Consider the following 57,671-nt stretch of genomic DNA (forward strand, 5'->3'; position numbering starts at 1 on the left):
AAATATTATGGGGAGATCCTTCTCATCAGCAAAGATATCAGTCAGGGCGGTTTGGCAGAAGTTCACTGCCATTTCGATAAATACGATCACAGTCTCGTTCCGGGAATGTATATGAACGCCGAAATTGAAACCAGCACCTCTTTTTCCAATGCGGTTCCGGAAGAAAGCATCGTGAATTTTGAAGGCAAAGACTTTGTGTTTGTTGAGGTTAAAAAGCAGACGTACCGATTGACTCCGGTGACTTTAGGCGAAACGGAAAACAGTTTTATCCAGATTCTTAATTCTGATGATTTTAAGAATAAAAAGATCGTGACCAAAAATGCCTATACGCTTTTGATGAAGCTTAAAAATACGGAGGAAGAAGAGTAAAATATTAAGTTTAAAGTAATTTGATATTATTATTCGTCAGTTAAATATACAAAGAATGTTTAAATTTTTTATTTAACCGCGAAAGAAAAAAAGATGGAGTAAACTTTTGAAGCAGCTTAGAGTAAAATAACTTTGCTCCTTTAGGAGCAGAATCTGTGTAGAAATAAGAACAAATGTATCAATCAATCCGTAGAATTAATATCTGTAATACGATAAATGTTTTAAAGATAGCGTTCCTACGGAACGCCGAACGTACTCCTAGTATGATTTCTACACAGATAAAGCTCCATAGAGTTTTCTAACATTTTGCTTTAAACAACTTTAATTTAAGAGCTTATTTAATATTGCAAAATAAAAGTTTTATAGCTTTTCTTAATTTTCTAAATTAAATAAACTTGTTTATTCTTAAATTTAATATTAAGAATTTCAGTTAGTTAAGTTGATTGTAATGAATTAATCAATAAATTGATTTTTATTAAGTTTTTTAAGCTTAAAAGTCTTAATTCTCTTAATAGTAAAAATAAAATCTAAGCAGCCTCTAGACAAATTTATAATTTAAACAATAAACTAAAGCTGAACAATTTATTGAACATTTTAGCGTTATAATCCGGATTAATTTAAAATCATTCTTAACAGAAGATTTTATACCTTTGATTAGGTGAAAAAGTTGGTTTCCATATTGTTACTATCCTTATTCTTGGTTTCTACAACCGAGCTGTATCAATTTTTGAAGATTCCTACTCTGGTGGAACATTATTGGGAACACAAACAGCTTAATCCGGAAATACCGCTGATTGCATTTTTCAGAGCACATTACGATCATCCTGCAAAAGACGGAGATTACGGCAAAGACAGAAAACTGCCGTTTGTAATTCATTCTGCACCGCTGAATTTGGTTTTCACCATCAATCCGGGTTTTTATTTTGAAACAAAAACGGAAAATTTCAGATCACTGAAATCGCATAAAATTCCTTCAAAAGACGAAGATTTCTGCTACAAAGGATTCGCGGGATCTGTCTGGGAACCACCAAAACCGATTGCTTAATTCATTTACCTTTTTTTGATTTTATTCAATCAAAATCCATCGTTTATTATCAAAATCATTATAAAATTTAAAATAATGAAAACAATAGTATCAGCCATACTTATGGTTGTATTTTCCTTTGGTTTCCACGCACAAAACAGACTGGAAAACGCAAAAAAAACGGCTGCAGAAAACAAAGAACTCATTCTGCTTAACTTTTCCGGCTCAGACTGGTGTATTCCCTGCATTAAACTTCATAAAAACATCATTGAAACAGAAGATTTCAAAAAACTGGAATCTGATAAAGTGATTGTGTACATCAACGCAGATTTTCCGCGAAATAAGAAAAATCAGCTTTCTGCGGATATGAAAAAAGAAAACGCTTCTCTTGCCGATGCATATAATAAAAAAGGCTTGTTTCCGTATACCCTTTTATTAAATTCAGAAGGGAAAATTCTGAAAAGCTGGGAAGGACTGCCTTCAGAAAATGCACTGGCTTTCAGTAAAGAGATCAGGGAAATCAGAGAAAAACAAAAATAACAGAAAAAGAGATGCTTAGAGAATTCAAAAGACCTCAGAAACTGATGGGGAACGCTTTTGAAATTACCGTTGTAAGTAGTGATGAAAAATCCGCTTACGATCATATTGACGCCGCCATTGATGAAATCCGGAGAATCGAAAAACTGCTGACAACCTTCAGCGATGACAGTCAGACTAATCTCATTAATCAAAATGCGGGAATAAAGCCTGTAAAAGTAGACCGCGAGATTTTTGATCTCATTGAAAGGAGTTTGAGAATCAGCAGAATTACAGACGGTTACTTCGATATTTCTTATGGCGGAATCGATAAGAGTTTCTGGAATTTCGACCGTGAAATGAAAGAGCTTCCTAATCCTGAAAAAATAAAGGATCATCTGAAACTCGTTAATTATCAGAATATTATTCTCGATGGCGACAATCAGACGGTTTTTCTCAGAGAAAAAGGAATGCGTATCGGCTTTGGAGGAATCGGGAAAGGATATGCCGCAGAAATGGCAAAAAGAATTCTCATGGAAAGAGGCGTAAAATCCGGAATTGTAAATGCTTCAGGCGATTTAACGACTTGGGGAAATCAGGCGGACGGAAAACCCTGGACTGTAGGAATCGCCGATCCTGACAATGCAAAACAGCCTTTTTCTTATATGAATATTACGGATATGGCGGTTGCAACTTCAGGAAATTACGAGAAATTCGTAGTCATCAACGGTAAAAAATATTCTCATACCATCAATCCGAAAACAGGAATGCCGGTTTCGGGCGTAAAAAGTGTTACCGTATTTTGTCCCAACGCAGAAATTGCCGACGCAATGGCAACTCCCGTCAGTATTATGGGAATCGATGCCGCGCTCGGTATGATCAACCGGATCAATCATCTGGAGTGTATCATCATCGACGATGAGGACAGAATTTATTCATCTCAAAACATTAACTTAAAATGAAAAATATAATTAAAAATACCAGAAATGTTGTTCAAAATTTATTTGGGCAGCTTTTACCGTCTTCCACTCTCGCTTTTTTGCTCGTTCCTCACAAAAAGAGCTCCGTTCAAGCCGGGCTGCGAAGATTCAACGCTTTAAATTACAAAACCATTGCAGTTCTTTCGATAGTAACAATTCCTTTGCTGAATTCCTGTACCACCGTAAAAGAATACGAAAAAAATAAACTCAACGATGCCGAAATGGTGCTCGGAAACCGAACAATCGAAAAGACCGAACTGAGCTTTCAGTCTTACAGAGAAGGTTCTTCAGGAGCCAATGCCGGAAAAGTGGGCGGTGGCTGCGGATGCAATTAAGAAAAGAGAATGGTAAAAATTTAATGTGATCTACAATGAAAAAAATAATCATAAGTGTTGTTGCTCTTTTCGGAATTTTTAATGCAAAAGCACAGGAAAACACAAATAACGAACAGCCCAAAAAGCTGACTTTTGATGAAGCTAATTTAGTTTCAAGTTACTACAAACAGGACGGAAACAATTCTGCCGTTACAGGAGGAATCGGCTCAGAAAAACTGACCGATGTTTCCAACACGATCGATGTAACGATGGTAAAATACGATAAAAAAGACCGTAAAAATAAATTCAATGTAAGTGTCGGAATCGATCATTATACTTCCGCATCTTCGGATATGATTGATCTGAAAGCCAATTCCTCGGCTTCGCACGCAGACAACAGAATTTATCCTGCATTAAGCTGGAGCCGTGAAAATACCGAAAAAGGAACGACTTTAATGGCGGGTGTTTCTACCTCTTTCGAATTCGATTATACCTCTTACGGGGCAAACATCGGGTTTTCACAAAAAACGAAAAACAGAATGGGAGAGTTTACGGCTAAATTTCAGGCCTATCTCGATCAGGTAAAACTCATTGCTCCTATTGAATTGAGAACCAACGGAAGCACAGGCGGCGAACACGAAAACTACGGAACCAGCGGAAGAAATACCTTTGCTTTATCTTTGGCGTACTCACAGATCATCAATCAGAATTTTCAGGTTGAATTTCTGGCGGACGGAGTTCAGCAGACCGGATATTTAAGCCTGCCGTTCCACAGGGTTTACTTTAATGATAAATCGGTTCATCAGGAAGCGTTGCCGGATAAAAGATTTAAAATTCCTTTGGGAGTAAGAGCCAATTATTTCTTGGGAGACAAGGTGATTTTGAGAGCGTACTACCGTTATTATACCGACGATTGGGGCTTGAAATCCAATACTTTCAGTCTGGAAACGCCTGTAAAGATTTCTCCGTTTGTTTCGGTAAGTCCTTTCTATCGTTACTATTCGCAGACTGCGGCTAAATATTTTGCGCCTTATCAGCAGCATACCGCCTTTGATGATTTCTACACCAGCAATTATGATCTGTCCAAATTCGACAGTCATTTTTACGGGGCAGGAATCAGAATCAGTCCGAAGAACGGTTTATTCGGCGTAGAACGACTGAATATGCTGGAAATACGGTACGGACATTATACAAAATCGATCGGAATGAAATCTGATATTATTTCGTTAAATTTAAGGTTTAAATAAAAAATCAGTTTAATTTTGACTTGTTAACATAATTAGCAAGTCATTTTTTTAACTTAAAAACTAAAGTGTATGCATCATCAGTTGGAAAAACATTATGTGAACAGGGTAGGCTGGCTTCGTGCAGCAGTTTTGGGAGCGAATGACGGATTATTATCAACCACAAGTATCGTTATTGGTGTTGCAGCAGCCACACCCGAAAGAAATACCATCATTCTTGCCGCACTCGCCGGAATGATTGCCGGAGCGATGTCTATGGCTGCAGGAGAATATGTATCGGTAAGTTCGCAGGAAGATACCGAAAAAGCAGATCTCCTTCGCGAAAAGCGGGAACTTGAAGAAATGCCGGAAGTTGAACTTCTGGAACTGGCTAAAATTTATGAAAAAAGAGGCGTAAGCAAAGAAACAGCTTTGAAAGTAGCTACAGAACTTACGGAACACGATGCTTTGGCAGCTCACGCTCATGACGAGCTTGGAATTAACGAAATTACTCAGGCTAAACCGTTACAGGCTGCTTTGGCGTCATTCGGTTCTTTTGCTTTGGGAGCGTTACTGCCATTTATCGTTTCACTGGTGGCTCCCTTAAAGGAAATGGTGTATTTTCAATATGGCTTTTCTATTATATTTCTGATGATTCTGGGCGCTATTTCAGCAAGAACAGGAGGCTCAAAAATAGGAATTGCCGTGCTCAGAATTTGTTTCTGGGGAACGGTTGCCATGGGAATTACGGCTTTAATCGGGCATCTTTTCGGGGTTACAGTAGCTTAATCTTAAAATATTTTCTATAAATTGAAATCGCGGAGAATGCATTTTCCGCGATTTTATTTTTAAAGGAATTATGGCTTCCTTCCATACATTAAAATTCTTTTGAAAGAATAAACTGCCGGAAGCTTAGGGAAATTTTTCTGAATCCTTCGTTTAAATTCTGTCTTAAAAGTTTCCTGCTCATCCTCCGAAAGTCTTTCCAGATAAGGAATTAATGCAGATCCCGAAATGAAATTAAATAGCGTTTCATGATCTTCCGCGATAATAGGATACACCTTCTGAAATATATTTAAATTTTCAAGTTCGTTTTCAAATATAATCTGTACGTATTCGTCAATCGTTAAAACAGAAGAAGGACGGTTCCATCCGTTTAATTGTGTTTTGAAAGGTTCCTCACCCGACATTTCAGACAAAATCTGATTGAGAATATTTCCCGGCTGATAAGGCATTTGGATTGCAAGTTGTCCGTTACAGTTTAGTTTTGAAATCAATTCTGGGAATAATTTATGATGATTATCAGACCACTGCAGAGCCGCATTACTGAATATCAAATCCCAGTTTTCTTCACTTTCCAAAATTTCTTCTGTTGTCGCCTGTCTGAAATGAAGACGTTCATTTTCAAGACTTTTTGATTGCTCAAGCATTTCGGCAGAAGAATCTATTCCGATAAATACAGCTTCGGGAAATTTTTCAGCTAATATGGCAGTCTGTTCACCCGTTCCGCATCCCAGATCGATAGCCTTCATTGGTTTTTCATCTTTAATCAAATCTGAAAGATCAAAGAAAGGCTGATACCGTATATTTTTAAACTGATTGTAAATTTCAGGATTCCAAGGCATGATTTTGTTGATTTAATGTGACTAAATTTACGAAATTATACATTGACAGCACATAAAATAGCCTCTTAGTTTGTATTCAGATGAAGGAAGGATCTAAAAGTAGCGAGAAAAAAATCGAAAGATTCGTGCTTAGATCCTTACAGGATGACAAATACTAAGCAAAATAATCATGGCAAAATTACTCAATTGCTGAGTGAAACGCCCTTGCGAACGAAAAATATTCACAACAATTTTAAAAATATCTTTGTGGTCTTTACGTTAAAAAAAATTACCAGAAAAAATGACTACAAAATCTGGGAACTTTCCTTAATACTGTTCATCACAAAAATACTTTTCGTCTGTCCGATTCCTTCAATTTCAGAAAGCTTGTTCACGAAAAATTCATGAAATTCATCCATATTCGGAGCGAGAATTTTCAGCATAAAATCGAAATCACCACTGATGTTGTAAAACTCAACGACTTCTTTCAGTTTTCCGACTTCTTCAATAAATTTTCCTGCGGTTTTTTTGTTGTGGACATTCAGCGCGATCATACAGATCACCATCATGCCTTTATTCACTTTTTTACGGTCAACAACGGTGGTGTATTCTTTTATGATTCCCAGTTTTTCCATCCGTTTAATTCTTTCGTGAGTAGGAGTGGGACTCAGATTAATTCTTGCCGCAATATCGCGGACGCTTAATTTCGCATCTTTCTGTAAAATTCTGAGAATGGAAAGGTCTTTTTCGTCGGGTGTATAATTTTCTGTTGCCATCTGTTCTGTTTTTGAAGAATTAATTTCAAATATAAGACTATTTGTTCTTTTTTAAATTGAATTAAATTAAATATGTTCTTAATTTTAGTTTGAATTTTTATATACGTTCTATTAATTTTAATTTTGCAGCATAATTGAACTATATGGAGAGAAAGAATTTGATATTGATTTTAGCATCGGTAGGAACATTTGTAGAGGCTTTGGATATTGCCATTATCAATCTCACAATTCCTTCTATTCAACAGCAATTCGGTATTGGTGCAGAAACCGTACAATGGCTTCAGACTTTATATGTATTGTTTTTTGGCGGTTTTCTGATTATCGGGGGAAAACTTTCTGATCAGCTCGGAAGAAAGAAAATTTTTCTTTTGGGATTATTCCTTTTTATGCTGACTTCTCTGGGAGCGGGTTTGTCTGAAAGTTTCGGAACTTTAGCTATTTTCAGAGCTTTGCAGGGATTGGGAGCGGCTTTTATTATGCCTTCGGCAATGTCTATTGTAACGAATACTTTTAAAGAAGATCAGGAGAGAAACCGTGCGATCGGGATTTTCAGTTCTTTTGCTGCGATTGGTTCCGGAAGCGGACTTTCTTTGGGGGGAATCATCAGTACGTATCTGAGCTGGCATTGGGTTTTCTTAATCAATGTTCCGATTCTTTTCATCACGTTGATTTTCGCGTATCAGTATCTTCCGAAAGATGAGAAAGGTTTATCCCAAAAAACAGATCTTCTGTCGGGAATTCTACTGGTTTTAGGTTTATTGAGCTTAACATACGGAACGCATGAACTGGTTCACATCAAAGAACAGACTTTATTGGTTGCAGGTTCGTTAATTTTGGCGGTCATTTTATTAACTTCTGTCGTTTTTCGTTTAAAATCTGTTGCTCAGCCTTTGATTGATTTAAAATTGTTGAAACATTCTTCTCTGGTAGTTTCCAATCTGGCTTTTGTGGCTTTAGGCGCGTTTTTTATCGGATTTTTATTCTTAATATCATTGATGTTGCAGAAAGATATGAATCACAGTGCGGCTTCGGCGGGATTGATGTTGGTTCCTTTCAGTATTATGTCGGCTTTGGTGGCAAAATTTATTCTTCCTCATGTTGCCAAAAAATTAAATTCTTCGCAGATGGGAATTTTGGGCTGGATCTTTATGTTGAGCGGCACTTTGGCATTATTGGGTTCCATTTATTTCGGGCATCCTTTGTCATTGGTTTTGTTCGGTGCAGCATGCATTTCGGGAATAGGGATGACGTTTTGTTTTACCGGTTTGTCTGTCTTGGGAATTCAGGACGTAAATCCTTCCTCTTACGGAGTGGCTTCGAGTCTGAGTTCTACGAGCTATTTTTTAGGAGCAGGAATCGGGTTGTCTTTTATGACGTTGATGAGCCAGATTTTTCCTTCAGAACTTGCGGTTGGAAATTTGAGCCTGATTATTCTGATCGGCTATGCCGTTTTTGCACTGACAATGCTATGCTACTTTATCTTTAAAAATATAAAAATCGCGGAATCTGAAATCGCTGTTTCGTAAACTGACCTACTTTAAACTAAATTATATAAAGGAATGTTTACACTTTTTGATTAACCGAAAAATCAGTTTAGACATTCTTATTGAGAGAACCGCAAGAAATTGTCGGTTCTTTTTTTATTTTAGCACCATGAAAATACAAATCATCAGCGATCTGCATCAGGAATTCGGAATGTCGGAACTATCTTTTGATCATGCCGATGTCGTTGTTTTGGCGGGAGATGTTAATTTGGGAACAAAAGGAATTGAATGGATCAAAACAAAAATTCCTGATAAACCCGTGATTTATGTGTTGGGAAATCATGAATATTACAGAGGTTCTTATCCTAAAACGTTAAATAAAATAAAAGCTGCCGCAGAAAATTCCAATGTTTTTGTGCTGGAAGATTCTTTTACAGACATCGACGGGATTCGTTTTCATGGCGCAACGTTGTGGACGGATTTTTCTATTTTCGGAGATCCGAGATACTACGGATTCGTCTGTCAGCAAGGAATGAACGATTATAAGCAAATTAAAAGAGATCCTTCTTATTCCAAGATGAGGTCGATTGATATTTATAAAATTCATCAGTTTTCGAGATTGTGGCTAAAAGAAAGTCTTGAAAGTTCAAAGGGCATGAAGAATATTGTGGTTACTCATCATGCCCCAAGTTTACAGTCGAGTCCGGAACATTTCAAAAATGATCCGCTGACTTCCGCATACGTTTCCAATCTGGAGGATTTTATTCTGGAATATCAACCGCTGTATTGGATTCACGGGCATATTCACACGCCGAAAAGATACAAAATAGGGGAGACGGAGATTATCTGCAATCCGCACGGTTATATTTCGGAAAAGTATAATGGATTTGAGAGGGAGCTGATTGTGGAGGTTTAAGTTATTTAATTTCTTTCATGAATTTTTTTAACGCTTCAAAAGAGTCTGTTTCTTTAGAAAAAGCAGGATAAATTTCAACATGTGATGCTCCGGAATCTTTCAGCCATTTTGTCCAGATGATTTTCATGATTTCAAAATCTGTTGGCTGAATGGTTGTTGAACCATTTTTATCAAGCGATCTGTCTACCATTTCTAAAATTAAAATATTTATATCGTGAAGGTTATTAGACGTTTTTTTTATTAAATATTCAGGTTTTGAACTGATAAATTTTTCGAGGTCAGTGGATTTACTATTCAAAAACTCGGTTCTTATTTTTTTGATTAATTGCTGGTTTAATGTATATCCCAAATTGTTATTAGCGCTTTCTATGTAGCCGTCTGTAAAAAGGACAGCAATATTCTTTGTATTTTTAATTGTTTGTGCTGTGCTATCAATTTTATCGGGATTATTTATAATGGAGCTTTTGATTGTCTCATTGAAGTAATTCCAGACATCGGAACCGGAAGAATTTTGTAAAGAATAATTGTAAATCTTTGAAACCCCGGATTTAAATTTAAACACATCAGATTTCAAACCTTTTCTTTTGTATTCAGACGATGCTGATAAGTTATTCTCAAATTTTTTGAAATTAATTTCCAGATCTTTTGGATCCACTACATTCTTGTTCAAAATTCCCCGGTTGATAAAATCCAGTTTATAGACATCAAGCTGATTCATTTGTCTGTTATTTGTCTGTAATAAAGGCTCAATGTTGCCTATTATATTATTGATTAACAGCGTATCGTTTACAGGTTTAGGATGGATTTCTTTGTTGATTCTGTTAGATAGATCAGGGACAATTAATACGTTATAATCATGGATTTTTGTAAAAGACTTTATATCAACTTTAGGTTTTTTACCGCAATTAAATAAAAGAAATGTGAGTGCTAAAATGCTTAAGGTAAATTTTGTTTTCATAAAATATTTAAGTTTAATTTTGGGCGAAATCGGTAGCAAAACTTTCATTAAAAGCAATCATATTCAGCCATTTTTCGCATTCTCTAATGGCTTCAGTTGTTTTTGCTTCAGCTTTCGTAACTGCATAAATTTCAAATAAATATTTGCTCCAGCCTTCCATAAAGATGTTCACTCGGTTTTTCATTTCTGGTTTGGAGATCGGAAGTCTGTCGTTATCTACCTGACTTTGATAAATATGAGCAAGATTTTCCACTTTTTCTTTAAAGGTCAGTAACATTTGTTTCAGATTATTGATCTTGGTATTCGTCTGCATTGGTAAATCCTGAAGCTGCTTTGAAAAGTTTATTTTATTTCTTTCCGATGCGGAAATTTCACTGCGTAATCTGTTGTTTTCCTCTTTCAGGCTATTAATTTCCAGTCGGTACTCCTGCATTTCTTCTTCCAGTTTTTTAACAACGAATTCAGTTTTTTCCTGATGATGCGTTTTAGTTCTTTTATGATAAGACTGATAGAATTTTTCTGTAACAATTCCAAATAAATATACTCCTAAAGTCCCAAGAATAAAGACCAGCCAAAAATTTTCCGTCTGTAAAATATCTTTAAATTCTAACTGCTTATCGGTACGGTTGGTTAAATATTCTATAAAGTTGATATTTTTTGCCACCCGATAAGCGATAAAGCAATCAACCAGAAAAATTAAAGATATGCCTCCGTAATTGTTAAACAGTCTCTTCAATGTATTACTTATGCTGCTTTCTTTATCAGATGGTTCTTCTTTATTGGGCATGATGAGTTTCATCATTCCTAGTCCTAAAGGAATACTGACGAAAAGGAACAAGAATAATATTCCGCCGGCTCCTTTGTTCCAAATTTGTGTGATGGCATCAGAATTAAAAACTTCCGGTGTTTCCGGAACTATACCTCTGTTTAAAGCGGATAGTGTTTCATTTTTCGAAAAAATAAATATATAGGCAACAGAAGAATAAAATACGAATATATACGATAAAAGCATGATACCTATAAATCCTAAAGTAACCGTTAAAGGCCAGTTAACAGGAGGTTTTACAAAATCAACTTTCAATTCGTTTATTTTTTTCATCAGAACATCAATTTTATCCTGAATGAAAGGGATTTTGATGGAATTATTGGATTCTATAAGCTGTTTTTTATCCTCAATATTTCTCTCGGTTTCCCGAATGTTATTTTCTGTGTTTTGTATTTCAGCATCCAGATTATAATTTAGTGTGTCAATCTCATTCTGAGTTTTCATTTCTACGTTACTGATGCTGACTTTCAATTGCTCTTCAATTCTGTTTTTAAGTCTGGTTTTCTTCTCTGCAATCACTTCTATTTCGTTAATGAAATTCGAGTAAAGACTATCCATCGCTTGTGGAAGAACCTGATGATCGCCCTGATTTTCAAAAGCTCTTTGATAAGCGTTTTCTTTCAGAAGATTTTTATCAAATGAGCCGACTTCTGTCGCTATAATGCTATCCAGAACATCTTTAAAATCTTTCAGAGATTGCTCCTGAAAATTCAATGGTTTATTTGGGCTTTCAGATTTTAAAGGATTCATTACCGGAAGAAATGATGCGTTTTCTTCTCTTTCAATTTCTTCAAGACTTAGTCCGTTGTTGAGTTTTTCCACTCGGTCTTTGATCTTGAAAAAACTTTCTGTAAGTTCATTTACTGTTTTAGGGAAATTGGTTACCAAAACCTGTTCATGATTATTTTTGGCATTATTTGACCAATTATAGGAACCTGAAATGGCGATAGTACGGTCTATCACACAAAATTTCAGATTCATCATTCCGTAACCAATATTCCTGATTTTCGTAAAATGTAAGCCCTGACTTACCAAAATATCAAAATCGAGTTTTTCATTATCGGGCTGATCAGAAAGAACCAGTAAAACTTTTACGTTTTGCAGAAGTTTTTCTTTAATAATTTCATACAAATCCTGATTGGTGAACCAAGCCATAGCAATCAGAATTTCGGATTTTGCGTTTCTTAGTTCAGATTTTATTCTTAGTAAAATATCATCTGTATTAGAAATTGAATCTTGAATCATTGTATTCATAATTATGGTTATAGAGTTTTAAATGGAGAAAAAATTAAACTATGATTTCTGTTTTAATGAATCAGTTTTATGATACAAATGTAAATACATGAAAAATAAATTTTTTACGGTTTTCCGTAATCGAAAATTTTTTATACGAAAAATGCCCGGAGAAAATCCGGGCATTTCGTTTTAGAAATATATAAGTAAGATTACTTTAACGTAAACTTCACCTTCGTTTTTATGGCATCGGAAGAATTACCGATCTGTGCTTCAAAATCTCCCGGTTCTGCAACCCAATCATGTTTTTGGGGATCGAAGAAACTTAAAGCAGATTGATCAATGGTAAATGTTACTTCTTTTTCTTCTCCCGGATTCAGATACACTTTTTCAAAACCTTTTAATTCTTTAGCCGGTCTTTCAACAGACGATTTAAGGTCGGAAATATACAGTTGGGCAACTTCCGCTCCGGCTCTTTTCCCTGTATTTTTCACAGAAACCGTAAACGTGATTTTATCATCCTGAGACATCGTTGTTTTATCGACTTTGGCTTTTCCAAATTCGAAAGTGGTGTAGCTTAAACCATGTCCGAAACTGAATAAAGGTTTTATTTTTTTCGTATCATGCCATCGGTATCCCACAAAAATTCCTTCATTGTATGCGATGTTGATCGGATTTTTCTGATCTTTGCCTTTATCCGCTGCCAATTCCGCTTTATTTCCGGGATATTCTCCCAACTGATGCGCAGAATTGTCTTCCAGTTTCACAGGGAAAGTGAAAGGCAGTTTTCCTGATGGGTTTGCATCACCTGCTAAAACCGAAGCAATAGAATTTCCTGCCTCAGAACCCAAATACCAAGCCTGAACAACAGTCGGAACTTCTTTAATCCACGGCATTGCCACCGCATTTCCGGAAACCAGAACAACCGCAAGATTTTTATTCGCCTTTGCCAATGCAGCAATTACATTATCCTGATTGTAAGGCAATCCGTAACTTTTTCTGTCGTTCCCTTCACTGTCCTGAAAATCTGCTTTGTTTAATCCTCCAACGAAAATAACATAATCAGATTTTTTTGCCAGTTCTACGGCTTCGTTTAATAATTCAGCTTCAGAACGGTTATCTTTTAAATCCTGTCCGGATTTTACCCCATTGTATTCTCCGCCGATGTCTCCCACATAACCTCTTGCGTATTGTACATCCGACTGTTTCCCGAATCTCGCCTTAATTCCGTCTAAAGGAAGCGTTTCGTATTTTACTTTTAATGAAGAAGAACCTCCGCCAACGGTCATGATTTTAATAGCATTTTCACCAATGACCGCTATTTTTTTAGCTTTATTCAGATCAATCGGAAGAATATTTCCCTGATTTTTCAACAATACAATTCCTTCTTCCCCGATTTCTTTTGCAATAGCTTTATGCTCTTCTGAAGCGATATTTCCGAAAGGTTTGTTTCGGTTCATTGTTGTTTTATACGCAAGATTTAAAAGCCTTGAAACCTTATCGTCCAACTCTTTCGTTCCTACTTTTCCGGATTTAATTAAATCTAAATAAGGCTTTGCCAGATAATAATTGTCGTAAGCATTTTTTGTACCTGCTGAAAGTCCGTTTGTCCAGCTTCCGAATTCCAAATCCAGTCCGTTATGGATAGCCTGTTCGGTATTGTTAACAGCACCCCAGTCGGAAACCACGACCCCTTTATATTTCCATTCTCCTTTTAAAATATCGTTCAGAAGATATTGGTTCTGGCTAGAATACTGACCTTTATACATATCATAAGCTCCCATGATCGTCCAAGAATCACCTTCTGTTACAGCCGCTTTGAAAGCCGGAAGATAAATTTCGTACAACGTTCTGTCGTCCACTTTTACATTGCTGGTATGGCGGAACATTTCCTGATTGTTCAGGGCGAAATGCTTTACAGAAGTTGCCACACCGTTGGATTGTACTCCTTTGATGTAAGGAACTACCATTTTTGAAGTCAGATAAGGATCTTCACCCATGTATTCGAAATTTCTTCCGTTGAGTGGAGTTCTGTAAATATTAACTCCTGGTCCCAGAAGAATATCTTTTTTTCGGTAACGGGCTTCTTCACCCAATGCTTTACCGTAATTCCAGGACATTTTTTTATTCCATGTCGCGGAAAGTGCCGTTAAAGCAGGATAGGCGATAATGGAGTCGTTCGTCCAGCCTGCCTGATTCCATTCGTCCCACATCACTTCCGGGCGAACTCCGTGAGGACCGTCCGTTGTCCAGAATTCAGGAATTCCCAATCTCGGAACTCCCGGCGAACTGAATTTTGACTGGGCATGAAGCATCGCCACTTTTTCTTCCAGAGTCATTCTGGAAAGGGCATCTTTTACCCGTAATTCCACAGGTTTGGATTCGTCTAAATAAACAGGAAGCGGTGTATTTTGAGCCATATAAGAAGCAGAAATAAATGTGAATAAACTTACAATGGCGGTTTTCTTAAACATAAAAAGCCTTTTTTGATTGGAAACAAAAATAGCAAAAAATTTTATTATCTCAAATTGAGAAAATATATTTTTAAATAAATAATTTTTAATAACCCGTGATTTGAAAATAAAAAAGACATCATTTCAAAAAACTGAAACAATGTCTGAATATATAATAATAGACTTTTTTAAAATGTCAATGGTGAATTGTCAATGGTGGATTGTTAGTGATGAATTTTAAAGCATAACGGAAAAATTCACTATTCACCATTCACAATTCCCTCAAATCAGTTCCAGCCTTTTACAGCACCGCCTTTGAAAATTTCTTCCGCCTTTTTTACCACTTCATCAGATTCATAGGCTTTTACGAAATTTTTTACCTTTTCGGAGGTTTTGTTATCTTCTCTTGAAACAATTACATTTACATAAGGAGAATCTTTATCTTCTTTGAAAATTCCCTGTTTATCGGCATCCAATCCCGCCTGAGCCGCAAAATTATTGTTGATAATGGCAATCACCACTTCTTTATCATCCAACACTCTCGGCAGTTGCGGCGCTTCAATTTCAAGGATTTTTAACTGTTTAGGATTGGCAACAATATCCGTTACTTTCGGTAAAAGTCCGATACCGTCTTTCAGTTTCAGCAAACCGTTTTTCTGTAAAAGAAGTAAGGAACGTCCGCCATTGGTAGGATCATTCGGAATTACAACTGTGCTTCCGTTCTGAAGTTCATCTATGCTTTTAATTTTCTTTGAATACGCGACGATAGGGTAGACAAAAGTATTTCCTACAACCGCTAATTTATATCCTCTCTGTTTGGACTGTTCGGTTAAATAGGGAACGTGCTGAAAAGCGTTGGCATCAATATCGCCGTTATTTAGAGCTTCATTAGGAACCACATAATCGTTAAAGGAAACCAGTTCTACTTCAAGATTGTATTTTTCCTTCGCTACTTTTTTCGCCACTTCGGCAATTTCCTGTTCCGGTCCGGAAGTTATTCCTACTTTTATAAAGTTCGGATCCTCTTTTTTTGATGAATTACAGCCGGTAAATGCTAACAAACCCGCTGCTAAAAAACTTAAAATCTTTATTTTTTTCATTGTAAATTATTTTCTTTTAAAAAAGGGCGAAAAGCAAAAAGGTTAGATTTTTAAAATTCTTTAATAAATAAAATATGGCTTTTACTCCTTTTTGCTGATCTTCCGCCCGATTGATGGCTGAAATTTTCAAACCATCACACTATTTCACATTCACACTTATCACATTATTTTCAAAATACTCGCACACACTCACACACACACTCACTCTCATTCTCACTCTCACACTCTCAAACACTCCCACTCAAAAACTCCAACTCAAAAAACTCAACGATGATCAAATCTCTTCGCCAATCGGTCTCCTGAAAACTGAATGATAAAAACAATCGCAACCAGTAATCCCAACACAAGATTCATAATCACGGCATCATAACCGATGTAGCCGTACTGATAACCGATCTGTCCCAATCCTCCCGCTCCGACAGCTCCTCCCATCGCAGAATAGCCGACAAGCGTAATTAAGGTAATTGTTGCGTTATTAATCAAAGAAGGAAGTGCTTCCGGCAACAATATTTTTATGATGATCTGAAACGGACTTGCTCCTAAAGCTCTTGCAGTTTCAATTAATCCATGAGGAACTTCCAGTAAGCTGTTTTCTACCAGTCTTGCAATAAAAGGAGCTGCTCCGATGCTTAAAGGAACCAAAGCTGCGTTTATCCCGATTGATGTTCCCACCAGACTTCTCGTGAAAGGAATCATCCACACAATTAAAATAATAAAAGGAATAGAACGGAAAATATTCACCAGAACAGATAAAATCCTGTTATAGATTACATTTTCCAAAAGCTGACCTTTCCGCGTTAAAAACAATAAAATTCCGACAGGCAAGCCCAGAACAAATCCGAAAAACCCCGAAACAAACGTCATAAAAACCGTCTCCCAAATTCCCTTTGATAAAAGAGAAATCACCGTATCACTAAGCATATCCTCTTACCGTATTTTGAATTTTATTCTGATTGAAATAATAAATGGCCTGCTGATTTTTCTCCTCTTCTCCCTGAAGCTGAAGCAATAGTTTTCCAAAATTGGAATCGCCTAAATATTCAACATCCGCTTTCAGCAGTTTGTATGGAATTTTATATTTATCGTAAACAATGGAAAGCAGTTCTTCAACCGATATATTTTCATTAAGTTCTACTTCCACCAATGGAAATAATCCGTCTTGTGGCTCTTGCTGTAGTTTTTTATTCAGTTCCTGTGGTATCGTCATAACACTAGAGTTTAAAAATTGTTTGATGATAGGATTCTCTTTGTTCGAGACAATCTCGCTTAAAGTTCCTTTAATTAATAGTTGACCTTTGTCGATTACCGCAACATGGTTGCAAACCGTTTTGATGACTTCCATTTCGTGCGTAATCAACAAAATCGTAATTCCAAGTTTCTGATTAATATCCCTCAACAATTGCAAAATCGATTGTGTGGTTGCAGGATCGAGCGCACTCGTCGCTTCATCACAGAGCAGGAGATAAGGATCATTTGCTAAAGCCCTTGCAATGGCAACCCTCTGTTTTTGTCCTCCCGAAAGACTTTTAGGATAATCATGAGCTTTATCTTCCAGTCCTACGATTTTCAGCAGATCATTTACTTTTTTATTAATTTCAGTTTTGCTGACATGATCCAGCTCTAACGGAAGCGCAATATTTTCAAAAACAGTTCTCGAAGAAAGCAGATTAAAATGCTGAAAAATCATCCCGATCTTTTTCCTTTCCTGTGCCAATTGTCTCGAATTTAATTTCGTAAAATCCTTTCCGTTAATCACGATTTTACCACTGTCAGGTTTTTCAAGAAGATTCACCGTTCGGATTAAGGTGCTTTTTCCCGCTCCCGAAAATCCGATGATGCCTACAATATCGCCCTGTTCAATCGTCAGACTTACATCATTCAGCGCCTTAAACGACTGTTTCTTCTGATGAAATGTTTTTGAAACATTCTTTATCTCTATCATTTTTTACTTAAATTTTATATTGGCTGATAAGGTCTTGCGGTTTTGTTCACGTATCTTATCACTCTTCTTATTTTCACTTTAGACCGTTTGGAAAGCTTAAAATATTTAGTCACGTTCGTTAAAAGAACTCCGGCAAGAATAACAATCAGTCCGTAAAACTGATTGATGTTAATGGTCTGATTCGCAACGATCCATCCCGCAATTACAGTAACAATAGGATTGATGTAAGTATGCGTACTTACCAAAGCGGCAGGTTTTACAGACAAAAGCCAGATATACGAAAGGTAAGCGATAATTGATCCGAATACAATAAGGAAAAACAATCCTAACCATGCGTTTAACGGTACTTTTATGATTGAAAAACCAGTCCATTCATTTCTGAAAAATGCAATAACCAATGAAGCAATACCGGCAGTAATAAGCTGTTGGGCAATATTCATAAAGGTTGAATGGCCAGCCGGATTTTTTTTGGAATAAAGAGACCCTAAAACCCATGCTACAGAGCTCAATCCCAGAACAATAAATGCAATTATCCTGATTGAAGCATCTGCTGTTTGTGTATGAGAGCCGGAAGAACTTACACTTCCGTTGAGAAATAAAATAAGTCCTGCAAACCCGATCACCAAGCCCAAAGGAATAAACTTATCCGAGAAATAATAACTCCAGTTTTTCTTATCAATGGCGATAAACCAAAAAGGTCCCGTTGCAATAGCGATGGCTGCTTCAGAAGCGGTTACATATTGTTCTCCCCACGCAACCAATCCCGTTCCTCCCGTAAGGATGAGAATTCCGGTGATGGCATTTTTTTTCCAGTTGATGGCAGAATTGGCTTTTTCACCTTTTACGAGCAGATATCCGATCATTATTATTCCTGCGCCCAAAAATCTGAACCCCGAAAGAATAAAAGGCGGAAATCCGTTTAACCCGAAAGAAATGGCGAGGAAAGTAATTCCCCATATTACATAAATATTGGTGAAGGCTATAGGAATCAGCCATTTGTTTTTATTAGTATTCATGATATTTTTTAATGTTGTTTTTAAATAAAAAAGGCTCTACAACGTGGTAAAGCCTTTAGAAATATGTCATATAAAAGTAAGGTTAACCACAACAGGAATGAAGCATAGGCATACAGCAATACATCATCATAAAATGATTGATATGTTTTCTTACGGTGCTGTTCTTGAATTCTGCTTTCATTGTATTATTATATCCTGATTACGGTTGCAAATATAAAACATATTTTTTATTAGTCCACTAAAAAAGTAGACTTTTTAGAAAATAAATTGATCTCTTGTTTTTAATGTTTTGATTTTTAATGATTTAATTTTTGAAAATACTATCAATTCACCTTTAATTTCGCTCAAAAAAGCCGAATAATAGCTTTAAACTTCCTTTTGATGTTCCGAAAATCAAGCCTTCGCTGCGTGTAATCCCTTCGCAAACGAAAAATTTACAGCGATACAAACAGAAAATTTATGTTCATCACCTTAAAAAAAGAATTCACCGCTTCTTTCAGTTTAATCAAAATAAAACGGATTTATTATCATACATCATGATCCGGCAAATTCAGGCTGCCTAATTTTACATCATCATTAAAAATCAAAATTATGGAAAGAACAGAAGTTGTTTTAGGAAATGTAAGAGGAGAAATTCAGCTTTTCTCAGACGATAAAAAAGCAGGGAAAATGGACATCTCTGTCATTGGAGATAAATTAACGGTATACCATACGGAAGTAAACGAAGAATTTGAAGGCAGAGGATTTGCAAAGATCCTGCTGGAAAAACTGGTGTCATATGCAAGAGAACATCAGCTCAAAATTGTTCCGCTGTGTCCGTATGTTCACGCCCAGTTCAAACGCCGTCCCGACGAATACAGCGATGTATGGTCCAAAGAAGAACTGTAAAAATTTATAATTGTAAACCATTAACTTTTAATTGAATCAAAATGAAAGCACTGAACTTTTTGGTAATCGGAAAAAATGTCGAAATTCTTGCAACCTTACAAAGAATTATCGAAAAAAATGATGGGTGGAAGGCTGAAATTCTGAGTGATGAAAGCAAGAGCGAGGATTTTATCAAGAAGAATCCCGTCGATATCGTTTTGCTGAGTTCCGGTCTGGAAGAGCAGTTCGAAAAACAGATCGGTGTTTTTTGCAGAAATTTTGATGAAAATATAAAAATAATAGAACATTACGGCGGCGGAAGCGGATTGCTGTTCAACGAGGTGGAAAGCAGCTTTGCAGCAGCAAAAAAACCTGAAAACAGAGTCGTGCACCGCGCAGATTCAAGAGGAGTAACCAACGAACAGTGGCTGGTCAGTAAAAAGACCTTCAGCTTCGGAGAATTTTATGATCCCGAAAAAATGCAGTTCGGCGCCTTAAGAGTGCTGAATGATGATACCGTAGCCACAGGAAAAGGCTTTGGAACGCATCCTCACGACAATATGGAAATCATCAGCATTGCACTGGAAGGAACCCTGATCCATCATGACAATCTGGGAAATCATAACGAAATAAAAGGCGGCGAAATTCAGGTGATGAGCGCCGGAACAGGATTAATGCACAGTGAATTCAGTAAAGATGAAGGCGATTTGGTTAAATTTCTGCAAATCTGGGTTTATCCCAATAAAAGAAATGTAACGCCAAGATACGACCAGATGAAACTCGACAGAACGAAAAGCCAAAACAGATTTCAGCAGATCCTTTCACCCGATCCTCAAGACGACGGAATATGGATTCATCAGGAAGCATGGTTTCATCTCGGAGATTTTGAAAATACGGCTGAAACCCAATATCAGATAAAGAAAAAAGGAAACGGTGTCTATGTTTTTATCATCAAAGGAAGCGCAGAAATTGAAGGACGGAAACTGGAAGAAAGAGACGGCTTCGGAATTTGGGATATTTCCGAATTAAACATAAAATCCACATCGGAAAACACTGAGATTCTTCTCATGGAAGTTCCGATGGAAGTGTAGTGATATCGTGTGAATTGTTTTGAAGCTCTCTTTTTTAAGGGAGCTTTTTTAATTTCCGGGAAAGTTTCTTGCAGGGGTGCAAGACGGTTTCCCGCCTTCCGGAAAGTTTGTCGCAGGGATGCAGGAAGCTTTCGAGGTTCCCGGAAAGTCTCTTGCTGGGGTGAAACATACTTTCCCGGTTACCCGAAAAGCCGTTAAAGGACTGTTTTGAATTTCTCCAGACAAATTTGTCTTTTAACTCTGAATTCTTTTCCCCCACATTTGTCATACTGAAAGAAAAATCTAAGCAAAATATTAGAAATACTGAAAAAATCAAATTTGAAATTCCAACCCAAAGACAATGTAAAATTGTTCTATAAAAAGAACCAAAGAAAAACAGATTCTAAAACACACGCTTCATCACAGATAAAATCTGCATAACTTTGCTTCCTCAAAATAATCACCATCATAAAAAAACTTTGCGTTTGAAAACGCCCAACTTTCCACCACATCTGTCATCGTGAAAAGATCTAAACAAAGTATTAGAAATTATAAGAAAAAGAACTCAAGCAAGACAAATGCTAAAACACTCTTCATCACAGATGAAATCTGCATAACTTTGCTTCCTCAAAACAATCACCATCATAAAAAAACTTTGCGCTTAAAAACGCCCAGCTTTCCTCCACATTTGTCATCCTGAAAGGATCTAAGCAAAATATTAGAAATACTGAAAAATAAAATTTAAAATTCCAACGCAAAGACAATGTAAAATTGTTCTATAAAAAGAACCAAAGAAAAACAGATGCTAAAACACACGCTTCATCACAGATGAAATCTGCATAACTTTGTTTCCTCAAAATAAACACCATCATAAAAAAAAACTTTGCGTTTGAAAACGCCCAACTTTCCACCACATCTGTCATCGATCTAAGCAAAGTATTAGAAATTATAAGAAAAAAGAACCCAAGCAAGACAGGTGCTAAAACGCACGCTTCATCACAGATGAAATCTGCATAACTTTGCTTCCTCAAAATAATCATCATCATAAAAAAACTTTGCGTCTGAAAACGCTTAATTTCCTCCACATTTGTCATCCTGAAAGGATCTAAACAAAGTATTTTAAAGTCTGGAAAAAATAAAGTTTAAAATTCCAACCCAAAAACAATGTAAAATTGTTCTATAAAAAGAACCAAAGAAAAACAGATTCTAAAACACACGCTTCATCACAGATGAAATCTGCATAACTTTGCTTCCTCAAAACAATCACTATCATAAAAAAACTTTGCGTTTGAAAATGCCCAGCTTTCCTCCACATTTGTCATCCTGAAAGGATCTACGAAATTCACACAAAAATATTCTAGTATAGATTCCTCCGGAATGACAATCATGGCGTATCTATTTTCAAAAAATTAAGTAATACCCTTCGTTTTAAAAAGTCCAGACAGGCTTATTTTCAACCAACAATCCGCAAATTAGCAAAATCCAAAAAAAATCCCGATTTTTGCCCTCTCCAAAAAATTCCGAGACATTCATGAAACTTTGTATTGCCGAAAAACCCAGTGTTGCCAGAGATATCGCCAAAGTGTTGGGCGCGACCACGCCGAAACAGGGCTATATGGAAGGAAACGGCTATTGTGTGACATGGACTTTCGGGCATCTTTGCACCCTCAAAGAACCTCACGATTACGGTCCGCAGTACAAATCGTGGAATCTGTTTCTGCTGCCCATTATTCCCAATAATTTCGGGATCAAATTAATCCCCAACAAAGGCGTAGAAAATCAGTTTAAAGTTATTGAAAGATTAGTCGAAGAATGTGATGAGGTCATCAATTGCGGGGATGCCGGTCAGGAAGGAGAACTGATCCAGAGATGGGTTTTACAGAAAGCAAAATGCAATAAACCCATTCAGCGTTTGTGGATTTCATCCCTTACCGAAGAAGCGATTAAAGAAGGTTTTGCCAATCTAAAACCTGCCGAAGATTACAAAAATCTCTATCTCGCAGGAAACGCAAGAGCGATCGGAGACTGGTTGCTGGGAATTAATGCAACAAGACTTTTCACCAAAAAATTTGGCGGAAATAAAGCTGTTCTTTCCATCGGAAGAGTACAGACTCCCACTTTGGCAATGCTCGTTCAGCGTCAGAAAGAGATTGATGCTTTTACCACCGAAGAATATTGGGAACTGAAAACCAAATACCGCGAAGTTATTTTTAACGCCGCCATCGACCGTCTCAAAACATTGGAACGCGCAGAAAAAGGGCTGGAATATTTAAAACAGAATCCTTTCGAAATCGTATCCTTTGAAATTAAAGAAGGAAAAGAAAAAAATCCGAGACTCTTTGATTTGACGGCACTTCAGGTGGAAGCCAACAAAAAATACGGCTATTCTGCGGAGAATACGCTTAATTATATTCAGAGTCTTTACGAGAAAAAGCACGTTACGTATCCGCGTGTGGATACAACGTACTTGTCTGAAAGTTTATATCCGAAAATAGAAGGAATTCTGAAGAAAATGTATTTCTATCAGGAACTTATCGCCCCTTTACTGGAAGCTCCGATTTCCAAATCGAAAGCGGTTTTTGATGATACCAAAGTAACAGATCACCACGCAATTATTCCGACGGAAGTTCCGCCTTCCCAGAATTTAAGCAGGGAAGAAAAGTTAGTTTATGATCTGGTTGCGAAACGTTTCATTGCCGTATTTTATCCCGAGTGTAAAATTTCCAATACTTTAGTAGAAGGAAAAGTAGGAACCATTCCTTTCAAAACCAGCGGAAGGCAGATATTGGAACCGGGATGGAGAGCCGTTTACGCCAAAGAACCGAAAGAAGAACCCAACGATAAAGAAAAAGAAAAGGAAGAAGAACAGACCATTCCCGAATTTACCGTCGGAGAAACCGGACCACATGATCCGATGATCCATCAGGGAAAAACGACTCCGCCAAAACCATACACGGAAGCAACTTTGCTGAGAGCTATGGAAACCGCAGGAAAACAGGTGGAAGATGATGAACTGCGCGAACTCCTGAAAAACAACGGCATCGGAAGACCTTCAACCCGCGCCAATATTATCGAAACGCTTTTCAAGCGGAAATATATCGAGAAGAAAAGAAAAAATCTCATCGCTACCCAAACCGGAATTCAACTGATTGACACCATTGAAGATGAATTGCTGAAAAGTCCCGAATTAACCGGAGAATGGGAACTGAAACTCCGAAAAATTGAAAAAGGCGAATATGAAGCCAATCATTTTAAGGAAGAGCTGATCCAGATGGTGACAGATCTTACCAAAAAAGTAGTCGACGGAAAAGGGAAAGTCATTTCTTTGGAAGAAGAAAAAGTGGAGGAGATAAAAGAAAAGAAAAAACGCGAACCTGCCGTTAAAAAAGAACTCCAATCTTGGGAAGAAACCAAATGTCCGAAATGCAAAGAACATCATTTGATGAAAGGAAAAACTGCTGTCGGCTGTTCCGATTTTAAAAACTGCGGCTTTAAAGTTTCCTTTGAAATCTTCGGAAAAAAGCTTTCGGATAAGCAATTAATGGATCTGGTTCTGAAAGGCAAAACTTCAAAATTAAAAGGCTTCACCACCCATCCCGAAAGTTTGGCAGAAGGTATTTTGTCGATGGATGAACAATTTCAGATTGTTTTAAACTAAAAATTAAACACAAATACCACAAATATTTTCACGATTATCACAACGAAACATCAATAGGAGCGGACTTTAGTCCGCTTTCAAATTTTACCCAAAACAAAGGCTTCAGCCAAAACAGAATAATTCTTAACTTCTCAAATATCCTTAATGATTAAAACATTTGCGCCATTTGTGAACAAATTATTCGTGCGATTCGTGTTAAAAATAAAATTTGTGAAATCTATCCGTGCCATTCGTGTTTAAATCAAAAGCAAACATAATATTTTCGCATTTGTGAAAAAATTTGTGCAACTTGTGTTTAAATTACAAACCAAAAATGACTCCCCATAAAAAACAACTCATCACCGACAGTTTCAACCGCTCCGAAACATTAAAATTCTACAAAGCCGAACTTCTGGAAGTGGAAACCGACTTCATTTCCATGAAAATCCCGAAAATGGAACTCATGACAAGAAAAGCAGGAATGTTCAACGGAGCCATGATTGCTTCTTTGGTGGATGTTTCTTCAGGTTACGCGGCAGTAAGTCATTACGAAGAAGACTGTTATGTCGTAACCGTTGAATTGAAAGTCAATTATTTAAGACCTGCCATCGGAGACGCTTTAATTTCAAAATCTTATGTAATAAAAGGAGGTTCAAAGATCAGCGTGATCCGCACAGAAATTTATGTGGCTGATGAAAACGGAGCATCTGAAAGCCACGTTGCAACATCCTTGGTCACGATGATGAAGATCAGATAATTTTTCAAACAAGTGGAATAGCTTTTGCACAGTAACACGCATCAACAACATTAAAAAATCATACTATGAACTTAATTATTCGACTTTTGGTAACGGCCATTGTTGCTTATCTTTTAACATGGATCTTACCGGGAGTACACTTTACAGGATTTGGCGGAGCGATCATTTTTGCCATCGTTTTAGGACTTTTGAATTTAATTGTAAAACCTATTCTTAATATTTTAGGATTGCCTTTAACGATCATTACATTGGGACTGTTCACTTTAGTAATCAATGCAATTATTATCCTGATCGCCGATTATTTTATAGACAGCATGATGGTAGACGGATTTTTATGGGCGTTGATTTTCAGCATCCTGCTTTCCATTGTCAGCTCACTGGCAAACTCAATGTTTTCGGACGGAGATTAGTTTAAAATTTAAAATGACATAAAAATCGCCTGTTAAAACGACAGGCGATTTTTTGTGCGCGTTTGTGTTTTAAAAATAGTTAACTTTGGCAATCTTTGAATTAAATAAAGACTTTATGATTGGATTGAATGATAAAGTCATAAAAAATGAATTAATATGAAACTTAAGTACAGTCTGCTGGCTTTGGCAGCTCCGCTCTTAATGAATGCACAACAACTAATGACGCCTGAAATTTTATGGACTTTGAAAAAAGTTGGAGTACAGGCAGTTTCTCCCGATCAGTCCTCGTTAATCTACAAAATTGGACAGACCGATCTTAAAACCGAAAAAACAAAAAGTGAGAACTATTTCCTGAATGTTCTGAACAACCAGTCCGTGAAAGTTGATTTAGGCAAAAAAGCACTGATTCAGTGGGATAAAAACGGATTGTACGCGCAGGAAGGTGATAAGATTTTTCTTTCAAAAGACAACGGTAAAACATGGACGGAGTTTTACACCATCGGTGAAGCAGACAACATTGTTATTTCTCCCGACGGTAAAAAAATAGCCTTCAGCAAGCAGGTTTTGGTAGAAAAAGTAATGGGAAAAGACAAATATTCCGATACTCCGAAAACCACCGCGCAAGTTTATACAGATCTGAATCACAGACACTGGGATTATTTCAATGAAGGAAAGTATAATCATGTTTTCGTGGTAAATGTTTCGGATAAAGCAGATTCTGCAAAAGATTTACTGGAAGGAAAAATGTGGGATTCTCCGCAAAGACCTTTTGGCGGAGCGGAAGATTTCATCTGGAGTCCGGATTCTGCACAACTTTTATATGTTACCAAACCGAAAAGCGGCAAAGAGTACTCTACAAGCACAAACACGGATATTTTTGCATACGATCTTGCTTCAGGAACAACAAAAAATTTAACTGAATCTAATAAAGGATACGACGTTAATCCGAAATTCAGTCCGGACGGAAAATCACTTTTGTGGCAGAGTATGTCAAGAGATGGTTATGAAGCCGATAAAAATGATGTAAAAATCATGGATTGGAAATCCGGAAAAACAACAAACCTCACCGCAGGTTGGGACGAAAGTGTTTCCGGAGATGTTTTCTGGAGCGGAGATTCAAAAATGATCTATTTTACGGCAGCTTTCAGAGGAACGAAGCAGTTATTCTCTTTAGATCCTAAAAATGCCAAAGTGCAGCAGATCACGAAAGGTGATTTTGATGTGAACGAAATTTTTGCCGATCAGAAGACTTCACTTTTGGTAGGAAGAACCGATATTAACCACGCCACAGATATTTTCTCTGTCAACCTTAAAAACGGAGAAATGAAGCAGGTTACGGAAGCCAATAAAGAAATGTATGCACAGTTGGCTCAGGGAAAATCTGAACTAAAAATGGTGAAAACTTCGGACGGAAAAGAAATGGGAGTGTGGTTCCATTATCCGCCAAACTTTGATCCGAATAAAAAATATCCAACCCTTGTTTATTGTCAGGGAGGTCCGCAATCTGCATTAACACAATTCTTCAGCACAAGATGGAATTTTGCTTTAATGGCAGCCAACGGATACATTGTTGTTGCACCAAACAGAAGAGGAATGCCGGGTTGGGGAACAAAATGGAATGAAGAAATCTCAAGAGACTGGGGAGGACAACCAATGAGAGATTATTTGGCCGCAACAGATTACGCAAAAACTTTACCTTACGTTGACGGAAGCAGAGTTGCTGCTGTCGGAGCAAGTTATGGAGGTTACAGCGTATTTATGTTAGCAGGAATTCACGAAAACAGATTCAAAACGTTCATCGCGCACGATGGATTATTCGATATGAAATCTTGGTATTTAACAACGGAAGAACTTTGGTTTGCGAACTGGGATCTCGGTTCACCGTGGGAAAAACCGCAACCAAAAGCTTATACGGAATTCAACCCAAGCAATTTTGTTGATAAATGGAATAAGCCGATTATGATCGTTCAGGGTGGAATCGACTTCAGAGTGCCTTACGAACAAGGACAGGAAGCCTTTCAGGCAGCAAAACTGAGAGGTTTAAAATCTAAACTGGTCTATTTCCCGAATGAAAATCACTGGGTGCTGCATCCACAAAACGGATTGGTTTGGCAAAGAGAATTCTTCGACTGGCTAAAAGAAACGTTATAAATGTAATCTTCCCTTCTGAATTCCCCTCCTTTGGAGGGGTGGCAAAAATTCATAGAATTTTTGACGGGGTGGTTTAAACAAATATAAAAATCAACAGAAAACGGGCTTTTAGTCCGTTTTTTGTTTTGAAAATTAATAATGACTTTAGCCAAAATGTATATGTATTTGAATCATGCAAAACAGAATATCTTCCTTTCCGCCAATCATTGATAACGATTCTAAAATTATCATTCTGGGATCAATTCCCGGTGTAAAATCGTTAGAAAAACAACAGTATTACGGTCATCCCCAAAACAAATTCTGGAAAATCATCTTTGAATTGCTTAACGAAGAATTTACAGAAGATTATGCTGAAAGAATCAATATTTTAAAGAAACACAACATTGCACTTTGGGATGTTATCGATTCCTGCGAAAGAAAAGGAAGTCTGGATTCTGAAATAAAAAATGAAGAAGCCAACCAGGTTGAAGAACTCCTGGAAGTTCATCCGAATATTAAGGCAATCTTTTGTAACGGCGGAAAGTCGTATAAAAATTTGCAGAAAATTTTAGGAAAGAATTATAAAATACCTTTATTTTTACTGCCTTCCACAAGCCCGCTTCATACGGTTTCTTTTGAAAAGAAACTGGAGGAGTGGAAGAAGATTGTAGAATTTCTGAATTAAAATAGCAGGAATAAAAACTATCCCTGCTAAGATTTATTTGAAAAATAATTACTTCTCAATCCTGTAAACCTCCTCATAAGGCTGTATCAGAACCCATCCATTTCCTGAGAATTTCATCTGAAATTCCTCACCGCTTCCTCTTCCTATCAGACTTTTAAAAGAAACATTGGTTTTCAGTTCAGGAGATAGATTTCCCGACCACGCAACGGTGGCATTCGGATCTGTGAAAACCGGAGCATCGGGAGTTACCAATAATGTCAACGGTTCGCCGTGAGTGGTAATCGCGATATGTCCCGTTCCGGATAATTTCACCTGAAAAAGTCCGCCTGACATTACGCCTGCAATACTTTTTAGCATTGTAATATCGCTTTTTATGCTTTGTTCGTGTGCCAAAACGTCGTTTCCGTTCACGCAGACTGCTTCATTATTTAAATAAAGAATACGAACTTTTTTTCCGGAATCCGCAACGTACAATTTTCCGGTTCCTTCGGCTTTCATTAATTTTGCTCCTTCGCCGCTGATCGCTTTTTTCAATAAGTTTCCAATTCCTCCGGAAAGCATTCCCTGTCTTTCGAAATTAACGTTTCCGATGTAGCCGACCATGCTTCCTGCCTTCGTCCAGACAGACTGATTATTAAGGTTGATCTCCAGAAGAGATGGCTTTTCCAGTTCGAAATAATCTCTTTCCATTGGATTTTCTTTCGTTTCGTTCACAAAAGATTCAATCGAATATTTGCTCATAGTGTAAATTTTTAATGTTCTCAAAAATAGCTTTTTTACGGTATAAAAAATATCGGGAAATCACGGTTTTTTATTTCAATTAAAATTAATTTAAATACTTTGAATCTTTGTATTTCGAAAATAAGTGAAACGCCCTTGTTTATCTTGGTTTCAATAATTTAAAATAGATTCTTTGTTTATCCTTGCGATTATTTAAACGCAACGCTAAACAAAATTCTTAAATAAAACTTTTTAATTTAAAGAAATACAAAGGCATCTCATTCAAAAAATACAAAACATAAAATAATTATATTGTTGATTATTAGTTAGTTATGTTTATTTAAAAAATACACAAAGAGTTACTTTAACATCTATGTAAATAATACTTGACAAAGGGGTGTTTCATGTCGTATATTTGCACTCCGAAAATTACACCATGTAATTTCTATAAATTTTTAAACCGTAATTTAAAAAATGAAAACATCAGATTTTAATTTTGATCTTCCTGCGGAATTATTGGCAGAACACCCATCAGAACACAGAGACGAAGCCAGATTAATGGTTTTAGACAGAAAAACTGAAACAATTCAGCATAAACTGTTCAAAGATGTGGTTGATTATTTCGACGAAGGAGATCTTTTTATCTTCAACAATACTAAAGTTTTTCCTGCACGTTTATACGGAAATAAAGAAAAAACGGGAGCTAAAATTGAAGTTTTCTTATTAAGAGAGCTGGATAAGGAAACCCGCGTTTGGGACGTTTTGGTAGATCCTGCAAGAAAAATCAGAATTGGTAACAAATTATTCTTCACAGAAGATGAATCTTTAGTAGCAGAAGTTATAGACAACACCACTTCAAGAGGAAGAACTTTAAGATTCTTATTCGATGGTTCTTACGAAGAATTCAGAGCTAAATTAAAGGAATTGGGAGAAACTCCGCTTCCGAAATACATCAAAAGAGATGTTGAACCTGAAGATGCGGAAAGATACCAAACCATCTATGCAAAAGTAGAAGGAGCGGTTGCAGCACCAACTGCAGGACTTCACTTTTCAAAACATCTGATGAAGAGACTGGAAATCAAAGGAATCGACTTTGCTGAGGTTACGCTTCACGTTGGTTTGGGAACATTTAACCCGATTGAAGTAGAAGATCTTTCTAAGCACAAAATGGAATCTGAAGAAATCTTCATCGATGAGAAAAATGCTCAGATCATCAACAATGCTGTGGAAGCAAACAGAAGAGTTTGTGCCGTTGGAACAACTACCATGAGAACTTTGGAAACTTCTGTTTCTTCAAACAAAAAGATCTCTGCTTTCCACGGATGGACCAATAAATTTATTTATCCTCCACACGATTTCGGAGTGGCAAACTGTATGATTACGAACTTCCACACGCCAAAATCTACATTAATCATGATGATCGCAGCGTTTGCAGGAAGAGATTTCGTAATGCACGCTTACGAAGAAGCCGTAAAAGAAAAATACAAATTCTACTCTTACGGAGACGCAATGTTAATTTTATAAGAACAGAAGCTGGAAGTTGGGTGTTGGAAGTTTGCAATTCGACGCCCAATTTTTCTTCCATCTTCTGACATCTAACTTCCAACAATATAATGAAAGACATCAGAACTTTATCACTGGACCAGCTCAAAGAATATTTTGTTTCTTTGGGGGAAAAACCGTTTCGTGCGAAGCAGGTGTACGACTGGTTGTGGAGTAAAAATCTCCACTCGATTGATGAAATGACGAATCTTTCAAAGTCTCTTCGTGAAAGAATCGCGGAAGAGTATACCATCAATCCTGTTTCTGTGGATCAGCTTCAGAAAAGCACAGACGGAACCATTAAAAACGGAGTGAAATTACACGACGGCTTATTGGTGGAATCCGTTCTTATTCCTACAGAAACCAGAACGACAGCCTGCGTTTCTTCACAGGTGGGATGTTCATTAAACTGCGAATTCTGCGCAACCGCAAGACTCAAAAGAATGAGAAATCTTGAAGTTGCTGAAATCGTGGATCAGGTTGCTTTAATCGACAGCCAGAGCAAAATGTACTTCGACAGACCGCTTTCCAACATTGTTTTTATGGGAATGGGAGAGCCGATGATGAATTACAAGAATGTAGTGGAAGCAATCCGGAAAATTACCCAACCGGAAGGTCTGGGAATGTCTCCGAGAAGAATTACGGTTTCAACTTCCGGAATTCCGAAGATGATTAAAATGCTTGCTGATGAAGAACTGAAAGTGAAATTAGCTTTATCACTCCATTCCGCAATCGAAGTAAAACGTAATGAGATCATGCCTTTTTCCGATAAGTTTCCTTTAACGGAAATCATGGAATCTCTTCAGTACTGGTATAAAAAAACAGGCTCTGTCATTACTTTCGAATATTGTGTATGGAAAGGAATTAACGACGGAGATGAAGACATCAAAGCCCTGATTAAATACTGTAAGCAGGTTCCTTCGAAAGTAAATTTAATCCAGTATAATCCCATTGGAGACGGAAAATATGACCAGTGCAACAAACAGGCAGAGGAAAATTATATCCGCCAGCTTGAAAATGCCGGAATTGTCTGTGTGGTAAGAAAAAGCCGTGGCGGAGATATTGATGCAGCCTGCGGACAGCTTGCCAATAAGTCTTCGGATTAAATTTTTATTAAAAAAAACAAAAATTTTTCTTATCGTTTTTGTAAAATCCTAACTTTGTACCACAAATTTAAAAGTGATGATGGATTACTTTATGGATGAAAATGGATTGGAAAGTGTCTACTCATGGGCAATTCCTGTTCACGCTGCTGTTATTTTAGCCGAAATGATTTACAGCCATGTTTCCGAGGCTAAATTATATGATAAAAAAGACGTTGCAACAAGTGTTTATTTGGCACTGATGAACTTCGGGCTGGATCTTTTAATGAAAGGATTTGCCATGTTTGTCATGTTTTTCTTTTACAATCATAGATTTTTCACGTGGGAATTTACGATCTGGTATTGGCTGATCTGTTTTGTGGTAACGGATTTTGCGTACTACGTTCTTCATTATGTAGATCATCATTCCAGAGCATTCTGGGCGGTTCATATTACGCACCATAACTCGGAATATTTCAATTTGACCACAGGTTTCAGAAGTCCGGTTTTACAGCCTCTATACAGATATTTGTACTTTTCACCACTGGCTTTTTTAGGATTCAATCCGTGGCACATTATGGTGGTTTATGCGATTGGTCAGGTTTACGGAACATGGGTTCATACGCAGACTGTAAAAAGTATGGGATTTCTGGAATATATCTTGGTAACGCCCTCTCATCACCGTGTTCATCATGCATGTAACATCAAATATCTTGACAGAAATATGGGAATGTGCCTTATTATCTGGGACAAAATTTTCGGAACTTTCGAAAAAGAAGACCCTAATGTTCCTGTAAAGTACGGTATTTATCCAAAAATGCCGAATGACAGACCAGACACGGTTTTGTTATACGAATGGAGAAAAATATGGAAAGATATTAAACAGCCGGGACTGAAATTTTCAGATCGTATCAATTATATCTTTAATTCTCCGGGATGGCGGCACGACGGAACCGGAAAAACAGTAAGACAATATCAAAAAGATTATTGGGCAAGAAAAAATAAAAATAAAGATCAGGTTCAGAAGAAATCTGCTTAGTTCTCTAAAACACTGGTCACGCTATTTTGACAGAGATTTCACAATATTTGAATTTAAATACAATAAATTAGGACGGGCTTGCTCGTCTTTTTTGTTTGCTTAAATTTAAATTCAATCTCTTCTTCGTTATCTTAGTTAAGTGATACGCCTTTGCGAACTTAAAAACGAATAGTAATAAAAAAATCTTTGCGAGCTTTGTGTTAAAAAAATTACTCAACTTTATTATGTTCAAAACTACGAAAAGCATATAAAATTCTACATAAGTATTAGTGAAATTAGTATAAAAAATTAGTGCCTTTGTGTTTAAATAAATATTTTTACCGCATGAAAAAGCTTTTCATCATATTTGCCATTACCGTTTCAACAGTCTCATTTTCCCAACAGGCGGATCTGTTCAAAATCAGAAAGTACAGAGTCAATTATTTGGATGATAAAGTGAAAGAAACTTCAGGGCTGAGTCTAATCAACGGAAAACTGTATACTTTTAACGACAGCGGAAATTCTCCCGAACTTTTCGAATTGGATAAAAAAACAGGAAAAATTATCGGCACCGTACAAATCAACGCTAAAAATAAAGATTGGGAAGCACTTACAAACGACGGTAAAAACTTTTACATCGGAGATTTCGGAAACAACGGCGGAACAAGAAAAGACCTCGAAATTTATAAAGTTCCTTTTGAAAATAATACATTAAATAACGATTCTGTAAAAGTAATTTCCTTCGAATATCCCGAACAGCAGGAATTTATTCCGAAATATTCCGAAACGGACTTCGATGCGGAAGCGATGATTTATTTAAATGGTAAAATTCATCTCTTTACAAAAGAATGGGGTTCAAAATCAACAACACATTACATTATCGATCCTGAAATTTCAGAAAAGCAAAAAGCACAGAAAACAGAAACTTTTAAGACCGGTTTTATGGTAACAGATGCTTTTTATTTTAATAAAAAGCTTTATTTGATAGGCTATACAAAGAATACAGAAGTCTTTTTAGATATTTTTAATGAAGCTGAATCCGGAGTTTTTTTTAAAGAAAATCCACGACATTATTATCTGGGAAGTGCTTTATCTATTGGACAAATTGAAGGAATTGCCGTTGATGAAACAGGAATCTATATTTCGGGGGAAAAATTTCATTCTCCGATTGGCGGAGGAAAACAAAGCCTGTATTTTATTCCGATAGATAAACTCAAAGATTAATTTCTCTTAAAATTGCCCGAAAAAAATTATCTTTGTGGGAATTAATAATTTATCTCTTATTCAAAGATTGTGGCGAACACCGTTGAAGAAATCAAGCGACCGATCAATGAGGAAATGAAACTTTTCGAGCAGAAGTTTTATGAATCCATGCAGAGCAAAGTACCTTTACTAGATAAAGTCACTCGTTTTATTGTTACCACAAAAGGAAAACAGATGCGTCCGATGTTTGTCTTTCTTTGTGCAAAATTAGTCGGCGATGTCAACGAAAAAACATATCGTGGAGCTTCCATGATCGAGCTGATTCACACCGCAACTCTGGTTCATGATGATGTGGTGGATGAAAGTTTTAAGCGTCGCAATTTCTTTTCAATTAATGCGTTGTGGAAAAATAAAATTGCTGTTTTGGTAGGGGATTATCTTTTATCCAAATCTGTTTTATTATCTACAGATCATAAAGACTACGATTTATTAGGTGTTATTTCAAGAACCATCCGCGAAATGTCTGAAGGTGAACTTCTTCAGCTGGAAAAAGCCAGAAAACTGGATATTACGGAAGATGTATATTATGAAATTATCCGTCAGAAAACAGCGACTTTAATTGCTGCGTGTTGCGAAATCGGCGTTTTATCGAATAATGCAGATGAAGTTCTGGCTAAAAAAATGATGGATTTCGGAACTTATACCGGAATGGCTTTCCAGATCAAAGACGACCTTTTTGATTATTTAACATCGAACGTCATCGGAAAACCTGTAGGAATTGATATCAAAGAGCAGAAAATGACACTGCCTCTGATCCATACTTTGAAAACAGCAAACGAGAAAGACCGCAAATACTATTTCAATACCATTAAACGTTACAATAACGATCAGAAACGCGTAAAAGAGTTGATTAATTTTGTTAAAAGTTCCGGAGGTTTGGAGTATGCGATTACCGTAATGAAAGACTTTCAGCAAAAAGCAATTGATATTCTGAACGAATTTCCCGATTCTGAAGCAAAAAAATCATTGCGGATTATGCTTGATTACGTAATTGAAAGAAAATTTTAAATAAAATATAATAAGCCGGATTTTCCGGCTTATTTTTTTATTAAGACGCTGATTAAATCTTCTGAATTGTTACGCTTGTTACATTTCCGCTTCCCGTACTTCCCGTTTCTGTCGCCAAAACAGTACAGTTCTGATTCGGAGCTGCCGTAAAACGAACCTGATATCCTGCGGTTGGAATCACAAGCAGTGTTGTATAATTCATAAGTTCACCCACCGAACCTGAAGTTGCCACTGCATTATAATGACTGCCTCGTCCTAAATAATCAGCATCCGGAACCGGTCTTATTCCAATCAGCAATTGAGTTCCTGCCGGAGCATTAACAAAGCTTGCCTGTAAAGTAACCAGATAATTTCCTGCCTGATTGAATGTTAAAACTCCTGTAGTAGTGTTGTAAGAATAATAAGGGGAAGTTGATAGAGGAGTACCGAATAATAAAGTTGTAATAGAGGAATTGGCGTTCTGATTAGCGGTTAGCCTTGCGTGAAATAACGAGTACGCATTGAAATTTATAGTTTTTAAAACACCGTTTGCATCTGCAACAACCACTCTGTCTGTTCCTCCAATGCCAACGTTTGAATTGATGTTTCGAATTCTCGCATTACCTGTTACAATATCTAATTTTTCTGTGGGAGCAACAGTTCCGATACCTAAATTTCCAGATGAAGTAACGGCTACGTCGTTAGATTGCTGTGCAGCAGTCGGCGTTCCCGAGGCTGCATTATCTCTGGCGCCGTCTACATGAAAGGTGGCTTGAGGATTACCCGTATTTATGCCTACTTGTGCGAATGTTGTTCCTGAAAGGGCACAGAATAAGAATAAGCCAACTGACTGAAATAATGATTTTTTCATGATCCTTTTAAATTTGTGAATTTTTTCAAGATCGTCAAAATGTATGCCGTGTTATTTGTGAATTTTAAGCTAAAATATTAAATAAATTATTAATAATTTTTAATAATTTTTAATTTATATGTATTATTTGGCTTTATCTGTTTATTATTGATGATAATTTAAATATAATTGAATATTAATTATTTTATTTAAAGTTAAATTATTTTCACTGTCACAATAATTACAGCCAGAACAATGCAAAATAAAGCGATTAAAAATAAATAATCCGCAATAGTTTCAAATCTGAAAGAACGTCTTTCATGTTTCGATCTTATAGCCAGAAAAGAAAAAAAGCAGCTGAAGGCAAAAAACAGACAGGCAACTCCGGCGAACTCGTCCAAATGCGTACTGTGGCTGATTTTTGATATCTTTAATGAAGTGATAATGACCAGAGAAAACCCCAGAAGATTACTCGATGCATTAAGGATATGAGACGATTTTTTCTCCATCATTTACAAATTTATTCCAAGATAAACACAATTTATTTTATTATCAAATTTTTAAAAAAAATTATTAAAAATTAAAATTAATTTAAAAAGTGTATATTAGCAAAATACTTCAAAATAAAAATATTTAATATTTGGCTATGCAGACAACCTATATTGAAACACAGCAAATTTCCTTTCAAGATTTTAAAAATCAGATACTTGAAGATTACAAATTAGGAAGGATTTCTCGTGAAATGTCCTACTTGGGAAGAAGAGAAGTTCTTACGGGAAAAGCTAAGTTTGGTATTTTTGGGGATGGAAAAGAGCTTCCTCAGCTTGCAATGGCGAAAGTTTTCAGAGATGGAGACTTCCGTTCGGGATATTACAGAGATCAGACCTTTGCATTGGCTGTAAATGCGTTGACTGTTGAAAGTTTTTTTGCACAATTGTATGCAGATACTAGCGTGGAAAGGGAACCTGCTTCAGCCGGAAGACAGATGAACGGTCACTTTGCAACAAGAAGTTTAAATGAAGACGGAAGCTGGAAAGATTTAACGGCTCAGAAAAATATCTCTTCCGACATTTCTCCTACTGCAGGACAAATGCCTAGATTATTAGGATTGGCTCAGGCTTCTAAAATTTATAAAACCGTAAAATTCGAAGGCTCTGAAAAGTTTTCCAGAGAAGGAAATGAGATTGCATTCGGAACAATCGGGGATGCTTCTACAGCGGAAGGTCATTTCTGGGAAACACTGAATGCGGCTTGTGCGCTTCAGGTTCCAATGGTAGTTTCGATCTGGGACGACGGGTACGGAATTTCTGTTCCTACGAAAAACCAGAGAGCAAAAGCCGATATCGCTGAAATGCTGAGCGGTTTCCAGAGAAAAGAAGGAGAAAACCAGGGATGTGAAATCATTCAGGTGAAAGCTTGGGATTATCCTGCACTTTTGGATGCTTATGCTAGAGCAGAACAGTTTGCAAGAGTAGAAAGCGTTCCGGTAGTGGTTCATGTGATTGAAGTTACACAGCCTCAAGGTCACTCCACTTCAGGATCTCACGAAAGATATAAAAATGAAGAGCGTCTGGCTTGGGAATCTCAGTTTGACGGATTGGTAAAATTCAGAGAATGGATTTTAAACTATTCCATCGAAATTGAAGGAAAAGAAGAAGTTCTGGCAACAGCAGAAGAACTTGATGTTATTGATAATGAAGCGAAAAAAACGGTAAAAACAGGTCAGAAACAGGCTTGGGAAAATTACCAGAAAACAATTACAGATTTAATCGGTTCTGTTTTGCCTTTGGTTGAAAATCTTAAAGGTCAGAATGCTGAAATTGAAAATTACATCAGCCAATTCAATAAACTCGTTTCAAAAGCAAAGAAAGATGTTTTCCATTTGGTAAGAAAATCTTTACTGGCAACAAGAGGAACGAATTCTGCGGAAAGAAACCAACTGATGCAGAAATACAACGAGATTTTTGAAGTTGAAAAAGACAATTATTCTTCTCATTTATATTCTCAGTCTCAGTGGAAAGCGGAAAACGTAAAGGAAATTAAGCCCATTTATTCCGACGCTTCTGAAGATGTGGACGGAAGAGTAGTGGTAAGAAACAATTTCGATAAAATATTTGAAAAATATCCTGAAACTTTGGTGTTTGGTGAAGATGCCGGAAATATCGGTGACGTAAACCAGGGACTTGAAGGAATGCAGGAAAAATACGGTGATGTTCGTATTGCCGATACCGGAATCCGTGAAGCAACCATTCTAGGACAGGGAATCGGAATGGCAATGAGAGGTTTAAGACCAATTGCTGAAATCCAGTATCTTGATTATATTCTGTACTGTTTACAGGGAATGAGCGATGATCTGGCAACCGTTCAGTACAGAACAAAAGGCGGTCAGAAATCGCCGGTTATCATCAGAACGAGAGGTCACAGACTGGAAGGAGTCTGGCATTCAGGCTCTCCGATGGCGGGAATTCTGAATCTTTCAAAAGGAATTCTGGTATTGGTTCCGAGAAACTTAACCAAGGCTGCCGGATTCTATAACACCATGCTTCAGAGCGATGATCCGGCTGTAATCGTTGAGTGTTTAAATGGATACAGATTAAAAGAAAAGCAACCGGATAATTTAGGTGAGTTCACTGTTCCAGTCGGAAAAATAGAGGTGACAAAAGAAGGAAAAGATGTTACGTTGGTTACTTACGGTTCTACGTGGAGAATTGTAATGGAGGCAGCAGAAGAACTTGAAAAATTAGGGATTTCTGCGGAAGTGATTGATGTTCAGTCATTAATTCCTTTCGATTTAACAAATGAAATCGCTGAATCTGTAAAGAAAACAAACCGATTGGTTGTGATTGATGAAGATGTGGAAGGCGGAACTTCAGCGTTTATCCTTCAGCAGATTCTAGAAAAACAAAAAGCGTTCAGATTCTTAGATTCTGATCCGTTAACGATCTCCGCAAACGATCACAGACCTGCGTATGCAAGTGACGGAGATTATTTCAGCAAACCTTCTGCGGATGATATGGTTGAAAAAATCTATGCAATGTTTAACGAAACAAATCCTCAGAAATATCCTGCGATATTTTAATTGGGATTTTAAATAAATCTTGAAACCGCTTTCTTTTTGAGAGCGGTTTTTTTGTTATTATTTAATAAGATTTAAATTTATTTATTTTAAAATGAAGGAATTGGATATTAAAAATAAAATTCTTAAGTTTGATATATGAAAAATAATATTAAGAAATCTTTATTAGGCAGAAGAGATTTGTCGACAGGAAGAGTTGCTGTTAGTAGTGCTCTTGGGAGGATATTGCTTCACAGTAAAACAGACTCTACTAATATTATTTCTGCTATTAGAGCTGCTGCTAAAGATGGAGTATCTGAAAAGATCAATTTAGAGCAACCAATTACGAAAGAAGAATTAGAAACTTCGAAATAGTGGATATTGCATTAAGTGGAATTATCCTTTTGATTCTTATTCTTCCTGGGATCTCATTTGCTAAAGGGTTCTATTCTGGAGAATTTTCTAATCAATACACTACAAGTGATTTTTATAATTTATTGATAAATACTCTTTTCCCAAGTCTTATTCTTTATTTATTATCTTATCCTATAATATACCTTTTTAGTTATGACTTTAAGTTTGATATTCTTTTAGGTTTAGTATCTTCAAATGATGATATAATAAAATTATCAATTGAAACGATTGAGAAAAATAAAATTGCTATTATAATTTATCAAATTCTGATTAATACTATCGGATATTTAATTGGTAATAGATTAAAAAAATATGTTTTATCAGAGTCTTTAGATACGAGCTATGATATTTTAAAATACAAAAATATTTGGCATTATATTATTACTGCAAGATTACTAAATTTTGAAAAAAATTCTCACATTTTACAGAATGATACTGTAGAGGATGTTGACTTTACTCATATTGATGCATTAGTAAATGTTAATGATCAAACATTTATTTATAAAGGAGTTCTCGCTGATTATCAGTTAGCTAAAGATGGTGGTTTAGATTTACTTATAGTCACAAACGCACAAAGGAAACTTATTTCAGATTCAAGTAGTTCATATAAGGATATAAAAGGGAATTATATTATACTCAAATATTCAGATTTAATAAATTTAAATTTGACATTTATCCAATTAGATGAAACGTTTGATAGTTCTGGAAATTTAATTTCTGTTGTAGCAAGAACTATACAATAAAAAAGGCCATCAAACAACCGTCTTCTGAACTTTCTTCCCTTCCAAAATCATTTTGCAATCCTTCTCTTTCTCCGGATCATACACATGATATTTCGTTTCCCATTCTTCCAATTGATACAAAATCGGCAGTAGCGCCAATCCTTTTTCTGTGAGTGAATACTCAACTCTTGGAGGAATTTCTTTAAACTCTTCACGAATTACCAATCCGTCCGATTCCATTTCTCTCAACTGATCGGTCAGAACTTTTCTGGAGATCACATTGATTCTTGCTGCCAATTCTCCGAAACGCAGTTTACGGTCTTTAATCACCAATACAATGATCGGTTTCCACTTGCTACCCAGAGCAGACATTGCTTTTCCCAAAGGACAGCTGTATTGCATCAATTCGTTCTTTTTCATAAAGGTGTATTTCTAATTTTTATTCGTATTGTTGAACACGAAGTTCACAAGGATTTCTATCTTCTAACTGTCTTAAGCTTCACAAAGGCGCTTTGCTTATAAGAGTTTACAAAGGATTTAAGCTTATATACCTTATGCATTTTTATGAATAAACTTTACAATAAAGCATACGCTTATCTTGTGTTCCTTTTTACTCTGTCGAATCTTCGGTTTATGGTTAAATAAAAATTAAAATCCAATCTGCTTGCAAAATCTCGTCTGTTACTTTAAAGTTACTAATGTAAGTTACTGCAAAGTTACTACTTTTTTCAATCCAAAAGATACAAATATGAACTATTATTAGTTACTTTGTGTAACAATTATAAAATAATAAGTTAAAGATGAGCACAGAATCATTATTTAAACCTTTTAAATACAAAAATTTAGAACTAAAAAATAGAATCGTAATGGCTCCCATGACGAGAGCACAATCCGATAACGGAGTTCCTACGCAGCAAATTGCAGATTATTACGCAAGAAGAGCGGCTTCGGAAGTGGGATTGATTCTTTCTGAAGGAACGGTCATTAACAGACCTGCTTCAAAAAACTTACAGAATATCCCGGATTTTTACGGAACAGAAGCATTGAACGGATGGAAAAATGTAATCGATGCAGTTCATGAAAACGGAGGAAAAATGGGACCACAAATCTGGCACGTCGGAGACACAAGAATGTCAGAAGATTATCCTTCAGTTGAGATGGAAAAAGCTTCTACAATGACGTTGGAAGATATTCAGGATACAATTGCTCAGTTTGCCGCTTCTGCAAAATCTGCGAAAGATCTGGGATTCGATGTGTTGGAAATTCATGGAGCGCATGGTTATCTTATCGACCAGTTTTTCTGGGATGTAACCAATACAAGAGCCGATGAGTATGGTGGTAAAACGCTGAAAGAGAGAAGCAGATTTGCGGTTGATGTGGTTAAAGCGATCAGAGCGGCGGTTGGTGAAGATTTCACGATTATTATTCGTCTTTCTCAATGGAAACAGCAGGATTATTCTGCAAAACTTGCGAATACACCGGAAGAAATGGAAGAGTGGTTATTGCCATTGAAAGAAGCGGGAGTTGATATTTTCCACTGCTCTCAAAGACGTTTCTGGGAAGCAGAATTCGAAGGTTCTGATCTTAATTTCGCAGGATGGGCAAAGAAAATTACCGGACAGCCAACCATTACTGTAGGTTCTGTAGGTCTTGAAGGAGATTTTATGGCGGCTTTCGGAGGGCAGGGAACTGAAAAAGCAGATTTAACGGAGCTTACGAAAAGACTGGAAAGAGGAGATTTCGATCTGGTTGCGGTTGGTCGTGCACTTTTACAGGATCCTGAATGGGTAAAGAAAGTAAAAGAAGGAAAAATGGACGAACTTCAGGATTTCAAAGCCGAAAGCATGGCAACACTTTATTAAAAGTCAAAAGTCAATGGTGAATTGCTTTGCTGCCAGTTTTTATTAAACCATTCATTAACCAGCAAAGCGAATTAACTATTCACTTTCTACATAATTTTACCTATCAATTATTTTAAACGAAACCGCTTCAGGAGAGATTCTGAAGCGGTTTTTTCTTTTAAATATTCTAAAGATTTAAAATAACGTTAATTTCAGACACCTGAATTTACATTTAATTAGGACATCCGAAAGTAACGGAAACACATTTCCAGTATCCCGGAATTCCATTTTTTGGTGGATAATAACACTCAACAGTGTTTGCTGGACATTCCGGAGCATTTCCTCCGTTGATTTTTTTCAAATCAGATTTTGATAATTTTTTTAGATTTTTCATAGGAATAATTTTGTTCGTTACCAAATATAATATTTCTCCACTAAATGAAAAAATAAAACAACCCTAAAAAAATGAATCTACTTTTTCCAATTCACCTTTAAGAAATTAAGCCTGATTAAAAGAAAATTACCGAGACATTTAAACAAGCAAAGCTAACTTAACATTCTTAACTCCTTACTGTAAAACCTTAATGGTTTAAATAAAAAGCTATTCTAAAAACTAAAATAACTTTTCGATATTTTTAGCATTAAGATTTCATATTTAATTAAGAAAAATCAATATGAATTTGAAAGCTTTAATCAGCTAATTGCAATACTTTATTACTTTTTTAAATGTAAAGAATAAACAAAATAAAACCGTTCCCAAAAAAGAGAACGGTTTTTAACAGATTTAAATATCTAAAATTGTCATCAATAATGACAAAAGTGATCACATTTAGAGACCAATACTTTTTGTTGGTTTCAGTTGCTTTTTAATTGACTTTGGAAGCGCATCCTTATGAACCAGAATTGCTGTCGATTTGTATTCTACATAAGGTCTTGTTACATAAATATACCCTTCAAAATCATTCGTTACACCCCAGGAATTTTTCACCATATAATATTCTTTCCCCGACTGATCTTTTGCCAGTCCTACGATGTGCATTCCGTGGTCGTCAGTCGTAGAAAGATTATTCAAAGCCTTCTGACGCATATCTTCAGTAATCGTTTTGTCTTTTTTAGGTTCTGTGAATAAAGTTCCTTTATTTTCTTTTGTGATTTGGTCAAGATCCATGTCCGGAACATAAGCAACCCCGTTTTTATAAGAGAAATAAGGCTCAGAAACATCCGTTGCCCAACCTACAGAATATCCTTTGTTTACAGCATTGTCTATAATTGCCGTTAAATCTTTCATCGGTACATTCCAGTCAGAATCATGGCTCCAGTTATCAGGAATCGGAACTACAAATTTCTGGTAATACGGATAATCCTTATAAGAAGAAAGTTCTACATAATCTTCCGGATTGATTCCTACAACCTCTTTCGCAAAAGTTTGTGGCGTATAAGATTTTCCTTCATATGTAAAGTTGGCAGGAACTTTTCCAAGATATTCATCCAGAATGGCATCAACGGAAGACATCCAGTTGTCCGTCAGTTTTCCTTTAGAACCAGCCTGAACCAAGCTGTCCAGAACAGGCTTCAATTTTCCCTGCATTTCAGAGAAATTATTCAAACTCTGCCCCTGCTTCAAACCTGTGTAAACATCCTGTGGAACCGCTCCGTATTTTTTATACATATTAATCACGTCGTGCAGTTCTCCGCCGTCTCCCCAACTGATCGCGCCGTTATTCAGAACGTATAATTTGGCTTTATCGTGGTAAGAATTTCTTGCAGTGTATATCTCCGCCAGATCAACAGGTTTTTTGCCCATTCTCTGCATCTCAGATTCAAGGAAAGAGTTTCCCGAATAGCTCCAGCAGGTTCCCGAAGATCCCTGATTTTTTACCGAAGTTGCACCCACATCTTTCAGCGTGGTAAACTGGAAATTAGCATTCTGGGATTGGTTGTTTTTTAACTTGTTGATTAAGTCATCCTGTGCAAACATCATACTTCCTGCAGACAAAACAAAAAGTAATGACACAAATTTTGAATTTTTCATTACTAAAAAGATTATTTATACGAATAGTCGTTCCTGTTAAAGATTTGTTACAAAGGCAAAGGTTAAATCGAATCTTCGGTTTTCCGATGAAAAAGTTTTTTATCAGGAGCTGTTTCGCGCTTTCGCTACTCGATTTTTTGAGGTTTCGGCGGCGGCAAAGCCGCCGCCGAAAACCCAAAAAGAGCTCAGACAGACCGCTCAATCACGGCTAAGGCAGAAGTCCTTCATTTCAACATTTGTAAACACCATTAAAATTTGTCATCCTGAAATCTGACCACAGTTTTTCTACTACATTTGGATAATTGCGATATCATAAACTTTGTGAAAATAATTTAAAAAAAATAAAAAAAGAAAATATTTCAAAAATGTGAAGTATGGACTTGATTTACAGGTGCTTTCGTTCTTAAATTTATTTGCCGCCTTCACTGAAATTTATTATTTTTTCAAAAAAGTTGATGATGTTTCCAACCTTTTTGAAATTTTATGCATCTATGTAGATATAAAGCCTGATTATGGAACGAGAGTTACTATTAGAATGTCAACGGAACGACCGCAATGCGCAGCGGAAAGTCTACGAAAGGATGGCGGGAAAACTGTATACTGTCTGCAAACGGTATCTGAAAAACGATGAAGATATAGAAGAAGTTTTGGCAGACGCTTTTTATAAGATTTTTACAAAAATAAACCAGCTTCATAATCCCGAGATTTTTGAAGCGTGGGCGAAAAAGATTGCAGTAAATGAGTGCCTGCAAAAAATAAGATCCACTAAAGAACTGCATATTTCTTTAGAAGACAATCATGCCGTTTCTACAGATTCTGCACTGGAAAATGTATCGTTTGAAAAAGATATTTTAAGTCTTTTAAACTTTCTCCCGGAAGGCTGCAGAGCCATTTTCAACCTTTTTGCCATTGAAGGATACCCTCACAAAGAGATTGCAGCCATGCTTTCAATCAGTGAAGGAACCTCAAAATCCCAGCTCAATTTTGCCAGAAAAAGACTTCAGGAACTTTTGATTCATCAAAACATTTAAACTTTTACAACAATGGAAAACAATTCAATAGATAAAACATTCAACGAGGCTTCTAAAACACTGGAAGAACCTGCGACTTTTCCTGGGTTTGATAAAGTTTGGGCAAAAGTGGAAGAAAAATTAGACAGAAAAGAAGAAAAAAAGAGTAAAATAGTTCCGATATGGTTTCCTTACGGAGTTGCTGCAAGTTTATTAATCGGATCTGCGATCTTTTACTTTTCCAATAAAAAAGAACATACGGAAGTAACCCAACAAATTATTGCAAAAAATATAATTTCCGAAAACAAACCTTCTGTTGCTGTTTCAGAACATATTCAAAAAATGGACAGTACCATAAAGGTGAATATTCAAAAGGAAACTTTACCCTCTGTAACGATGGCTGCTGAAGCTCCAGCTTATATGATTGTAACGCCACTTCCGGTAATTTCTTCCGTTCCGGCAGCTTCTCCAGCACATGACGAAACACCTGAAATTCCTGAAAAAATCGATAAAATAATTCAGGAGGTTCCAAAAAATCAAAATACAGAAGTGGTAATTGCGATGGGAATTAAAAAAGAGAAAGCTTCAATGGTGAATTCTCTGGATTCATCTTCATCACTGAAAAAGAAACTCACCGATCTTAATGCTGTTGCAGATACCGCAGAAGCAGTCTATTCTACCAATCCGTATGATCTGAAAGAATCTTCTCAGGAACCTGAAATTCTGGCGTACAATAAAGGATATCTTCAGGCAAAACAGTCTGTTGCAGGAAATTATCAGGGCTTGGCGAATAAGATAGGGAACAAAGAAGCAGTAAACTCAATTCGTGGATCAGCTTCAGGCGTGAATATCAATTCAATTTCGGGAAGACAGGGTTCCGGAAAAGTGGATATCTCGATCAGTTGTGAAGGTTCATCCAAAACCAATAACAGTCCGCTGTTCGTTATCAACGGAAAGGCAACAGACTCTGAAATTTTCAAGAGAATTGATCCCAAAAAAATAGAATCCATCCGTGTATTTAAAGGAGAAGCAGCGATTTCTCTTTTCGGAAACCAAGCTGCCAACGGAGCCATTCTGGTGGAAACAAAAGACATTTCCCGAAAAGAAAAAAGAATGCTGAAAAGACTGCTTAAAAAAGAAAAACTGCTGAAAAAGTAGCTCTCTAAACCTCCAAAACTAATATTCATTCAATATAAATCTGAAAAAAGAAATTTCTTCGGAGGTTTCTTTTTTCGCCTTTTAATCAACAAAAATACCATGAAGAAGTTGTATTGTCTGCTTCCGCTGCTTGCGGTTAACTGCCTCTTCGCGCAGAATTCTCAACGGTATTATTCCGGAATATTTTTAAACGAAAAAGAAAAGCCACAGAATTTTTTAAAGGTTCTGAACAAAAACAGCGGAGTTTATGAACTTACCGATGAAAAAGGTTTTGCCATCATCGCTGCAAAAGATTACGATACTTTGGTTTGGAACAACGGTAAAAACAAAGCGGTTGTATACGGAACCCGTGAGCTGAAAACTATTTTGGAAAACCAGATAGAGAAAAGAAGTGTTCAAAATATTCAGAATAATACGTACGACAGCTTGGTTTCAAAAGAGCGGAAAAATGAATTTAGTATAGAAAACTCAGGACAAAACCTGAAAGTTAATTTGTTTGATTATTATTCTATCAGAAACCTAAAAGAAATCGATAAGAATCTCATCAGTTTAAAAGGACGAACCCGGAAATTTTTGTTTTTAAACGGAAGTTTTACCACTTCAGCGGAAGTAAAAAGCAGAAATTCTGTTCCGAAAACCCAGAATCAATATGTTCAGGGAAGATCTGAAAACGGAGAACTGGTTTGGAAAGGTCCCGAAACCAATGAAATGTTCAGTTTCGGACCGGATATTTCGACTTTGCAGTTGGATAATCAGCCTTATGAATATGATCAGAACGGAAAACTCATTCCTCTCATAAATGGAAATTCTCCTGCGAAAGCTTATGATAACGACATTTTTAAAACAACAGTTGGGTACAATAATCAATTGAGGCTGAATCTTTTTTTCAAAAATCATCAGTACTCTTATGATGAAAAATTTCGGATTTCGCTGGATCTCGGACAGCAGAAAGATCAGATGTATTTCATGGATCAGTACAGTATTCTGAATTCTTTTAAAACCAAACTAAGTTCGAAAATTTTAAAATTTAATATAAATGCGGCTTTTATATATGAAGAAAATAAAGCGACAAATTCCAACAGGATTGGGTTGTTCAACAGAGTTTATCAGAATTCTTTACTTACGCCGGTTTCTTTTTCCAATGCTCAGAAGATTTTTCTTACCGATGGTTCCCAGAGAAGCTACAGCAAGTTTGCAGACAATCCTGAATTTTTATTTTATGATGATAATCAATACAATTCAAGAGATAAAAGAAGACAGTTCAACTTCGGAATTTCGCGGGACTGGTATCGTTTTAAACTAAATGTCACACAATCTTATGAAAACGATTTTTTCCTGAATCTGGATCGTTATAAACCTTGGACGTATGGTTTTCCCGAAGGTCTGCGAAATGGGAGAAAGCAAAACAATAAACTCTATAATTCCAGTATTTCAGGAGAATATTCGATAAATGAATATCGTTGGAACCATCGTTTTAATCTCAATTTTATTGTCAATAACAACAGATCGGAGATTGATAATACTTTGAACAGTAAAAACCACATCTATCAGAGAACTTCGCAGGATTATATCTTTGAATACGGATTAAATTATGATGGCTACGGGGATTTTGAAATGGGACTGAATGCAGGAAATTCTTTCTACATATCAAATACTTCGCTTAAAAATAATTATTTTCTTCCTAAAGTGGGTGCATATTTTACTTTTAAAGAAATATTCAACTGGAGAAATATCAATTTTAAAATTTTAGGAGCCTACACTCAGCTAAGCTCGGAGCCGGAAATCACAAAATCGTATGCTTCTTACGCAACCACTTTGCTGAATGCGCAGAATTCCAATCAGTATTTCCCGGTTCAGGAAGTAGAAACCTTTAAAAATCTGTCGAATATTGATTCCAAAGAATGGAAAACGGGTTTCAGGCTGACTTCAAGATATAATTTAGGCATTGAAGCAGAATATTTTCAACGGAAAATCAGCAATGATATTTTTCCGGTTTTTGAAAATGGCAATTTAAAACTGAAAAACCTTGCAGATCATACGTACCGCGGACTGGAAGTGAATTTCTTTTTTGATAATGTTTATTTGGGTTCAGATTTCAGGATGAGCCAGAAAGCTTCATTTTTTAAGTACAGAGATATTGTGGATCGGGTAAATTCGGGATATCATAATACAGCGGTTTCAGGTTTTAAAGACATTTACAAAACATTGTTGGAAGGTGAAGTTCTGGGAGCGGTTGTAGGAAGTTATTTCGAAAGAAATAACAACGGAGCGTTGATTATTGATGAATTCGGTTATCCAAAAAAAGCGGACGGATCTAAAATAATTGCAGATCCCACACCGGATTTCGTCGTTAAATTCAATCATAATTTCACCTATAAAATGCTCACTTTAGACATCAACTGGGAATGGAAAAAAGGCGGACAGGTCTGGAACGGAACTCAGGCTGTTCTCGATTATTACGGACGTTCCCAGACTTCCGGAGATGACAGAAATATTAAAAATTATGTTTTTCAGGGAGTAAATTCCGGAGGAAATCCCAATCAGATTCCTGTTGATTTTTACGATCCCAATCAGGACGTTTCTAAAAACCGATGGACGAGATACGGATATTTGGGCGTTGCGGAAGACTATGTTCAGAAAGCAGATTATGTGAGAATTAATGCGGTTTCTCTAACAGCAAAATTCGATGTCGGGCAATTTAAAAAAGGGTTGGGAATTACGTTCTATGTGAATAATATCCTTCTTTGGCAGGCGAATCGTGGCGTAGATTCCAATCAGAATTTCTACGATTCGGAAAACGGAAGAGGACTGGATTTTTTCAATCTTCCGTCGTTTAAAACTTTTGGCTGTATGGTTTCATTTCAATTTTAAGGTATGAATTTCAAGGTTACAACATTTATTTTAGGATTATTTTTTCTGGTTTTTGCTTCTCTTTCAAAAGCTCAGGAACCGTTTAAAAATTTCGAAAAAGAAAAAACGTACATCCAGACTAACCATGTTTTTTATAAACCCGGTGAGGAAATGTACTTTAAAATTTACACGGTAAAGGCAGAAAATAATCTTCCCGCCGATCAGAGCAAAGCCGTCAATTTTGAATTGACTGATCCAAGCGGAACGGTCGTAAAAAAAGCAAAATACGAAATTACAAATGGCTATTCGGAAGGCTATTTTTATTTTAACAGCGACATGAAGGGCGGAATATACAAATTGCGCGCTTTCACCAACTGGATGCAGAATGAAGACGGAAAAAATGCTTTCGAGAAAGAAATTACCCTCCAAAAAATTGTTTCGCCAAGAATTCTGATGAAACTGGAGTTTCCCAAAAAAGGATATGGAGCAGGAGATGAGGTTCTTGCCGATTTTTCGATGAGAAGTCTCAGCAATCTTCCTATTCCTTTTTATGAAGGAGATTACACGGTAATGCATAACGGTGAAAAGATTTCAGAGGGTAAGCTGACAACGGATAAAGAAGGGAAAAATCAACTGAAATTCAGACTTCCGGCTGTTTTAAAATCTTCCGATGCGCTGTTAACCATTAAAATCAATTTCGATGGTTTTACAGAATCCATTTCAAGAAATATTCCGATGGTACTGAATAAGCTTGACGTGAAATTCATGCCGGAAGGCGGAACTTTCATTAATGGAATTGAACAGAATATTGCCTATAAAATTCTGGATGAAATTGAAAAACCAGTCGATGCCACATTGGAAATTTTTAATCAAAATCATCAGAAAATTACTGAAACTACAACGTATAATTTCGGAATGGGAAATTTTATTTTAACCCCTCAAAAAGGTGAAAATTATTATGCAAAAGTTTTGAAACCTGAAAATATTTCAGGCGTTTATCCGCTTCCGATGGCAAAAGATGAAGGGATTGTTTTCAATATCAATAAAGAAAATCAGAAGATTGTTTTTAAAATCCAATCAGCAGATGAAAAAGATGTTATTCTCAAAGGAAATTTCCGGGAGAAAGAAATGTACAGCAAAATCATTTCATTAAAAACAGGATTGAATGAATTAGAACTTCCGGAAAATGAACTTCCGATCGGTATTTGTAGATTTACGGTGTTTGAAGGTGATATTCCTTTGGCAGAACGCATTGTCTTTACGAATGAAAACAAACAGATGAATGTGAAAGTAAAACCGGTAAAACAAAATTATCTTCCGAGAGAAAAAGTGATCCTGAATATCGAAACCACAGACGAAAATAACAAACCAATTCCCGCAAATCTGGCTCTGAGCGTTGTGGATGATAAACTCTGGACGTATGCAGACGATAAGCAGAATCATATTCTTTCGTGGCTGCTGATGGATTCTGAGCTGAAAGGAAAAATTGAAAGACCACAGTTTTATTTCGATAAAAAAGAAGAAAAAAGAACCAAAAGCCTCGATTTGGTGATGCTTACCAACGGTTACCGATATTTTGAAATGACTCCCGAAGTTATCAAAAACAGAAAATACAAATATCTTCCCGAAAAGAAAAATCCCATCTACGGAATTGTAGAAGATGAAAAAGGAAATCCTGTAAAAGCCGATGTGTATTTCCTTGAGGACGGTAAAATCTTAAAACAGACGACCTCAGAAAACGGCTTGTTTTATTTTTATGATCTCAACAGAAATTATTCCAGTAAGCTGATTGCGAAATCTGTAGAGCCAAAACAGCAGGTGAAAATCCGGATTTTATCTTACAGACTGGCAATAAATCCTTTGGCTGCAAAATCTCTGAATAATATTAATGTAGAAGAAATTGTAAAAGAAACCGTAAAAGAAGAAGGTAAAATAAAACTGCGTGAAGAGGCTGAAAAGGAAATTCCGAAAACGGCTTCCACAGAAAGAACAAAATCTTCCTCCGAAAGCAAACGTTCCCGATCGGTTTCAAGAAGAAGAATGATAAGTGATACCATAAGATCTCAAAATATAGAAGAGGTTGTAGTGGTAGGTTTCTCGCAAAGTTCTTTAAAGGATAAAACAACTGCAGCAGTTGTTTCTGTTCAAAAGGATGAACTGCAGAATCCGAATATTATTTCTTCTTTGGCTGGAAAAGTTTCAGGACTTGTTATTACTCCCACCAATCAGCCGGGAGGTGATCTCAATGTGCAGATCCGGGGAAATGCTTCTGTTGCCAATAAAAATCCGCTGTATGTTGTGGATGGAGTTCCTGTAGAAAATTTTAAAACAGTCATCAATCCGAGTGATATCAACAGTGTAACAATTTTAAAAGATGCCGCTGCAACTGCCATTTATGGGAATAGAGGTGCAAATGGTGTGATCGTCATTAATTCTTTGAAGAACTTTCGCACTCAGATAAAATTTGACGTAACCCCGAAATCATATTATGCATTGGTGAATATTCCCAATGACAGTCTGGTTTCGTACGAATACACAAGAAATTTTTCTTATCCTGTCTACAAAACGACAAACACTTCTTACAGACACGATTATCGCGAAACTCTGTATTGGAATCCTGTAGTGGAAACAGGGAAAAACGGAAAAGCACAGGTTGAATTTTATAATTCCGATGCCAGTTCTACTTTCAGAATCATGACAGAAGGAATTTCCTCTTCAGGTTTAATCGGGCGTGATGAAACAACTTATGCGGCTCAAAGTCTGATTTCCATAGATGCGAAACTTCCGCAATATCTTACAAGAACAGATCAGATGATGATTCCGGTGGTGGTTAAAAACAATTCTCCGGAAACCAAAAAGATAATGATGGACGTTATTGTTCCGAATCGTGTGAATGTGGTACAATCAGATAGCGCGATTACCTTGAAACCTTTGGAATCGGGCAGATTATTTGTGAAAATCCAGACCAATGAAGTGGTGGAATCAAATATTCAGTTTACCGTAAGATCAGAAGATTTCAGAGAAACTATGATCCTTCCTTTTAAAGTTGACGAAAAAGGATTTCCGCACCGCTATTCAGTCATCAATAACAAAACAGAAGACCTCAAAATTGATATTCCGGATTATATTGAAGGCAGTTTCTTCTCGTCCTATTATGTGTATGAAAACAATGCATTGCAGATGTTTGAAAATATGGAACGCCTGAAAAGAGAACCTTACGGATGTTTTGAGCAGCTTTCTTCAACGGTTTATCCAAATATTTTCATTCTGGATTATTTAAAACAGATTAAAAGAATTACACCGGAAACCGAAAGTCTGGTCATCAGAAATATGAAAAAAGGATATCAGAAAATGCTGAGCTATAAAAACCGCGACGGCGGATTCACTTACTTCGGATCTTCGGAATCGGATGTTGCACTTTCTGCTTTTGCATTGCTTGAATTTAGAGATCTGAAAAAATATGTGAATATTGAACCTAAAATCATTCAGGATCTTACGTCTTTTATTTTATCTAAAAAAAATCAGAACGGAATGTTTGAAGTAAGAAGAAACTATGAAAAAAACAGTCCGTATTCTGAATTTGCGTGGTCGAGAAATATGTATGTTTTGTATGCGCTGTCTAAAACCGGGATCAGAAATCTGGATGATGTCTACGAAATTAATCTGAAACGTGCTTTGGCGACAAAAGATGCATATCAGTTGGCTTTAATGGCAAATATTTCTTCCGATCTGGGCAAAAATCAGCAGTATAAAGACTTGATAGCAATTTTAAATAATCAGTTTGAAGGGAAAAGTTTAAAAACAAAAACCACTTTTACAGGTTCCGGAGGATTTTCTGCAAATGCGGAAACGTTATCACTTTATCTGATGGCTTTGCAGAAAGATAAGCATTTGAGCCAGTTAAAAATTGCTGAAGTTGCAGATCATTTAATCAATTTCAATGGGTATTACGGCTTCGGTTCCACTCAGGCAACGACTTTGGCTTTGGAAGCATTATCAGAATTTTTCGCCAAAAATGAAAGATTATATGGCACGGAAAAACCTTTGATAAAAATAAACGGAGCTGAAATCGGGGTTAATAATTCGGTGGGTTCTGCTTTTAAAAACGGAGAAAATACAATCAGCGTCAATTATCCTACACAAAGAGGACTTCCTTATAAACTGGATTACGAATATTACACGTTAAAAGCTCCAAAAAGTGCAGAAATTCCTTTAATTATGAACACAAAATTAAAATCTGAAACAGCAAAAACAGGAGAGACAGACCGAATGATAATTACCATTCAGAATAAAATAAACAATCAGCTTCCAATGGTGACCGCGAAAATCGGAATTCCGTCAGGATTAACTTTACAGAATGCCTTGCTGAAAGATCTTCTGGATAAAAAACAGGTTTCCTATTACGAAATTTTTGATAATTATCTGGTTCTGTATTGGGAACATTTTGATGCCAACGAAATAAAAACCATCAATCTGGATCTTAAAGTGGAATTTGCAGGAGAATATACAGGAAAAGCAAGCAACGCATACCTTTATTATATGCCGGAAGCAAAATTTTGGAATGAAGGGATAAAAGTCAGAATTCAGCCTTAAAGTTTGTTTTAAAATTGTTGAATTTTTAACTGTTTGATTTATATTTAATTAAAAAATCTGCTTAAACTTTTTATTTAACCGCAAAAGTCACAAAAGATCTGCTAAATTTTTTATTTAAAGTTGATTATTATAAATGAAAAAGCTCACCATAGTTTTTAAAAATCTTTGATTTTTATTCTTTTGAGTGCTTTGATTATTCCGGAAATTCGCTTTAACATTTTCTTTTGTCCCTTTTGCGGTTAATTCTGAAATTAGTTTAAATTATAAAAATGAAGAGGGTGAAGTTTTAACAAAAAAATATCAACTTCACTGCAACTTTTCCGAAAATCTGCATCCTTAAAACAGAGAAACGGAAAATGATTATATTTTCAGAAAAATAATACATATGAAAAAACTAGGAACTACCATATTGGCTTTGATGTTGGTAATGGGCTGTAAAACCAAAACAGCGGCAGATCAGCAAAAAGAGACCCAAAAATTAAGCATCGAAAAAGACAAAGATCAGGACGGAGTTAAAAACCGAAAAGATAAATGTCCGGAAATCGCAGGACCGATAGAGAATAAAGGTTGTCCGTTCCCAGATATGGACGGCGACGGTGTTCCCGATAAAGATGATCAATGCAAAGAGCTTTCAGGACCTGTAGAAAATAATGGCTGCCCTTTTCCGGATACGGACGGAGATGGAATAATAGACAAAGATGATGCCTGTCCGACCGTTGCAGGACCTGCGGAAAACAACGGCTGTCCCTGGCCGGATACAGATGGCGACGGAATTCTGGATAAAGACGATGCGTGTCCTACCGTTCCCGGATTACCGGAATATAACGGCTGTCCGAAACCGAAATCGGTTGTGGCTATGGAAATTGAGTCTTCACCGCGAAGTTTATCTGCTGCGGGAGCAAAATCGATATCAGGTGTAAAGATTAGTAAATCCAAAGCAAAAGGTAAGAAAACAAAAATTTATGAAGAATTTCCGGATGCAGGGAAACTTACAGCAGGAGAAGTAAATGATTTCTCAAAATGGAATTACTGGCAGGATATGGCGGTTCCTGTTTTATCAGAATATAAAAATCAATGGAAACTTTTCCCAGATAAAAGGGTTTCTGTTCAGTTGGTTAATAAAGACAAAAAACCAGTTATTGGTAAGAAATTAAGGTTGTTGAATGATAAGAAAGAAATTATTTGGGAAGCAGTTTCGGATAATAAAGGAAACGCAGAATTATGGATCGCTCCAAGAATAGATTATCAATCTTTATCGAAGAAATATTATATAACAGACGATAAAGGAAAAACTTTGTCAGCTAAAGCAAATTTATTTAAAAAGGGTGAAAATATAATTACAATAGATGCGCCATGTCTTCAAAAAAGAAATTTAGATTTAGCTTTTGTTGTAGATGCTACAGGATCGATGGGGGATGAGATTTCTTATTTACAGGCAGAATTATTGGATGTATTGAGAAAAGTTGAAAAAAAACTTCAGAATACAACAGATGTTCGTTACGGTTCTGTATTTTACAGAGATCATGGTGATGAATATGTAACGCGTGAATTTAATTTTTCCGACAGAGCTGAAAATTTGGTGAATTTTATTAAAAAACAAAATGCTAATGGAGGTGGAGATACTCCTGAAGCAGTTGTTGAAGCATTGGATTCTTCAATTGATAAACTTAGCTGGAGCAAAGAAAATTCTACAAAAATTATTTTTCTGATTCTTGATGCATCCCCACATTATTCTGAAGAAAATATTAATAAAATATATAATAAAATAAAACTGGCAGCAAAAAAAGGAATTACAATTATTCCTTTGGCAGCGAGTGATACAGACAGAGAAACGGAATATATTATGAGAACGTTTGCTTTGCTTACAAACGGAACCTACACATTCCTTACCAACCACAGTGGAATCGGAAATCATCACATCGAACCAACAACAGATTCTTACGAAGTGGAAAAGTTAAATGATTTATTGTTGAGGCTTATTCTGCAACGTTCAACAATACCTTCTTGTCAGAAGCCTTCTAATAATGAATTTATTAATAAAAAAATTGAGGTAGAACTTGAAAATGAAGAAAATCCAAAGGTTAAAATTTATCCAAACCCTACAAAAGGATTAATTAATATACAGTCGAATAAACAGATTGATGAATTATACCTATATGATTTCAGTGGTAAAATTTTAATCAAACAGGGAAAATTACCAAAAGGAAATAATAAAATAGATATTACTTCCTATCCTCAAGGTGTTTATTTAATGAGATGTTTATATGGAAAACAATGGGACGTATTTAAAATTATAAAAAATTAAAGTTAGTGTTAACAGGCATTCTCAAAGGATGTCTGTTTTTATTTTAAATAAACTTTCAAAAATTATTGAAAGTTCGAAAATTATTATTACATTTGTATCAGAAATCAAAAGCAATACAAAATGCAACTTTCAGAAGCTAAAGAAAAATACATTCAGACTTGGGGTACATTTGCCACCAATTGGGGGATCAACCGTACCATGGCGCAGGTTCATGCGCTGCTTTTGGCAAGTGGTAAAGCGCTTTCTACCGATGAGGTTATGGAGCAGCTTGAAATTTCAAGAGGAAATGCCAATATGAATCTCCGTGCTCTGATGGATTGGGGAATTGTAAGAAAAGAATTTGTAAAAGGCGACCGTAAAGAATATTTTGTTGCTGAAAAAGACGTTTGGTTTTTATTCAAGCAGATTACAAAAGAACGTAGAAAAAGAGAAATTGAGCCCGTTATTTCTTTTCTGGAAGAACTGAAAAATATTGAAGATAAAGATTCTGAAGGAGCGAAAGAGTTCATTAAATTAATGGACGATTTCAGTTCTGTAACGGGGAAAATCAACAATATCATGGATCTCGCGATAAAAAGCGACGATCATTGGCTGGTTGGGAAGATTACGAATTTACTGAAGTAATCGTTTGTTAGTCTGAACGAAACGAACAGGATGAATATAAAAGGGAAATTTTCCTTTTTTATTTCATATTAACTTTCAAAAATTATTGAAAATATAATAACAATAAAAACTTAAAACATGGAACGCAAAATTTTAACAGGAGAAGCAGTATTTCAGACAGTTATCAGCCTTATATTCTTTTCGTGTGCTATCGCTGATTATTTCAAACAAACACCCGGAACAGAATTTTTTATAGCACTTTTTTATATTGGGATTTCCAATCTTATAGGTTTCTTATTGAGAGTTTCACTTAGCAAAAGCAGGTTTCACCGTTACTATTTTTATGGCGTTATTCTGTTTTTCATTATCCTGTATTTTGGTGCGGTATATCTTAATGATTCCAGAATGGATTTTGTAGTAAGTTTCATGGGCATTGGAGGCGTACTTTTTAATATTTACTATCTGATTTATGGCTTTTATAATGTTAAAACGATGCAACAGAATAAAACGGAGAAATAATTTTTTTGAGATTAAATTTCAAAATTTATTGAAAATATAATATTTATAAAATGTTCAATATTATTTCATATCTACTTTTTCTATCCGTCAGTTCCTACATAACCATTGATGTCGGAAGAAGATGCTACAACGCAGGAAAACATTACCTGAACTATCTTATTCATGATGCGGATCTTTGTTTAACGATCAACAGGATTCTTTTGGGATGTTATTATCTGATCAATCTCGGGTACATCGCATTAAATCTGACGCATTGGGAAAAAGTAGATTCTATGGAAAAAATGTTATCTGTGACAGCAGTCAGAATCGGTTATATCACCTTGATTTTATGTGTGCTGCACTTTATGAACATTTTCGCACTTTACTTTTTAAGAAAAAATTTAACCATAAAATAATAAAACTATGAATGCAACAGCTCTTACCACAACGTACAATTTTCAGGCATACATGATCTATCTGCCAATTGTAATCCTCCTTACTGTATTGGTTTCCCAGTTTCTCTTTAAAAATTCCAAAGCGTTTATGATCGATATTTTTCATCAGAAAGAAGACATTGCAATGGCAACCAACTCTTTATTCAAGATCGGTTTTTACCTTTTAAATCTCGGTTTTGCCCTTTGTATCATTGAATTTTTTCAAATTGAAACCATTGAAAGACTGGTTGTTGCTTTAAGCGAAAAAATCGGAGGATTTTCCATCTATCTCGGAGTAATGATGCTTCTGAACCTGCTTCTTTTCCTGAAAGGTCGTAAACACGCCATGAACAAAGATAAAATCATCAAAAATGAAAACACTGCTATTTAAAATCTGGATGTAT

General features: G+C 36.2%; 50 protein-coding genes and 1 pseudogene (1 of these 51 only partly in view). 35 read left to right on the top strand and 16 right to left on the bottom strand.

The genetic code is table 11. The annotated features are described in order from the left end of the window. From AC52CF_RS06840 to AC52CF_RS06870, 7 genes are all read left to right on the top strand, one after another. A protein-coding gene (locus AC52CF_RS06840) for an efflux RND transporter periplasmic adaptor subunit (protein WP_496517973.1) crosses the window boundary here: on the top strand, positions 1–369 show its end. The gene continues 771 nt to the left of window position 1, outside the view; the window shows 369 of its 1,140 coding nt (coding positions 772–1,140); the start codon falls outside the window, past its left edge; it ends in the stop codon at positions 367–369. Between the two features lie 658 nt (positions 370–1,027). Next, positions 1,028–1,414 carry a hypothetical protein gene (locus AC52CF_RS06845; protein WP_496517974.1) on the top strand — a complete coding sequence of 129 codons (387 nt, stop codon included), beginning with the start codon at positions 1,028–1,030 and terminating at the stop codon, positions 1,412–1,414. Positions 1,415–1,489: 75 nt separating this feature from the next. After that, positions 1,490–1,933, top strand: a complete 444-nt coding sequence (locus AC52CF_RS06850; protein WP_214590278.1) for a thioredoxin family protein — start codon at positions 1,490–1,492, stop codon at positions 1,931–1,933. Between the two features lie 11 nt (positions 1,934–1,944). After that, complete coding sequence (locus AC52CF_RS06855; protein WP_214590277.1) at positions 1,945–2,871, top strand: FAD:protein FMN transferase; 927 nt, start codon at positions 1,945–1,947, stop codon at positions 2,869–2,871. Then, a complete protein-coding gene (locus AC52CF_RS06860) occupies positions 2,868–3,224 on the top strand; it encodes a DUF4266 domain-containing protein (RefSeq protein ID WP_436835749.1) in 357 nt (118 codons plus the stop codon). Before AC52CF_RS06855 ends, AC52CF_RS06860 begins: the two co-directional genes overlap by 4 nt. A gap of 35 nt (positions 3,225–3,259) precedes the next feature. Beyond that, complete coding sequence (locus AC52CF_RS06865; protein WP_214590276.1) at positions 3,260–4,450, top strand: DUF3570 domain-containing protein; 1,191 nt, start codon at positions 3,260–3,262, stop codon at positions 4,448–4,450. A gap of 69 nt (positions 4,451–4,519) precedes the next feature. After that, positions 4,520–5,215 carry a VIT1/CCC1 transporter family protein gene (locus AC52CF_RS06870; protein ID WP_288459037.1) on the top strand — a complete coding sequence of 232 codons (696 nt, stop codon included), beginning with the start codon at positions 4,520–4,522 and terminating at the stop codon, positions 5,213–5,215. Positions 5,216–5,283: 68 nt separating this feature from the next. Here AC52CF_RS06870 and AC52CF_RS06875 read toward each other — a convergent pair whose 3' ends face one another. Both AC52CF_RS06875 and AC52CF_RS06880 read right to left on the bottom strand, forming a co-directional pair. Continuing rightward, on the bottom strand, positions 5,284–6,051 hold the full coding sequence (locus AC52CF_RS06875) for a methyltransferase domain-containing protein (RefSeq protein ID WP_214590274.1): 768 nt from the start codon (positions 6,049–6,051) through the stop codon (positions 5,284–5,286). 284 nt (positions 6,052–6,335) lie between these two features. Next, complete coding sequence (locus tag AC52CF_RS06880; RefSeq protein ID WP_214590273.1) at positions 6,336–6,806, bottom strand: Lrp/AsnC family transcriptional regulator; 471 nt, start codon at positions 6,804–6,806, stop codon at positions 6,336–6,338. A 143-nt stretch (positions 6,807–6,949) separates the two neighbouring features. On the opposite strand from AC52CF_RS06880, the gene AC52CF_RS06885 reads away from it, so the two are divergent. Together AC52CF_RS06885 and AC52CF_RS06890 are read left to right on the top strand one after the other, a co-directional pair. Continuing rightward, complete coding sequence (locus AC52CF_RS06885) at positions 6,950–8,332, top strand: MFS transporter (protein WP_214590272.1); 1,383 nt, start codon at positions 6,950–6,952, stop codon at positions 8,330–8,332. Positions 8,333–8,459: 127 nt separating this feature from the next. Further along, positions 8,460–9,206, top strand: a complete 747-nt coding sequence (locus AC52CF_RS06890; RefSeq protein ID WP_375181074.1) for a metallophosphoesterase — start codon at positions 8,460–8,462, stop codon at positions 9,204–9,206. A 1-nt stretch (position 9,207) separates the two neighbouring features. Here AC52CF_RS06890 and AC52CF_RS06895 read toward each other — a convergent pair whose 3' ends face one another. The 7 genes from AC52CF_RS06895 to AC52CF_RS06925 all read right to left on the bottom strand — a co-directional run bounded on the left by AC52CF_RS06895 (position 9,208) and on the right by AC52CF_RS06925 (position 18,734). Continuing rightward, on the bottom strand, positions 9,208–10,164 hold the full coding sequence (locus tag AC52CF_RS06895) for a hypothetical protein (RefSeq protein WP_375181075.1): 957 nt from the start codon (positions 10,162–10,164) through the stop codon (positions 9,208–9,210). A 13-nt stretch (positions 10,165–10,177) separates the two neighbouring features. Continuing rightward, a complete protein-coding gene (locus tag AC52CF_RS06900; RefSeq protein ID WP_496517975.1) occupies positions 10,178–12,235 on the bottom strand; it encodes a phospholipase D-like domain-containing protein in 2,058 nt (685 codons plus the stop codon). A gap of 200 nt (positions 12,236–12,435) precedes the next feature. Beyond that, on the bottom strand, positions 12,436–14,697 hold the full coding sequence (locus AC52CF_RS06905; protein WP_214590268.1) for a glycoside hydrolase family 3 C-terminal domain-containing protein: 2,262 nt from the start codon (positions 14,695–14,697) through the stop codon (positions 12,436–12,438). 266 nt (positions 14,698–14,963) lie between these two features. After that, positions 14,964–15,776 carry a methionine ABC transporter substrate-binding lipoprotein MetQ gene (metQ, locus tag AC52CF_RS06910; protein ID WP_185205281.1) on the bottom strand — a complete coding sequence of 271 codons (813 nt, stop codon included), beginning with the start codon at positions 15,774–15,776 and terminating at the stop codon, positions 14,964–14,966. Between the two features lie 264 nt (positions 15,777–16,040). Next, positions 16,041–16,697 carry a methionine ABC transporter permease MetI gene (gene metI, locus AC52CF_RS06915; protein WP_375181078.1) on the bottom strand — a complete coding sequence of 219 codons (657 nt, stop codon included), beginning with the start codon at positions 16,695–16,697 and terminating at the stop codon, positions 16,041–16,043. Further along, on the bottom strand, positions 16,690–17,718 hold the full coding sequence (locus AC52CF_RS06920) for a methionine ABC transporter ATP-binding protein (protein ID WP_375181079.1): 1,029 nt from the start codon (positions 17,716–17,718) through the stop codon (positions 16,690–16,692). The genes metI and AC52CF_RS06920 overlap by 8 nt, the downstream gene beginning before the upstream one ends. Before the next feature lie 14 nt (positions 17,719–17,732). Continuing rightward, positions 17,733–18,734, bottom strand: a complete 1,002-nt coding sequence (locus tag AC52CF_RS06925; protein ID WP_375181080.1) for an EamA family transporter — start codon at positions 18,732–18,734, stop codon at positions 17,733–17,735. A 591-nt stretch (positions 18,735–19,325) separates the two neighbouring features. Between AC52CF_RS06925 and AC52CF_RS06930 the strand changes: the two genes are divergently transcribed. Then, entirely contained in the window at positions 19,326–19,622 is a 297-nt protein-coding gene (locus tag AC52CF_RS06930; protein ID WP_496517976.1) for a GNAT family N-acetyltransferase, read from the top strand. Positions 19,623–19,663: 41 nt separating this feature from the next. After that, positions 19,664–20,692, top strand: coding sequence for a pirin family protein (locus tag AC52CF_RS06935; protein ID WP_496517977.1), 1,029 nt, complete (start codon positions 19,664–19,666; stop codon positions 20,690–20,692). Between the two features lie 48 nt (positions 20,693–20,740). Here the strand turns inward: AC52CF_RS06935 and AC52CF_RS06940 are convergent, their stop codons facing one another. Beyond that, positions 20,741–20,917, bottom strand: coding sequence for a hypothetical protein (locus AC52CF_RS06940; protein WP_496517978.1), 177 nt, complete (start codon positions 20,915–20,917; stop codon positions 20,741–20,743). 1,285 nt (positions 20,918–22,202) lie between these two features. On the opposite strand from AC52CF_RS06940, the gene AC52CF_RS06945 reads away from it, so the two are divergent. The 5 genes from AC52CF_RS06945 (at position 22,203) to AC52CF_RS06965 (ending at position 28,290) form a co-directional block, all read left to right on the top strand. Next, positions 22,203–24,329: a type IA DNA topoisomerase gene (locus AC52CF_RS06945; protein WP_496517979.1), complete on the top strand. Its 2,127-nt coding sequence runs from the start codon at positions 22,203–22,205 to the stop codon at positions 24,327–24,329. A 313-nt stretch (positions 24,330–24,642) separates the two neighbouring features. Then, a complete protein-coding gene (locus AC52CF_RS06950) occupies positions 24,643–25,065 on the top strand; it encodes a PaaI family thioesterase (protein ID WP_336732924.1) in 423 nt (140 codons plus the stop codon). 65 nt (positions 25,066–25,130) lie between these two features. Further along, entirely contained in the window at positions 25,131–25,475 is a 345-nt protein-coding gene (locus AC52CF_RS06955; RefSeq protein ID WP_116099500.1) for a phage holin family protein, read from the top strand. 156 nt (positions 25,476–25,631) lie between these two features. Beyond that, positions 25,632–27,626 (top strand): S9 family peptidase, encoded by a 1,995-nt coding sequence (locus AC52CF_RS06960; RefSeq protein ID WP_496517980.1) that lies wholly within the window; start codon positions 25,632–25,634, stop codon positions 27,624–27,626. A 172-nt stretch (positions 27,627–27,798) separates the two neighbouring features. Further along, complete coding sequence (locus tag AC52CF_RS06965; protein WP_496517981.1) at positions 27,799–28,290, top strand: DNA-deoxyinosine glycosylase; 492 nt, start codon at positions 27,799–27,801, stop codon at positions 28,288–28,290. Between the two features lie 48 nt (positions 28,291–28,338). Here the strand turns inward: AC52CF_RS06965 and AC52CF_RS06970 are convergent, their stop codons facing one another. Continuing rightward, positions 28,339–29,031, bottom strand: a complete 693-nt coding sequence (locus AC52CF_RS06970) for an AIM24 family protein (protein WP_076394991.1) — start codon at positions 29,029–29,031, stop codon at positions 28,339–28,341. 453 nt (positions 29,032–29,484) lie between these two features. On the opposite strand from AC52CF_RS06970, the gene queA reads away from it, so the two are divergent. The 5 genes from queA to AC52CF_RS06995 all read left to right on the top strand — a co-directional run bounded on the left by queA (position 29,485) and on the right by AC52CF_RS06995 (position 34,923). Continuing rightward, the gene (gene queA, locus AC52CF_RS06975) at positions 29,485–30,534 is read left to right on the top strand and encodes a tRNA preQ1(34) S-adenosylmethionine ribosyltransferase-isomerase QueA (RefSeq protein ID WP_214590255.1); all 1,050 of its coding nucleotides are present in this window, start codon (positions 29,485–29,487) and stop codon (positions 30,532–30,534) included. Positions 30,535–30,623: 89 nt separating this feature from the next. Then, positions 30,624–31,658: a dual-specificity RNA methyltransferase RlmN gene (gene rlmN / locus AC52CF_RS06980; protein ID WP_214590254.1), complete on the top strand. Its 1,035-nt coding sequence runs from the start codon at positions 30,624–30,626 to the stop codon at positions 31,656–31,658. Between the two features lie 76 nt (positions 31,659–31,734). Next, positions 31,735–32,673 carry a sterol desaturase family protein gene (locus AC52CF_RS06985; RefSeq protein ID WP_336691016.1) on the top strand — a complete coding sequence of 313 codons (939 nt, stop codon included), beginning with the start codon at positions 31,735–31,737 and terminating at the stop codon, positions 32,671–32,673. 324 nt (positions 32,674–32,997) lie between these two features. Continuing rightward, a complete protein-coding gene (locus tag AC52CF_RS06990) occupies positions 32,998–33,876 on the top strand; it encodes a hypothetical protein (RefSeq protein WP_496517982.1) in 879 nt (292 codons plus the stop codon). A 69-nt stretch (positions 33,877–33,945) separates the two neighbouring features. Continuing rightward, entirely contained in the window at positions 33,946–34,923 is a 978-nt protein-coding gene (locus AC52CF_RS06995; RefSeq protein ID WP_271161704.1) for a polyprenyl synthetase family protein, read from the top strand. A gap of 52 nt (positions 34,924–34,975) precedes the next feature. Here the strand turns inward: AC52CF_RS06995 and AC52CF_RS07000 are convergent, their stop codons facing one another. Both AC52CF_RS07000 and AC52CF_RS07005 read right to left on the bottom strand, forming a co-directional pair. After that, positions 34,976–35,773 (bottom strand): hypothetical protein, encoded by a 798-nt coding sequence (locus AC52CF_RS07000; RefSeq protein ID WP_214590250.1) that lies wholly within the window; start codon positions 35,771–35,773, stop codon positions 34,976–34,978. Positions 35,774–35,967: 194 nt separating this feature from the next. Further along, positions 35,968–36,264 (bottom strand): hypothetical protein, encoded by a 297-nt coding sequence (locus AC52CF_RS07005; protein WP_228427557.1) that lies wholly within the window; start codon positions 36,262–36,264, stop codon positions 35,968–35,970. 134 nt (positions 36,265–36,398) lie between these two features. Between AC52CF_RS07005 and AC52CF_RS07010 the strand changes: the two genes are divergently transcribed. The 3 genes from AC52CF_RS07010 (at position 36,399) to AC52CF_RS07020 (ending at position 39,964) form a co-directional block, all read left to right on the top strand. After that, positions 36,399–38,831, top strand: a complete 2,433-nt coding sequence (locus AC52CF_RS07010) for an alpha-ketoacid dehydrogenase subunit alpha/beta (protein ID WP_496517983.1) — start codon at positions 36,399–36,401, stop codon at positions 38,829–38,831. A 135-nt stretch (positions 38,832–38,966) separates the two neighbouring features. Continuing rightward, positions 38,967–39,182, top strand: coding sequence for a hypothetical protein (locus AC52CF_RS07015; RefSeq protein ID WP_496517984.1), 216 nt, complete (start codon positions 38,967–38,969; stop codon positions 39,180–39,182). Continuing rightward, positions 39,182–39,964, top strand: coding sequence for a hypothetical protein (locus tag AC52CF_RS07020; RefSeq protein ID WP_496517985.1), 783 nt, complete (start codon positions 39,182–39,184; stop codon positions 39,962–39,964). The genes AC52CF_RS07015 and AC52CF_RS07020 overlap by 1 nt, the downstream gene beginning before the upstream one ends. 9 nt (positions 39,965–39,973) lie before the next feature. On the opposite strand, the gene AC52CF_RS07025 is transcribed toward AC52CF_RS07020, so the two are convergent. Then, positions 39,974–40,363, bottom strand: a complete 390-nt coding sequence (locus tag AC52CF_RS07025; RefSeq protein ID WP_116099935.1) for a winged helix-turn-helix transcriptional regulator — start codon at positions 40,361–40,363, stop codon at positions 39,974–39,976. Between the two features lie 380 nt (positions 40,364–40,743). Here AC52CF_RS07025 and AC52CF_RS07030 point away from each other — a divergent pair, with 380 nt between their 5' ends. After that, positions 40,744–41,805: an NADH:flavin oxidoreductase gene (locus AC52CF_RS07030; RefSeq protein WP_496517986.1), complete on the top strand. Its 1,062-nt coding sequence runs from the start codon at positions 40,744–40,746 to the stop codon at positions 41,803–41,805. 211 nt (positions 41,806–42,016) lie between these two features. Here AC52CF_RS07030 and AC52CF_RS07035 read toward each other — a convergent pair whose 3' ends face one another. Together AC52CF_RS07035 and AC52CF_RS07040 are read right to left on the bottom strand one after the other, a co-directional pair. Further along, positions 42,017–42,178: a bacteriocin-like protein gene (locus AC52CF_RS07035; RefSeq protein WP_496517987.1), complete on the bottom strand. Its 162-nt coding sequence runs from the start codon at positions 42,176–42,178 to the stop codon at positions 42,017–42,019. A gap of 435 nt (positions 42,179–42,613) precedes the next feature. Further along, complete coding sequence (locus tag AC52CF_RS07040; RefSeq protein ID WP_496517988.1) at positions 42,614–43,816, bottom strand: C1 family peptidase; 1,203 nt, start codon at positions 43,814–43,816, stop codon at positions 42,614–42,616. A 512-nt stretch (positions 43,817–44,328) separates the two neighbouring features. Here AC52CF_RS07040 and AC52CF_RS07045 point away from each other — a divergent pair. The 10 genes and pseudogenes from AC52CF_RS07045 to AC52CF_RS07090 all read left to right on the top strand — a co-directional run bounded on the left by AC52CF_RS07045 (position 44,329) and on the right by AC52CF_RS07090 (position 57,658). After that, a complete protein-coding gene (locus tag AC52CF_RS07045; RefSeq protein ID WP_336732372.1) occupies positions 44,329–44,847 on the top strand; it encodes an RNA polymerase sigma factor in 519 nt (172 codons plus the stop codon). A 12-nt stretch (positions 44,848–44,859) separates the two neighbouring features. Beyond that, entirely contained in the window at positions 44,860–45,984 is a 1,125-nt protein-coding gene (locus AC52CF_RS07050) for a TonB-dependent receptor plug domain-containing protein (protein WP_496517989.1), read from the top strand. A gap of 99 nt (positions 45,985–46,083) precedes the next feature. Further along, positions 46,084–48,855, top strand: a complete 2,772-nt coding sequence (locus AC52CF_RS07055; protein WP_496517990.1) for a TonB-dependent receptor — start codon at positions 46,084–46,086, stop codon at positions 48,853–48,855. Positions 48,856–48,858: 3 nt separating this feature from the next. Further along, complete coding sequence (locus AC52CF_RS07060) at positions 48,859–53,427, top strand: TonB-dependent receptor plug domain-containing protein (RefSeq protein WP_496517991.1); 4,569 nt, start codon at positions 48,859–48,861, stop codon at positions 53,425–53,427. Between the two features lie 490 nt (positions 53,428–53,917). After that, positions 53,918–54,289 (top strand): annotated as a pseudogene (locus AC52CF_RS07065) (thrombospondin type 3 repeat-containing protein); the annotation flags it as partial. Further along, positions 54,284–55,732 (top strand): T9SS type A sorting domain-containing protein, encoded by a 1,449-nt coding sequence (locus tag AC52CF_RS07070; RefSeq protein WP_496518211.1) that lies wholly within the window; start codon positions 54,284–54,286, stop codon positions 55,730–55,732. The pseudogene AC52CF_RS07065 and the gene AC52CF_RS07070, both read left to right, overlap by 6 nt. 120 nt (positions 55,733–55,852) lie before the next feature. Continuing rightward, complete coding sequence (locus AC52CF_RS07075) at positions 55,853–56,356, top strand: GbsR/MarR family transcriptional regulator (protein WP_271247797.1); 504 nt, start codon at positions 55,853–55,855, stop codon at positions 56,354–56,356. A 117-nt stretch (positions 56,357–56,473) separates the two neighbouring features. After that, positions 56,474–56,854, top strand: coding sequence for a hypothetical protein (locus tag AC52CF_RS07080; RefSeq protein WP_375182282.1), 381 nt, complete (start codon positions 56,474–56,476; stop codon positions 56,852–56,854). A gap of 50 nt (positions 56,855–56,904) precedes the next feature. Then, a complete protein-coding gene (locus tag AC52CF_RS07085) occupies positions 56,905–57,249 on the top strand; it encodes a hypothetical protein (RefSeq protein ID WP_375182281.1) in 345 nt (114 codons plus the stop codon). Positions 57,250–57,256: 7 nt separating this feature from the next. After that, on the top strand, positions 57,257–57,658 hold the full coding sequence (locus AC52CF_RS07090; protein ID WP_076396570.1) for a hypothetical protein: 402 nt from the start codon (positions 57,257–57,259) through the stop codon (positions 57,656–57,658). Positions 57,659–57,671 lie beyond the last annotated feature (13 nt).

The sequence above is a fragment of the Chryseobacterium sp. 2P genome, from assembly GCF_059579425.1.

Excerpts from the sequence above, each read along its gene's own strand:
- AC52CF_RS07075 (WP_271247797.1), top strand. The coding sequence starts at position 55,853 with ATGCAACTTTCAGAAGCTAAAGAAAAATACATTCAGACTTGGGGTACA.
- AC52CF_RS06985 (WP_336691016.1), top strand. The coding sequence starts at position 31,735 with ATGATGGATTACTTTATGGATGAAAATGGATTGGAAAGTGTCTACTCA.
- AC52CF_RS06930 (WP_496517976.1), top strand. The coding sequence starts at position 19,326 with ATGGAAAGAACAGAAGTTGTTTTAGGAAATGTAAGAGGAGAAATTCAG.
- AC52CF_RS07035 (WP_496517987.1), bottom strand. The coding sequence starts at position 42,178 with ATGAAAAATCTAAAAAAATTATCAAAATCTGATTTGAAAAAAATCAAC.
- AC52CF_RS07085 (WP_375182281.1), top strand. The coding sequence starts at position 56,905 with ATGTTCAATATTATTTCATATCTACTTTTTCTATCCGTCAGTTCCTAC.
- AC52CF_RS06935 (WP_496517977.1), top strand. The coding sequence starts at position 19,664 with ATGAAAGCACTGAACTTTTTGGTAATCGGAAAAAATGTCGAAATTCTT.
- AC52CF_RS06990 (WP_496517982.1), top strand. The coding sequence starts at position 32,998 with ATGAAAAAGCTTTTCATCATATTTGCCATTACCGTTTCAACAGTCTCA.
- metQ (WP_185205281.1), bottom strand. The coding sequence starts at position 15,776 with ATGAAAAAAATAAAGATTTTAAGTTTTTTAGCAGCGGGTTTGTTAGCA.
- AC52CF_RS07050 (WP_496517989.1), top strand. The coding sequence starts at position 44,860 with ATGGAAAACAATTCAATAGATAAAACATTCAACGAGGCTTCTAAAACA.
- rlmN (WP_214590254.1), top strand. The coding sequence starts at position 30,624 with ATGAAAGACATCAGAACTTTATCACTGGACCAGCTCAAAGAATATTTT.
- AC52CF_RS07080 (WP_375182282.1), top strand. The coding sequence starts at position 56,474 with ATGGAACGCAAAATTTTAACAGGAGAAGCAGTATTTCAGACAGTTATC.
- AC52CF_RS06905 (WP_214590268.1), bottom strand. The coding sequence starts at position 14,697 with ATGTTTAAGAAAACCGCCATTGTAAGTTTATTCACATTTATTTCTGCT.
- AC52CF_RS07015 (WP_496517984.1), top strand. The coding sequence starts at position 38,967 with ATGAAAAATAATATTAAGAAATCTTTATTAGGCAGAAGAGATTTGTCG.
- AC52CF_RS06955 (WP_116099500.1), top strand. The coding sequence starts at position 25,131 with ATGAACTTAATTATTCGACTTTTGGTAACGGCCATTGTTGCTTATCTT.
- AC52CF_RS06870 (WP_288459037.1), top strand. The coding sequence starts at position 4,520 with ATGCATCATCAGTTGGAAAAACATTATGTGAACAGGGTAGGCTGGCTT.
- AC52CF_RS07045 (WP_336732372.1), top strand. The coding sequence starts at position 44,329 with ATGGAACGAGAGTTACTATTAGAATGTCAACGGAACGACCGCAATGCG.
- AC52CF_RS06875 (WP_214590274.1), bottom strand. The coding sequence starts at position 6,051 with ATGCCTTGGAATCCTGAAATTTACAATCAGTTTAAAAATATACGGTAT.
- AC52CF_RS07055 (WP_496517990.1), top strand. The coding sequence starts at position 46,084 with ATGAAGAAGTTGTATTGTCTGCTTCCGCTGCTTGCGGTTAACTGCCTC.
- AC52CF_RS06860 (WP_436835749.1), top strand. The coding sequence starts at position 2,868 with ATGAAAAATATAATTAAAAATACCAGAAATGTTGTTCAAAATTTATTT.
- AC52CF_RS06890 (WP_375181074.1), top strand. The coding sequence starts at position 8,460 with ATGAAAATACAAATCATCAGCGATCTGCATCAGGAATTCGGAATGTCG.
- AC52CF_RS06945 (WP_496517979.1), top strand. The coding sequence starts at position 22,203 with ATGAAACTTTGTATTGCCGAAAAACCCAGTGTTGCCAGAGATATCGCC.
- AC52CF_RS07025 (WP_116099935.1), bottom strand. The coding sequence starts at position 40,363 with ATGAAAAAGAACGAATTGATGCAATACAGCTGTCCTTTGGGAAAAGCA.
- AC52CF_RS07040 (WP_496517988.1), bottom strand. The coding sequence starts at position 43,816 with ATGAAAAATTCAAAATTTGTGTCATTACTTTTTGTTTTGTCTGCAGGA.
- AC52CF_RS06970 (WP_076394991.1), bottom strand. The coding sequence starts at position 29,031 with ATGAGCAAATATTCGATTGAATCTTTTGTGAACGAAACGAAAGAAAAT.
- AC52CF_RS07005 (WP_228427557.1), bottom strand. The coding sequence starts at position 36,264 with ATGATGGAGAAAAAATCGTCTCATATCCTTAATGCATCGAGTAATCTT.
- AC52CF_RS07030 (WP_496517986.1), top strand. The coding sequence starts at position 40,744 with ATGAGCACAGAATCATTATTTAAACCTTTTAAATACAAAAATTTAGAA.
- AC52CF_RS06925 (WP_375181080.1), bottom strand. The coding sequence starts at position 18,734 with ATGAATACTAATAAAAACAAATGGCTGATTCCTATAGCCTTCACCAAT.
- AC52CF_RS06920 (WP_375181079.1), bottom strand. The coding sequence starts at position 17,718 with ATGATAGAGATAAAGAATGTTTCAAAAACATTTCATCAGAAGAAACAG.
- AC52CF_RS06900 (WP_496517975.1), bottom strand. The coding sequence starts at position 12,235 with ATGATTCAAGATTCAATTTCTAATACAGATGATATTTTACTAAGAATA.
- AC52CF_RS06880 (WP_214590273.1), bottom strand. The coding sequence starts at position 6,806 with ATGGCAACAGAAAATTATACACCCGACGAAAAAGACCTTTCCATTCTC.
- AC52CF_RS06950 (WP_336732924.1), top strand. The coding sequence starts at position 24,643 with ATGACTCCCCATAAAAAACAACTCATCACCGACAGTTTCAACCGCTCC.
- AC52CF_RS06855 (WP_214590277.1), top strand. The coding sequence starts at position 1,945 with ATGCTTAGAGAATTCAAAAGACCTCAGAAACTGATGGGGAACGCTTTT.
- AC52CF_RS06965 (WP_496517981.1), top strand. The coding sequence starts at position 27,799 with ATGCAAAACAGAATATCTTCCTTTCCGCCAATCATTGATAACGATTCT.
- AC52CF_RS06895 (WP_375181075.1), bottom strand. The coding sequence starts at position 10,164 with ATGAAAACAAAATTTACCTTAAGCATTTTAGCACTCACATTTCTTTTA.
- AC52CF_RS06865 (WP_214590276.1), top strand. The coding sequence starts at position 3,260 with ATGAAAAAAATAATCATAAGTGTTGTTGCTCTTTTCGGAATTTTTAAT.
- AC52CF_RS07010 (WP_496517983.1), top strand. The coding sequence starts at position 36,399 with ATGCAGACAACCTATATTGAAACACAGCAAATTTCCTTTCAAGATTTT.
- AC52CF_RS07070 (WP_496518211.1), top strand. The coding sequence starts at position 54,284 with ATGGAAATTGAGTCTTCACCGCGAAGTTTATCTGCTGCGGGAGCAAAA.
- AC52CF_RS07090 (WP_076396570.1), top strand. The coding sequence starts at position 57,257 with ATGAATGCAACAGCTCTTACCACAACGTACAATTTTCAGGCATACATG.
- metI (WP_375181078.1), bottom strand. The coding sequence starts at position 16,697 with ATGCTTAGTGATACGGTGATTTCTCTTTTATCAAAGGGAATTTGGGAG.
- AC52CF_RS06960 (WP_496517980.1), top strand. The coding sequence starts at position 25,632 with ATGAAACTTAAGTACAGTCTGCTGGCTTTGGCAGCTCCGCTCTTAATG.
- AC52CF_RS07060 (WP_496517991.1), top strand. The coding sequence starts at position 48,859 with ATGAATTTCAAGGTTACAACATTTATTTTAGGATTATTTTTTCTGGTT.
- AC52CF_RS06885 (WP_214590272.1), top strand. The coding sequence starts at position 6,950 with ATGGAGAGAAAGAATTTGATATTGATTTTAGCATCGGTAGGAACATTT.
- AC52CF_RS07000 (WP_214590250.1), bottom strand. The coding sequence starts at position 35,773 with ATGAAAAAATCATTATTTCAGTCAGTTGGCTTATTCTTATTCTGTGCC.
- AC52CF_RS06850 (WP_214590278.1), top strand. The coding sequence starts at position 1,490 with ATGAAAACAATAGTATCAGCCATACTTATGGTTGTATTTTCCTTTGGT.
- queA (WP_214590255.1), top strand. The coding sequence starts at position 29,485 with ATGAAAACATCAGATTTTAATTTTGATCTTCCTGCGGAATTATTGGCA.